At 71.8% G+C, this 55,573-nt stretch carries 56 protein-coding genes (2 of these 56 cut by a window edge); 27 read left to right on the forward strand and 29 right to left on the reverse strand.

The annotated features are described in order from the left end of the window. The 3 genes from BS80_RS06650 to BS80_RS06665 all read right to left on the reverse strand — a co-directional run. Positions 1–259: the 5' portion of a phosphocholine-specific phospholipase C gene (locus BS80_RS06650; protein WP_035794213.1), read on the reverse strand. 1,715 nt of this gene lie to the left of the window's left edge; only the first 259 of its 1,974 coding nucleotides appear in the window; the start codon lies at positions 257–259; its stop codon lies off the left edge, out of view. An 11-nt stretch (positions 260–270) separates the two neighbouring features. Next, positions 271–1,698 (reverse strand): endonuclease/exonuclease/phosphatase family protein, encoded by a 1,428-nt coding sequence (locus BS80_RS06655; protein WP_035794215.1) that lies wholly within the window; start codon positions 1,696–1,698, stop codon positions 271–273. A 392-nt stretch (positions 1,699–2,090) separates the two neighbouring features. Continuing rightward, positions 2,091–2,348 carry a hypothetical protein gene (locus tag BS80_RS06665; protein WP_051966192.1) on the reverse strand — a complete coding sequence of 86 codons (258 nt, stop codon included), beginning with the start codon at positions 2,346–2,348 and terminating at the stop codon, positions 2,091–2,093. Positions 2,349–2,464: 116 nt separating this feature from the next. Between BS80_RS06665 and BS80_RS06670 the strand changes: the two genes are divergently transcribed. Next, positions 2,465–3,547 carry a Scr1 family TA system antitoxin-like transcriptional regulator gene (locus BS80_RS06670; RefSeq protein WP_051966196.1) on the forward strand — a complete coding sequence of 361 codons (1,083 nt, stop codon included), beginning with the start codon at positions 2,465–2,467 and terminating at the stop codon, positions 3,545–3,547. 100 nt (positions 3,548–3,647) lie between these two features. Here the strand turns inward: BS80_RS06670 and BS80_RS06675 are convergent, their stop codons facing one another. Together BS80_RS06675 and BS80_RS06680 are read right to left on the reverse strand one after the other, a co-directional pair. After that, positions 3,648–4,955 carry a lipase family protein gene (locus BS80_RS06675; protein WP_035794218.1) on the reverse strand — a complete coding sequence of 436 codons (1,308 nt, stop codon included), beginning with the start codon at positions 4,953–4,955 and terminating at the stop codon, positions 3,648–3,650. Positions 4,956–5,118: 163 nt separating this feature from the next. Beyond that, the gene (locus BS80_RS06680; RefSeq protein WP_051966198.1) at positions 5,119–6,252 is read right to left on the reverse strand and encodes a serine hydrolase domain-containing protein; all 1,134 of its coding nucleotides are present in this window, start codon (positions 6,250–6,252) and stop codon (positions 5,119–5,121) included. Positions 6,253–6,570: 318 nt separating this feature from the next. On the opposite strand from BS80_RS06680, the gene BS80_RS06685 reads away from it, so the two are divergent. Beyond that, the gene (locus BS80_RS06685) at positions 6,571–7,125 is read left to right on the forward strand and encodes a papain-like cysteine protease family protein (protein WP_232246381.1); all 555 of its coding nucleotides are present in this window, start codon (positions 6,571–6,573) and stop codon (positions 7,123–7,125) included. 73 nt (positions 7,126–7,198) lie between these two features. Then, positions 7,199–7,987 carry a hypothetical protein gene (locus tag BS80_RS06690; protein WP_232246382.1) on the forward strand — a complete coding sequence of 263 codons (789 nt, stop codon included), beginning with the start codon at positions 7,199–7,201 and terminating at the stop codon, positions 7,985–7,987. A 65-nt stretch (positions 7,988–8,052) separates the two neighbouring features. On the opposite strand, the gene BS80_RS06695 is transcribed toward BS80_RS06690, so the two are convergent. Further along, the gene (locus tag BS80_RS06695; protein WP_035794224.1) at positions 8,053–8,964 is read right to left on the reverse strand and encodes a GNAT family N-acetyltransferase; all 912 of its coding nucleotides are present in this window, start codon (positions 8,962–8,964) and stop codon (positions 8,053–8,055) included. Positions 8,965–9,061: 97 nt separating this feature from the next. On the opposite strand from BS80_RS06695, the gene BS80_RS06700 reads away from it, so the two are divergent. From BS80_RS06700 to BS80_RS06710, 3 genes are read left to right on the forward strand one after another with little or no spacing between them, the layout of a single operon-like run. Beyond that, on the forward strand, positions 9,062–10,231 hold the full coding sequence (locus tag BS80_RS06700; RefSeq protein WP_232246383.1) for a barstar family protein: 1,170 nt from the start codon (positions 9,062–9,064) through the stop codon (positions 10,229–10,231). 35 nt (positions 10,232–10,266) lie between these two features. Next, positions 10,267–10,878, forward strand: a complete 612-nt coding sequence (locus BS80_RS06705) for an HD domain-containing protein (RefSeq protein ID WP_035794226.1) — start codon at positions 10,267–10,269, stop codon at positions 10,876–10,878. A 23-nt stretch (positions 10,879–10,901) separates the two neighbouring features. Continuing rightward, positions 10,902–11,327, forward strand: coding sequence for a hypothetical protein (locus tag BS80_RS06710; RefSeq protein ID WP_035794227.1), 426 nt, complete (start codon positions 10,902–10,904; stop codon positions 11,325–11,327). Between the two features lie 13 nt (positions 11,328–11,340). Here the strand turns inward: BS80_RS06710 and BS80_RS06715 are convergent, their stop codons facing one another. The 6 genes from BS80_RS06715 to BS80_RS06740 are packed head-to-tail and all read right to left on the reverse strand — an operon-like array spanning position 11,341 to position 16,463. Beyond that, positions 11,341–11,664 carry a DMT family transporter gene (locus tag BS80_RS06715; protein WP_035794232.1) on the reverse strand — a complete coding sequence of 108 codons (324 nt, stop codon included), beginning with the start codon at positions 11,662–11,664 and terminating at the stop codon, positions 11,341–11,343. Between the two features lie 5 nt (positions 11,665–11,669). Further along, positions 11,670–12,341, reverse strand: coding sequence for an HAD family hydrolase (locus BS80_RS06720; protein ID WP_408607348.1), 672 nt, complete (start codon positions 12,339–12,341; stop codon positions 11,670–11,672). Positions 12,342–12,358: 17 nt separating this feature from the next. Continuing rightward, a complete protein-coding gene (locus tag BS80_RS06725; protein WP_051966201.1) occupies positions 12,359–13,459 on the reverse strand; it encodes an ABC transporter ATP-binding protein in 1,101 nt (366 codons plus the stop codon). A gap of 39 nt (positions 13,460–13,498) precedes the next feature. Beyond that, on the reverse strand, positions 13,499–14,320 hold the full coding sequence (locus BS80_RS06730; RefSeq protein WP_035794811.1) for an ABC transporter permease: 822 nt from the start codon (positions 14,318–14,320) through the stop codon (positions 13,499–13,501). Further along, entirely contained in the window at positions 14,320–15,291 is a 972-nt protein-coding gene (locus BS80_RS06735; protein ID WP_035794236.1) for an ABC transporter permease, read from the reverse strand. The genes BS80_RS06730 and BS80_RS06735 overlap by 1 nt, the downstream gene beginning before the upstream one ends. 8 nt (positions 15,292–15,299) lie before the next feature. Beyond that, entirely contained in the window at positions 15,300–16,463 is a 1,164-nt protein-coding gene (locus BS80_RS06740) for an ABC transporter substrate-binding protein (RefSeq protein ID WP_051966204.1), read from the reverse strand. Positions 16,464–16,828: 365 nt separating this feature from the next. Here BS80_RS06740 and BS80_RS06745 point away from each other — a divergent pair, with 365 nt between their 5' ends. Then, positions 16,829–17,632 carry a GntR family transcriptional regulator gene (locus tag BS80_RS06745; RefSeq protein WP_083974327.1) on the forward strand — a complete coding sequence of 268 codons (804 nt, stop codon included), beginning with the start codon at positions 16,829–16,831 and terminating at the stop codon, positions 17,630–17,632. Between the two features lie 23 nt (positions 17,633–17,655). Here BS80_RS06745 and BS80_RS06750 read toward each other — a convergent pair whose 3' ends face one another. The 3 genes from BS80_RS06750 to BS80_RS40390 all read right to left on the reverse strand — a co-directional run bounded on the left by BS80_RS06750 (position 17,656) and on the right by BS80_RS40390 (position 19,091). Then, entirely contained in the window at positions 17,656–18,006 is a 351-nt protein-coding gene (locus tag BS80_RS06750; protein ID WP_035794237.1) for a VOC family protein, read from the reverse strand. A 122-nt stretch (positions 18,007–18,128) separates the two neighbouring features. Further along, positions 18,129–18,698, reverse strand: coding sequence for a hypothetical protein (locus BS80_RS06755; protein WP_035794239.1), 570 nt, complete (start codon positions 18,696–18,698; stop codon positions 18,129–18,131). A 138-nt stretch (positions 18,699–18,836) separates the two neighbouring features. Continuing rightward, positions 18,837–19,091, reverse strand: a complete 255-nt coding sequence (locus tag BS80_RS40390) for a hypothetical protein (RefSeq protein WP_198045454.1) — start codon at positions 19,089–19,091, stop codon at positions 18,837–18,839. A gap of 166 nt (positions 19,092–19,257) precedes the next feature. Here BS80_RS40390 and BS80_RS06760 point away from each other — a divergent pair, with 166 nt between their 5' ends. The 3 genes from BS80_RS06760 to BS80_RS06770 all read left to right on the forward strand — a co-directional run bounded on the left by BS80_RS06760 (position 19,258) and on the right by BS80_RS06770 (position 21,294). After that, a complete protein-coding gene (locus BS80_RS06760; protein WP_035794814.1) occupies positions 19,258–20,499 on the forward strand; it encodes a helix-turn-helix domain-containing protein in 1,242 nt (413 codons plus the stop codon). A 37-nt stretch (positions 20,500–20,536) separates the two neighbouring features. Beyond that, positions 20,537–20,923, forward strand: a complete 387-nt coding sequence (locus BS80_RS06765) for a hypothetical protein (RefSeq protein ID WP_035794241.1) — start codon at positions 20,537–20,539, stop codon at positions 20,921–20,923. 137 nt (positions 20,924–21,060) lie between these two features. Beyond that, on the forward strand, positions 21,061–21,294 hold the full coding sequence (locus BS80_RS06770; RefSeq protein ID WP_157535975.1) for a hypothetical protein: 234 nt from the start codon (positions 21,061–21,063) through the stop codon (positions 21,292–21,294). Positions 21,295–21,413: 119 nt separating this feature from the next. Here BS80_RS06770 and tmpA read toward each other — a convergent pair whose 3' ends face one another. Continuing rightward, entirely contained in the window at positions 21,414–23,009 is a 1,596-nt protein-coding gene (gene tmpA, locus BS80_RS06775; RefSeq protein ID WP_035794247.1) for a 2-trimethylaminoethylphosphonate dioxygenase, read from the reverse strand. 194 nt (positions 23,010–23,203) lie between these two features. Here tmpA and BS80_RS06780 point away from each other — a divergent pair, with 194 nt between their 5' ends. Further along, a complete protein-coding gene (locus BS80_RS06780; RefSeq protein ID WP_035794250.1) occupies positions 23,204–24,094 on the forward strand; it encodes an EamA family transporter in 891 nt (296 codons plus the stop codon). Here the strand turns inward: BS80_RS06780 and BS80_RS06785 are convergent. Then, positions 24,084–25,175, reverse strand: coding sequence for a pyridoxal-phosphate-dependent aminotransferase family protein (locus BS80_RS06785; RefSeq protein ID WP_051966206.1), 1,092 nt, complete (start codon positions 25,173–25,175; stop codon positions 24,084–24,086). The genes BS80_RS06780 and BS80_RS06785 overlap by 11 nt on opposite strands. A 93-nt stretch (positions 25,176–25,268) precedes the next feature. On the opposite strand from BS80_RS06785, the gene BS80_RS06790 reads away from it, so the two are divergent. After that, positions 25,269–26,366, forward strand: coding sequence for an amidohydrolase family protein (locus BS80_RS06790; RefSeq protein ID WP_035794252.1), 1,098 nt, complete (start codon positions 25,269–25,271; stop codon positions 26,364–26,366). 78 nt (positions 26,367–26,444) lie between these two features. Continuing rightward, on the forward strand, positions 26,445–27,122 hold the full coding sequence (locus tag BS80_RS06795) for a uracil-DNA glycosylase (protein WP_035794256.1): 678 nt from the start codon (positions 26,445–26,447) through the stop codon (positions 27,120–27,122). Between the two features lie 262 nt (positions 27,123–27,384). Here BS80_RS06795 and BS80_RS06800 read toward each other — a convergent pair whose 3' ends face one another. Continuing rightward, positions 27,385–27,993: a TetR/AcrR family transcriptional regulator gene (locus tag BS80_RS06800; protein WP_035794257.1), complete on the reverse strand. Its 609-nt coding sequence runs from the start codon at positions 27,991–27,993 to the stop codon at positions 27,385–27,387. Positions 27,994–28,127: 134 nt separating this feature from the next. Between BS80_RS06800 and BS80_RS06805 the strand changes: the two genes are divergently transcribed. The 3 genes from BS80_RS06805 to BS80_RS06820 all read left to right on the forward strand — a co-directional run bounded on the left by BS80_RS06805 (position 28,128) and on the right by BS80_RS06820 (position 31,648). Beyond that, positions 28,128–29,627, forward strand: a complete 1,500-nt coding sequence (locus tag BS80_RS06805) for an APC family permease (protein ID WP_157536042.1) — start codon at positions 28,128–28,130, stop codon at positions 29,625–29,627. A gap of 7 nt (positions 29,628–29,634) precedes the next feature. Further along, positions 29,635–30,516, forward strand: coding sequence for a carbon-nitrogen hydrolase family protein (locus BS80_RS06810; RefSeq protein WP_035794261.1), 882 nt, complete (start codon positions 29,635–29,637; stop codon positions 30,514–30,516). 187 nt (positions 30,517–30,703) lie between these two features. Further along, on the forward strand, positions 30,704–31,648 hold the full coding sequence (locus tag BS80_RS06820) for a GNAT family N-acetyltransferase (RefSeq protein ID WP_083974331.1): 945 nt from the start codon (positions 30,704–30,706) through the stop codon (positions 31,646–31,648). Between the two features lie 309 nt (positions 31,649–31,957). Here the strand turns inward: BS80_RS06820 and BS80_RS06825 are convergent, their stop codons facing one another. Further along, on the reverse strand, positions 31,958–32,431 hold the full coding sequence (locus BS80_RS06825) for a DIP1984 family protein (protein ID WP_035794266.1): 474 nt from the start codon (positions 32,429–32,431) through the stop codon (positions 31,958–31,960). 179 nt (positions 32,432–32,610) lie between these two features. On the opposite strand from BS80_RS06825, the gene BS80_RS06830 reads away from it, so the two are divergent. From BS80_RS06830 to BS80_RS06855, 6 genes are all read left to right on the forward strand, one after another. After that, a complete protein-coding gene (locus BS80_RS06830) occupies positions 32,611–33,273 on the forward strand; it encodes a hypothetical protein (RefSeq protein ID WP_035794269.1) in 663 nt (220 codons plus the stop codon). Next, entirely contained in the window at positions 33,227–33,541 is a 315-nt protein-coding gene (locus BS80_RS06835; RefSeq protein WP_051966207.1) for a protein kinase family protein, read from the forward strand. Before BS80_RS06830 ends, BS80_RS06835 begins: the two co-directional genes overlap by 47 nt. A 263-nt stretch (positions 33,542–33,804) precedes the next feature. Further along, positions 33,805–35,805: a hypothetical protein gene (locus BS80_RS06840; protein WP_035794271.1), complete on the forward strand. Its 2,001-nt coding sequence runs from the start codon at positions 33,805–33,807 to the stop codon at positions 35,803–35,805. Positions 35,806–35,920: 115 nt separating this feature from the next. Then, entirely contained in the window at positions 35,921–37,429 is a 1,509-nt protein-coding gene (locus BS80_RS06845) for an MFS transporter (RefSeq protein WP_083974332.1), read from the forward strand. 72 nt (positions 37,430–37,501) lie between these two features. Further along, complete coding sequence (locus BS80_RS06850) at positions 37,502–37,975, forward strand: nuclear transport factor 2 family protein (protein WP_083974334.1); 474 nt, start codon at positions 37,502–37,504, stop codon at positions 37,973–37,975. Between the two features lie 97 nt (positions 37,976–38,072). Then, on the forward strand, positions 38,073–39,422 hold the full coding sequence (locus BS80_RS06855; RefSeq protein WP_035794273.1) for a carotenoid oxygenase family protein: 1,350 nt from the start codon (positions 38,073–38,075) through the stop codon (positions 39,420–39,422). Between the two features lie 75 nt (positions 39,423–39,497). On the opposite strand, the gene BS80_RS06860 is transcribed toward BS80_RS06855, so the two are convergent. The 6 genes from BS80_RS06860 to BS80_RS06885 all read right to left on the reverse strand — a co-directional run bounded on the left by BS80_RS06860 (position 39,498) and on the right by BS80_RS06885 (position 45,146). Beyond that, positions 39,498–40,739 (reverse strand): cytochrome P450, cyclodipeptide synthase-associated, encoded by a 1,242-nt coding sequence (locus BS80_RS06860; RefSeq protein ID WP_035794276.1) that lies wholly within the window; start codon positions 40,737–40,739, stop codon positions 39,498–39,500. 107 nt (positions 40,740–40,846) lie between these two features. After that, complete coding sequence (locus BS80_RS06865) at positions 40,847–41,779, reverse strand: MBL fold metallo-hydrolase (protein ID WP_035794283.1); 933 nt, start codon at positions 41,777–41,779, stop codon at positions 40,847–40,849. A 46-nt stretch (positions 41,780–41,825) separates the two neighbouring features. Continuing rightward, a complete protein-coding gene (locus BS80_RS06870) occupies positions 41,826–43,049 on the reverse strand; it encodes an MFS transporter (RefSeq protein WP_083974336.1) in 1,224 nt (407 codons plus the stop codon). Between the two features lie 76 nt (positions 43,050–43,125). Then, complete coding sequence (locus BS80_RS06875) at positions 43,126–43,713, reverse strand: TetR/AcrR family transcriptional regulator (protein ID WP_051966217.1); 588 nt, start codon at positions 43,711–43,713, stop codon at positions 43,126–43,128. 36 nt (positions 43,714–43,749) lie between these two features. Then, a complete protein-coding gene (locus BS80_RS06880; protein WP_035794286.1) occupies positions 43,750–44,142 on the reverse strand; it encodes a nuclear transport factor 2 family protein in 393 nt (130 codons plus the stop codon). A gap of 95 nt (positions 44,143–44,237) precedes the next feature. After that, positions 44,238–45,146 (reverse strand): hypothetical protein, encoded by a 909-nt coding sequence (locus BS80_RS06885; RefSeq protein WP_035794288.1) that lies wholly within the window; start codon positions 45,144–45,146, stop codon positions 44,238–44,240. 236 nt (positions 45,147–45,382) lie between these two features. On the opposite strand from BS80_RS06885, the gene BS80_RS06890 reads away from it, so the two are divergent. Further along, entirely contained in the window at positions 45,383–46,468 is a 1,086-nt protein-coding gene (locus BS80_RS06890) for an SCO1860 family LAETG-anchored protein (protein ID WP_157535978.1), read from the forward strand. Positions 46,469–46,547: 79 nt separating this feature from the next. On the opposite strand, the gene BS80_RS39075 is transcribed toward BS80_RS06890, so the two are convergent. Continuing rightward, positions 46,548–47,246, reverse strand: coding sequence for a DUF4232 domain-containing protein (locus tag BS80_RS39075; protein ID WP_083974338.1), 699 nt, complete (start codon positions 47,244–47,246; stop codon positions 46,548–46,550). A 323-nt stretch (positions 47,247–47,569) separates the two neighbouring features. Here BS80_RS39075 and glnII point away from each other — a divergent pair, with 323 nt between their 5' ends. Continuing rightward, a complete protein-coding gene (glnII, locus tag BS80_RS06905; RefSeq protein ID WP_035794298.1) occupies positions 47,570–48,592 on the forward strand; it encodes a glutamine synthetase in 1,023 nt (340 codons plus the stop codon). Between the two features lie 126 nt (positions 48,593–48,718). Here glnII and BS80_RS06910 read toward each other — a convergent pair whose 3' ends face one another. Then, positions 48,719–49,258, reverse strand: a complete 540-nt coding sequence (locus tag BS80_RS06910) for a DUF4188 domain-containing protein (protein WP_051966224.1) — start codon at positions 49,256–49,258, stop codon at positions 48,719–48,721. Between the two features lie 122 nt (positions 49,259–49,380). Between BS80_RS06910 and BS80_RS06915 the strand changes: the two genes are divergently transcribed. Then, positions 49,381–50,037 (forward strand): MerR family transcriptional regulator, encoded by a 657-nt coding sequence (locus tag BS80_RS06915; protein WP_051966228.1) that lies wholly within the window; start codon positions 49,381–49,383, stop codon positions 50,035–50,037. Positions 50,038–50,053: 16 nt separating this feature from the next. Here the strand turns inward: BS80_RS06915 and cobC are convergent, their stop codons facing one another. Next, positions 50,054–51,514: an Rv2231c family pyridoxal phosphate-dependent protein CobC gene (gene cobC, locus BS80_RS06920; RefSeq protein ID WP_083974388.1), complete on the reverse strand. Its 1,461-nt coding sequence runs from the start codon at positions 51,512–51,514 to the stop codon at positions 50,054–50,056. A gap of 312 nt (positions 51,515–51,826) precedes the next feature. Here cobC and BS80_RS06925 point away from each other — a divergent pair, with 312 nt between their 5' ends. Then, positions 51,827–53,161, forward strand: coding sequence for an MFS transporter (locus tag BS80_RS06925; RefSeq protein ID WP_035794299.1), 1,335 nt, complete (start codon positions 51,827–51,829; stop codon positions 53,159–53,161). Beyond that, complete coding sequence (locus tag BS80_RS06930) at positions 53,158–54,183, forward strand: TolB family protein (protein WP_035794300.1); 1,026 nt, start codon at positions 53,158–53,160, stop codon at positions 54,181–54,183. The genes BS80_RS06925 and BS80_RS06930 overlap by 4 nt, the downstream gene beginning before the upstream one ends. A 122-nt stretch (positions 54,184–54,305) precedes the next feature. Here BS80_RS06930 and BS80_RS06935 read toward each other — a convergent pair whose 3' ends face one another. Continuing rightward, positions 54,306–55,573: the 3' portion of a cobyrinate a,c-diamide synthase gene (locus BS80_RS06935; RefSeq protein ID WP_035794302.1), read on the reverse strand. The gene runs 97 nt beyond the window's last position; 1,268 of the gene's 1,365 nt are visible here — the last part of the coding sequence; its start codon lies beyond the right edge, outside the window; the stop codon is at positions 54,306–54,308.

Here is a 55,573-nt window from a genome sequence, read left to right on the forward strand (position 1 = left end):
GGAACACCGAGTCGCCGTTCGGGAAGCGCAGCGCCTGCTTGTCCCCGAAGCCGCGCACGCCGTTCAGCGAGCCGAAGTAGTGATCGAAGCTGCGGTTCTCCTGCATCAGGATGACCACGTGCTTGACGTCGGTGACGTCGCCGGCGGACTTGGCGGAGTCGGGGGAGTTCGCCTCAGCGGTGGCGGGCAGGCCGACGACGGCGGCGGCTCCGGCCGCTGCCGCGGCGCCCACGAAGGTACGGCGGTTGAGCTCGGACATGGCGGGGCCTCTCAGAGGGTGAAGGTGGCGACGGCGGCGGCGGTGTCCGAAGGCCAGCCGTTGGCGGCGGCGTTCGGGTCGGCGGCGGGCCAGCCGGTGGCCAGCGTGTGGGCCTCGACGAGTGCGAGCCTGCCCGAGTACTGCACGTAGTCGATCCGGTCCTGCGGCTCGGCCTTGCCGGCGCGCACCTTGCGGATCGGCGACCAGGTGTTGCCGGGGATCTTCGCCGGGTCCGGGTGGTCCTCACGGAAGGCGTCGGTCAGCCCGGCGGCCTGAACGGCCTCGGTGACGGGCCAGTTGAGCTGGGTGCCGCGAGCGGCGACCGTCCAGTCCAGGTGCGAGGGCGAGGAGAGCTCGGCGGCCAGGATCACCGGGACCTTGCCGGCCAGGTCGGCCTTCATGGCCGTCAGCAGTGCCTGGGTCTGCTGGTAGCGCACCGAGGCGGTCTCGGTGGCGGTCACCTGGGCGGCGCTCTGGCCGTCCTGGAAGGCGTACGGGCCGTAGGAGTTCTCGTCCAGGTGCGCGGCCCAGACGCGGACGCTGCGGCCGCCCGGCAGCTGCACGGTGGCGCCCGCGGCGGGCAGTGCGGCGGTCACCGGGGTGACGTCGGTGAGCGGGTAGCGGCTCAGGATGCCGACGCTGCCCGGGCTCTGGTAGGCGTACCAGCCGAGCGCGTCGGCGAGGTGCTGGGCGTTGGTGCCCGCGGTCTCCTGGAGCGCGAGCACGTCCAGGCCCTCGGTGAGGATCACCCGGAGCTGCTTCTCCAGGCCGTCGGTGCTGTGCGTACCGGCGTCCCAGAGGTTCCAACTGGCCACCTTGACAGTGTGCTTGTCCTTGGACTTCGGGTCGACGACCGGGACCTGCACGGTGATGGTGTCCGTCGCGCCCGTGCTGTCCTTGACGCCCACGGTGACCTGGGCCGGGCGCGAGAGCGGCGAGGCGGGCGCGGTACCGGTGACGGTGCCGTCGGCGGCCACGTTCAGCCAGGAGCTCGCGCCGACCCGGCGGAAGGTCGCGCTGCCCGCCGGGTTGCCCGCCGGACGGGACCACAGGCCGCCGAGCTTGACGCTGACCGCGCCGCCGGGGGCGATCTCGGTGCTGGTCAGTGCGTCCACCGCGCTGTGCGGCGGGACGACCGCGGGCTTCGGCTGGAAGCTGAACGGCGCGCTCTGGGCCAGGATTCCGTAGCCGTCCTTGGCGAGCAGGTAGGCGGTGTACGGGCCGCCGGTCAGCGCGGAGGTGTCGAGCGTCAAGTCACCTGAGGCGCCCGGGGTGTACTGCCAGAGGAGGGACGAGCCGGTGCCCGGCTGCCGGGTGCCGTCGTAGATGCCGACCCAGTTCTTGGCGTCGGTGGCGTCGGTGGTCCAGTGGAAGGAGAGCTTTTCGCCTTCGGTCAGACTGCCGGAGGTGGTGAGGGTGAGGGAGCTGCCGGAGGCCACGGGGTTCCTGTCCGCCAGGGGCTGGGTGAGGGGAGTTGGCTGAACAACTATGTCCTCATTCATCCGGCCGCTGACGGACTTCACATGAACGCCGCATGACGCGTGGTCGGTTATCGGCCGAACTCGCTGACGGGCAGGCAGTTACTGTGCGGTAGCGGCCGGCACCGCCGACAGGCGCACGGAGGCCAGGTCAGCGTGGTGCGGATCTCCTGCGGCGTCGCGTACGGAACCGGTCCGGCGGGCCGCAGCTCCACCCGCTGCCCGGCGGTGCTGATCCGGTAGACCCGCAGCGTCATCCGGCTCACCGGCTCAGCCCCGCGCGCAGAGCGGGCAGTGCGGCCAGCCGAGCGGGCAGGACTGCGGGCGGCGCCACCACCAGTCCCATGTCCTGGTCAACTCTGCTGCTGCGCACGTGCGTTCAACCCGTCCCGGAGTAGTGCGGTGATCGCGGCGATGACGTCGGGCCGGGCCCGCCCGAGCTCGATCAGGACGGTGCCGGTGAACCCGGACACGGCGTCCAGGCCGAGCGAGGGGAGTACGATCCCGGCCTCGCGCAGGACCGCGAGGAGGTCCTCCAGGGCGCGCGTCGCCTCCTCGCGCAGCTGGGCCGTGATCGCGGCCAGTCTTGAATCGTCGCTGTGGTTCTTCATCATCCGCTCCCTTTCGTAGCTTTCTGCTACCAAGCATCGGCAGTGCGTAGTAGCTTGAGAAGATCGATCCCGTGACAGCGACGCGTGTCATGGGAATCCGGACGAGAGGTGGGGACATGGCACCACGGCGTTCGAGCGAACATCCCCCGCTGACCCCGGAGGCCTGGGGCTGGCTGCTGCGCGACTGGCGCGAGCGCAAGGGCTGGAAGAATGCCGCCCTGGCGCGCGAAGTCCCTTGCGACGCCTCGCTGTTGTCCCGCTTCGAGGCGGCGGAACGGGCGCCGCGCCTGGAGTACGTCGAGCGGCTGGACGAGGTGCTGGGGGCCCAGGGCGCGCTGGCGCGGGCGTGGAGGGACGTGGACTGGCAGCGGGAGGTGGTGCACCCGGACTGGTTCAAGTTCTATGCCGGGTTGGAGGCTAAGGCGGAGTCCATCAGGGGCTACCACGTCGAGCGCCTGTCGGGTCTGTTGCAGACCGAGGCCTACGCCCGGGCGCTCTTCCGCTTCCTCCGTCCCGATGCCGACGAACGGGAGATCGCCGATAGTGTCGCTGCCCGAATGAGTCGGCAGAAGCGCTTCTTTGCGCCAGGTGGCCCGCAGCTCGTGGCCATTCTTGCCGAGGGCGCGATCAGGAGCCGCGTGGGAGGCAGGCTGGTGATGCGCGACCAGCTGGCACACCTGCTCGCGGTCGGTGATCGACACCCCAACATCATTGTCCAGGTTGCCCCGTACGGGTTGGGTGAGCGTACGGGCGGGAGCGGTGGCATGATCCTTCTGGCCCTGCCTGACGGAGAGCGTTGGGCCTACTCGGAGAGCATGAGCCGCGGCCATTTCATCAGCGATCCGGAAGCGCTTTCAGGCTACTCGCAGTTCTATGATCGGCTCAGGGCAGAGGCGTTGTCCGCACCGGACTCAGCTCGTTTGATCCGCCGCGTCATGAGAGGGCTCAGCAACGTGACCATCATCAGCCAGGCAGGGCCAGTTCAGTACCCGAACCGTAAGGCGGCATGGCAGACCAGCAGTTACAGCCAGGGCGACGGCGGAGAGTGCGTGGAGGTGGCCCTCAACCTCGCTGCCCCGGAGGGGGTGGTCCCTGTGCGCGACAGCAAGGACCGCCAGGGTCCGCAGCTCTCCTTCACTCCCGCCGCCTGGTCGGCCTTCACCCGCGCCGTCGCCACCGACGGGTTCACCACCGTCTGAGGGGCCGCGTGCAGGCGCACGGGGTCGCGTACCGGGACCGGACGCCAGCTGGCCCGGTCCGGCGTGGTGTGCCGGACCGGGCCCGCGGGGCGACGAAGCGTCAGCAGTTCGAGGGCGCCTGGTTGCCGGCGAACCGGTCCGCGATCCAGCCGAGGTACTCCTGCTGTGCCTCGAAGGGGATCGTGTTGTGCGTCGCCCCCTCGTAGGTCGAGTACTCGACCGGCTCGCTGAAGGTGCAGGCGCGCTTGATGTACTGCTCGGTGGAGTGCGGGTTGATGACCGTGTCGGCCGTCCCCTGCATCACCAGCACCGGTGCCACGTTGGCGGCGTAGCCCGGCGTGTTCTCGTGGAAGCGCTGCTGCCAGGCGTCCGGCACGTCGCGCACCGGGACGAACAGCGTGTCCAACTGGTGGTTGTCGCCGACGTTCTCCTGGATGACGTCGGCGAAGTGCTCGATGCACGCGGCGCCGTCGCCGTCGAGGGCCTGCAGTCCGGCGGGCTGGAGCACGTCGGTCGCCTGGAGCTCGGGGTAGGCGGCCAGGAAGCCGCGGTAGACGTTGACCCGCAGGGCAGCGTTGTGCGACTCCGAGGAGTCGTTGCGCGGGCCGGGCAGCACCTCGCCCTTGAACTGGGGGCCGAGGTCGGCGGCCGGCGCCAGCGCGGCCACCCCGACCAGGTCGAGGTCCGGACTGTAGGTGGGGGCGTCCTGGGCGATGAACAGCCCGGCGCCGCCGCCCTGCGACCAGCCGAGCACGGCCGTCCGGTTGCCCGCACGGGCCGGCCAGAGGTGCTGCGCCGCGGTGACCGAGTCCAGCACGTTGCGCGTCTCGGTCGCACCGACCACGTACTGGTGGACGCCCGGCGTCCCGAGGCCCTGGTAGTCGGTCGCCACCACGACGTCACCGGCGTCCAGGAAGTTCGTCAGGGCCGGGACGCCGACGTCGATCCCGTACGGGCTCTGGTAGCTGAAGTAGTCGACGAGGTTCTGCACCGGGTTGGGCGCGGCCGAGGGCGCGCACTGGCGCGGGCCGCCGACCGTGCCGTGTGCCCAGGCCACCACGTTGCGCCCGCCGCGCGGCGCCTGCCCCTGCGGCCAGGCGACCACACCGGAGACGGCGACGGGGACGCCGTCGTGCAGGGTGGAGAGGTAGAGGATCTTGCAGGCGCGGGCCCCTCCCGGTGCGTCCACGCGGCGCGCCCAGATCAGGTCGCCGTGGTGTCCCTCGGGCAGCGGCGACGGAGGCTCGTAGAAGTCCTCCCCGTCGGGCCCGAGCGGGATCCCCGGCGCGCACTGCGCCGAGTGGTCGTCGCCGCCTCCCCCGTGCGCGGCGGCCGACGCCCCCAGCCCCGGCAGAGCGAGGACGGTGACAAGGGCGGCCGCCGTGGCCGTGCGTAGCCAAGCTCTCATCGGATTCCTGTCTCTTGCGCCGGTGCCGCCTACCGGCCTCGGCACGGGGGCGACCCGGCAGACTTGTCATGGTCGATGCGAGCCTAGCTCTCCGTGACCTTGTATCACGGAACGTGAGATCCATGGATATCCGCGAGCCGGGGTCGGCTGCCCGCAGGTCCGCTCAGGCCCGGCAGAGGCCCAGGGTGAGGACGTGGTTGATCTCGGCGTCGGTCTGGGGGGTGGTGGTGAGGTTGCGGTTGAGGGAGAGGGTGATCTGCCGGGTGCCGTCGGCGGTGGTGAAGCTGAAGGTCTCGTAGCCGGCGACGCTGCCGCTGTGGCCCCAGGCGGGGGTGGCGGGGCAGTAGGTGCGGCTTTCCAGGCCGAGGCCGTAGGCGCGGCCGGTGTCGTCGATGGGGTGCGGGGTGCGCATCTGGGCCAGCAGGTCCTGGGGGAGGAGGGCGCCGCCGAAGAGGGCGCGGTAGAAGCGGCCGAGGTCGGCGGTGGTGGAGATCATCGTGCCGGCGCCCCAGATCGCCGAGGGGCTGAAGGTGGTGAGGTCGGTCGGTGCGGCGGTGGGGCCGTCGAGCCACTCGTAGCCGTCCAGGTGCGGGCCGGGCAGCTGTGCGGTGGTGGGGAAGGAGGTGTCGCGCAGGTGGAGGGGGTGGATGATGCGCCGGGTGATCTCCTGGTTCAGCGGACGTCCGGTCAGGTGCTCGACCAGCAGGCCGAGGACGACGTAGTTGGTGTTGGAGTACGCCCAGGACGTCCCGGGCGCGAACGCCGGGCCCTGCGCCGCCGACATCGCGATCAGGTCCTGCGGGGTGTAGGCGGCGGTCTGCGCGGTGCGGATCGGGTCGGGCTTGGACATCACGGTGGCGAGGTAGTCGGCAAGGCCGCTGGTGTGATTGAGCAGTTCGCGGACGGTGATGTTCTGTCCGTTCGCCACCACGCCCGGCAGGTCGCGCTCGATCGGGTCGTCCAGGACGATCCGGTGCTCGGCCACCAGCTGGAGGACGACAGTGGCGACGAAGCTCTTGGTGACGCTGCCGATCCGGAACCGGTCCTCGGCGGTGGCCCGTTGCCCGTCGGCGAGATCGGCGACGCCGCTGGTGCCGTGCCACGTGCCGGCGCCGTCGCGGACCTCGGCGACCACGCCCGGGACGCCGTCCGCGACCAGTTGGTCGAGTGCCTGCTGCAGCGCGACGCGGTCGGCAGCGGCAGGAGCGGACTCGGACGCGAAGGCCGGGCCGGCCAGCGGCATGAGCGTCGCGGCGGCGAGAAGAGCGGTGGCGAGGCGTGCGGCGGTGCGTGTCATGGGGGTGGGTCCTTCCGGGGCGATCTCTGGATCTCGACAAGGGAGATCCTCTTCGCTGGAAGCAGCCCGGGGATCGCCGGTGCGGGGGAACCGGCCTCTCGCTCGCGCGGGGGAGCGCGGGTGAGCCGAGTAGTCCTCGCAGAGGGAAAGGACGTTGACGGCCCGAGTGGGCGGAAGGGCACGCAATTCCACTCGGACGAGTGGCAGAGGAAATACTGAGGCTCCGTCAGGGATCAGTAGGATACGAACCATGGAGCTGCGTCACCTCCACTCTCGTCCGCTAAGGGAAGAGGCAGGACTATGAGCAGGTTAAAGCGTATGACTACCGCATCGGCCCTGGCCGTGGTGATTTCCATGGTTCTCGCCGCTGCCGCGGGGGCTGCTCGGGCAGACGCGGGTTACGACCGGATCGCCATGCACCAGCAGGTGAAGGAGCAGTGGTGCTGGGCTGCGTCCGGGCTGACGATCGCCAAGTTCCAGGGGTACGGCTCGACGCAGGATGACTTCTGCAAGCGGGCGGCAAAGTACGACAGATACCTGAGCTGCGACAATCGTCCCGCCACGCTCGACGACATGGCCTACGCCTGGCACGACTTGGGCATGACCCGCCCTGGCCAGGGCCTGGTCAGGGCAGCGTCGTTCGCGGAGATCACCAGCGAGGTCAAAGCCTCCCGGCCCGTTGCCGCACGCATCGGCTGGACCAGCGGCGGTGGCCACATGAACGTCATCTACGGTTTCAACACGGCGAACAACACGATTGCTGTGGCTGACCCCTGGCCCGCGACGAAGACATATACGTGGTGGAACTACAACGACTACGTGAGTAACAGGGCGTTCAGGTGGACCCATTCCCGCATCGGCATCTCCAAGTAAGGCTGGTGGCATGCGCGACCAAGGAACACCCCGTACCCGGCGGCCCGCTCGGCTCCTCCGTCTGGTGGCCGTCATGGCTCTCAGCGCGCCCGCGCTGCTGGCCACGGCCGGCCTGGCTGCGGCGAACAGCCCGACAGACCTGCCCAATCGTCAAGCGGCCGTCGACACGTTGAATTCGGCCGATACCCGCACGGCGATCTGCGACGTCTTCGATGAGCCGGTTCCCGACGGATCACCGGGATCCGAGGTGCAGATCCCGGACCGGGCCGACCCGTGCGAGGGCGTACCCTCGTTCACCATCAAGGATCCCGTCGCGCTGAACGAGATCACACCAGGGTTCGTCGACGGGACGGCCCGGCCGGTGGCCGCGGAGGCGATCGAGCTCAGCTACGCGCTGGCCGAGGTGACGTTCTCCGGCGGGCGCACGGTTACCGCCGAGCTCGCTCCGACCGGGACGACCGGCTGGCATCTGGCCGCTGTTGAGGAGGGCGATACCGAGGTCACCTACGCGAGCAGGGGTGACGACGTGAGGACGGTCTTCTCCGAGCCGGAGATCGACGGTTTCTACCAGCTGACGGACACCGTCGTCGAACCGCTGAACGACGCCGCACGGCAGGGCCTCAACGGCGCGGACGCGGTGCCTCTGGCCGAATACCAGAGGCTGGTCAAGGCACGCTATGCCGATGAGGGCCCGGGCTCCGCGTACGACCAGGGCGGCCTGGCCGGCGGTTTCGGGACCACCGCTCCGGCGCGGTCGTCGCAGCCCTCGGCACCGGTGATCGCCGGCGGGTCGAGTGCCGCGCTGGCGCTGGCCTTCGGCGCCTTCCGGCTCCACCGCCGCAAGCGCAGCGCCTCGCGCTGACCCCGGTGGCGGGAAGGTGGCGCTGGGTGTGCCCACCACGGATACACCCAGCGCCACTTGAGCGACTAGGGTTCGGCCCGGGGCAGGTCGATGGACCGGACCTCGTCGACCACCCGGAAGCCCGCGCTGTCGTAGAGGTTCATCGCCACCGTGTTTCCGCCGAACACGTTGAAGAGCAGCGCCGAGTCGCCCGCCGCGACGGTGGCCTGCGCGCCCACGGCCATCGCGACCCGCCCGTAGCCCCGGCCCCGGTACTTCTGGTCGATCCGCAACGCGTAGCCGAAGGTGACGCCCGGGTGGAAGCCGTGCTTGAGCCAGCCCGTGCCGATCGGCACGCCGGCCATCTCAAGGACCAGGAACGTGTGGTCGGGTGTGTCCTGGCCCTGTGGCATCGACTCGGCGAACTCGCGGTCGGCCCTCCGCTGTGCGTGGGCAGGGTCCAGGGCGCCCACCTCGGCGATGGTCGCGCCGTAGGAGGTGCGCTCCTCGGCCAGCCACAGCGCGTACTCCGCAGGCGTCATCGGCCGCACCGAGAAGCCGTCGGGCAGCGGCGTCGCTTCGATGCCGGCCCGCATCCGGGTCTGAGCCCGGAGCGGATAGTCGTCGAACAGGGTTGTCGGCTCGGCGAGTTGCACCGCCAGCCGGACCGCTCCCCGCTCCGCGCAGTACCGCTCGGCCCAGTCCCGGGCGGCCTGCTCGTGACCCCGTCCGCCGTGGTCCGGGTCTATCCGGAGGTCGACGACGCGCCCCCGCAGTGTGCCGTGATCGTCCGCGACCGTCACCGCGACGAAGCCCACCCGCGCCCCGCCCTCGCCGACCTCCGCGACCGTACAGTCCTCCAGCCCGCCGAGCATCGTGCCGACCTTGTGCTCGGCGGCCACCTCACTGAAGCCCCCGGCCCGGTACGACGCGCGCATCCGCTGCTCGAAGTCCCGCTGCCAGCCCGCGTGGTCGGTGAGGGTGCTGAAGCTCGTCATCCCGTCACCCTAGTGTCGGCTCGTTCCTTGGCCGACCGTAAATGCTTCAATCCTCTCGGACCGTCGGACGAGCCGGCGGCGCGTGCAGGGGGGCTGTGTGCTGGTCGAGGACGGCAGTTGGGGGTGGGACCGGAGCGTCCCGCTGAAGTACGTCCTGCTGTGTGAGGACGACGACGGGGTGGACCGGCTCTGGGGGCGCTGCGCCGACGTCGACGGGCTGTTCGTCGATCCCGTGCCGCCGCCCAGGGAACGGCTGACGCTCCTCGCCTGTGCGCCAGGCGGAGCCCTGCGTACCGCGATCGACCGGCCCGGTCCCACGACCGGACGGCTCGGGGACCTGTGCGTCGAGGTGGGGAACGGAGAGCGCCCGCTGGAGTGGTGGATGCTGCTCGACGTGCTCGTCGTCGCCCACCGCCCCAGCGCCGCCGATCCCTCGCTCGTCGACGTCGTCATCGAGGCCGGGGTGGAGGAACCTGACCACCGTGATGCCCAGGTGGTCGCGTCGCCGCGCTTCGAGCTGTTCGGGGCGTTCAACTCACTTGTCGCCTCCGGCACCGGGATCGACGGACTGCGCGTCGACCGGCCCGGCCCGCCGGACGTTCCGATGGGTCTCGTCGGCTGCGAGCCGACCGAGCTGCTGACGGCCGAGCTTCGCCGGCCGCGCGGAGGGGCCTGGGTCGAGCTCTGGCGGCTGGACCGCACCGGCCGCCCGATAGCGCGCCGGTGCCTCGACCTGCGGGTCACCGGATCGCGCCCATCCGTCCACGGCGACGCGCTGGTCGACCTCACCCTCGCCGATGGGGTTCAGGACCCGCCGCCGCTGCTTGCCCGCCCGATCTGGGAGACCTGGGCCGAGGGGATCCCGCAGACGCCCAACCTGTGGGCCCGGTACGCCACGCCGGGCCGGGAGGAGTGGCAGATGCTCGCGCTCGCGCTGTTCAGTCGCTCCGGCCGGGTCGTCGACCTGGCCGGCGGCACCTATCACCTGGACGGCAGCCACGTAACGGACGTCCCCGGTCTGCACTGCGCCATGAGCGAGGCCCTGCTCGGCCCCGGCGGGTACTACGGGTGGGGCTGGGACGCGTTCGCCGACTGCCTGTGCGGCGGCTTCGGGGTGGTGCCGCCGTTCACCCTGGTGTGGCACGACGCGCAGATCGCGCGCGAGGCGCTGGCCGACGTCATCAGTGACCCGGCGGGGGAGTTCAGCTACTTCGAGGACGTGGTGCGCCACCTGGAGCAGCGCCGTGTCACGGTCGTCCTGCGCTGAAACCCGTCGGTGGGCGCGCCGGGTACGCTGCCGCAGTGACTCCTCCGACGACCCTTCCGACGCTCGACGAGATCCGCGCGCTGCACGCGAAGTACGCGCCGACGCCCGAGGCGCTGGACGCCGTCCTCACGCACTGCGAGATCGTCTGCGGCATAGCCGAGCAGCTCATGGCGTCGGCCGAACTGCCCCTGGACGCCGACCTCGTGCGGGCCGGCGCGCTCCTGCACGACATCGGCGTCTACCGGCTCTACGACCGGGACGGCCGGCTGGACCACCGCAACTACATCCGCCACGGCGTCCTCGGCCACGAGATCCTGCGCGAGGAGGGCTACCCGGAACTCCTGTGCCGCTTCTGCTCCTGCCACACCGGCGTCGGCCTCACCCGGCACGACGTCCGCGCCCAGCAGCTCCCGCTGCCCGAGGCCGACTACCTGGCCGTGAGCGCGGAGGAGCAACTGGTGATGTACGCCGACAAGTTCCACAGCAAGAACCCGCCCCGCTTCTACACCGCCGACGCCTTCGCAGCCCGGGTGGCGAAGTTCGGCGCGCAGAAAGTCGACGCCTTCGACGTCCTGCGCGCCCGCTTCGGCGAACCCGACCTGACGACCGCCGCGGCGCAGTACGGCCACGCGCAGGGAAGGATCTGAGCAGAATGGCAGGAAGAGGGTGGATGGTGATTCCCGCTGTGCTGGTCCTGGCCGTCGCGGGACTGCGTTTTGGCCTGTACGTCCAGCAGCAGGACAGTGACAGGAACCGCAGGCATGCCCTGGCGGCCGCCGACGCCAGCGCGCGTTCCTACGCAGCGAAGCTGCTACCGGCCTTCGCTGCGAAGCCGCAGACGACCGCGTCGCTCACCCAGCTGGAGAGCGGAACGTTCGTGCACTACGTGGCGGTGGGCACGGAAGGCACAGCCGTCGTCGTGACACTGGAGGCCAGCATCGTCTACCCGGACGGTTGGGTCTCCAGCCCGGCGGACTCGTGCTTCCGCGACGTGATCTCGCGCAGGAACGGATCCCTCGCGGACCAGCTGTCGGGCATTCCGTGCACCGCACTCCTCCCGCCGGGTGACCGGGACACCCCGTTCGAGGCGGCCTGATACCTCCCCGCTGTCAGTGCGAGGAGCGCAGGTTCAGCAGGACGACGCCCGCGATGATCAGGGCGATGCCGAGCAGCTGGGGTTTGCCCAGCTGCTCGCCGAAGGCGATCGTTCCTATCGCGGCGACCGCGGCCGTGCCGGCCCCCGACCAGACTGCGTAGGCCACCGAGACCGGTATGTGCTTCAGGGCCTGGCCGAGCAGCAGGAAGGAGAGGACGTAGCCCACTCCGACGCCGATGCTGGGCCACAACTTGCTGAAGCCGTCGGTGAGTTTGAGGCAGCTGGTGGCGCAGACCTCACTGGCGATGGCGAACGTGAGCAGCAGGTACGGGGGCATGGCGGCTATTCTGCCTGGCCGGTCGGGCGGGTCAGTGAGCCCAGCAGTGCGAGGTCGACGCCGACCAGGCTGTCCAGCAGGGTGATCCGCTCGGCGGGCGCGATCGGGACGTCCGAGGACGGGACCGCGAGCACCGCGCAGCCGGCCGCGTGGGCCGAGGCGACGCCGGTGGGGGTGTCCTCGACGGCGACGCAGTCGGCCGGGGCGAGGCCCAGGCGGGCGGCGGCGGCCAGGTACGGGTCCGGCTCGGGCTTGGTGCGCGGGGTGTCCTCGGCGGCCAGGGTCACGGTGAACCACTGGGTGCCGAGCGTGCGCAGCACCAGGTCGACCACCTGGCGCGGCGAGGCGGAGACCAGTGCGGTGGGCACCTTCGCCTCCTGCAGCGCGGCCAGCAGGGCCAGTGCGCCGGGGCGCGGGACGACCTCGGAGGCCACCCGGCTGGTGAACAACTCCGCCAGGCGGGAGGCGAGTTCACTCTCCGTACGGGAGGTCCCGGTGACCCGGTGCAGGTGCGCGGCGGTGTGCTCGACGGCCTGGCCGAGCACCTCCGGGACGTCCGCGTCGCCGAGGGTGAGGCCGAGTTCGGCCGCGACCTCGGCGCTGGCCTCCCACCAGAGGTGCTCGGTGTCGACCAGCGTTCCGTCCATGTCGAAGAGCACGGCGGCGGGATTCTTCACAGCAACCATCTGGGCTATCACTGCCCGGACTTGACGCGACGGTCCACCAGGACGGGACGGTCCGGCAGGATGAGGTGGGCGTTGCCGCCGACCGGGAGCAGCGCGGCCGCCTCGGTCGCCAGGTCGACCTTGACCTCGGTGCCGTCGAGGAGCCGAACGGTGAGCCGGGTCACGGCGCCCAGGAAGCTGGCACCCACGACCACGGCGCCGCCGTCCGCTGCGGCGGTCAGGCCGACGTTCTCGGGGCGGACCAGCACGTCCAACTCGCCGTCGGCGGGCACGACTCCGTCGACCGCGTGGCGGCGGCCGAGGACCTCGACGCCGTCGCCGGAGCGGTAGGCCGGGATCCGGCTCATGGTGCCGACGAACTCCGCGACGAACGCGGTGGTCGGGCGGGCGTACAGCTCGGACGGCGTGGCGCACTGCTCCAGGCGCCCGGCGCGCAGGACGGCGACCCGGTCGGCCATCGACAGCGCCTCCTCCTGGTCGTGCGTCACGAACAGCGTGGTGATGCCCAGGTCCTGCTGGAGGCGACGGATCTCCTCGCGCAGGTTCAGCCGCACCTTGGCGTCCAGCGCCGACAGCGGCTCGTCGAGCAGCAGGACGCGCGGCTGCAGGGCCAGGGCGCGGGCCAGCGCGATGCGCTGCTGCTGGCCGCCGGACATCTGGTGCGGGAAGTGCTCGGCGCGCTGCGGCAGGCCGACCAGCTCCAGCAGCTCCATCGCGCGCTTGCGCCGGTCGGACTTGCTGCTGCCGCGCATCTTGAGGCCGAAGGCGACGTTGTCGGCGGCGGTCAGGTGCGGGAAGAGGCTGTACGACTGGAAGACCATGCCCGCGTCACGCTTGTGCGCGGGGGTCTTGGTGACGTCCTCCCCGTCGACCAGCACCTCGCCCGAGTCGTGCGTCTCGAAACCGGCCAGGATCCGCAGCGCGGTGGTCTTGCCGCAGCCGGACGGGCCGAGCAGCGCGAGCAGCTCGCCCGGGTGGACCGTCAGGTCGAGCCCGTCCAGCGCCGTGGTCGTTCCGAACGCCCTCCGCAGCGAACGGAATTCGACGGTCGCGCTGCCCGGGTGCAGCGGCACTCCGGTGGGCGGGGCGTTGAGCGGGGTGGTGGTCATGGGGGTGAACTCCTGGAGTAACGGGGGAGACGCGGTGGATCAGGAACGGGCGGACTTGCGGCCGCGCCGTTCGCGGCCGGCGGCGGAGATCAGCAGCAGCACGATCCAGACGATCATCAGGCTCAGGATCGAGACCGCGACGGACATCTGGCCGTCGTTCTTGCCGTTCGCGGCGATCCACACCGTGAAGGGCGTGAAGCCGAGGATCGAGGCGGTGGTGTACTCGCCGAGAACCAGCGCCACGGTGAGCGCCGAGGCGTTCAGCAGCGAGGTGCGCAGGTTGGGGACGACCACCGTGAACACCGCGCGCGGGAAGCTCGCGCCACAGCTGCGGGCGGCCTCGACGAGCGTCTTGACGTCCACGGCACCCAGGCCGGCGTCGATCGCGCGGTAGGCGAAGGGCAGCGCCATCAGCACGTACGCGATCACCAGCACCACCGGGAAGGTGGGGTTCTGGATGGCCAGGATGGTCTGGAACAGCGGGGTGGTGGACAGGTAGTCCGGGCCCCAGCGCAGCACGCCGATGATGCCGGTGGTCAGCGCGACGACCGGGACGACCAGCGGGATCGAGCAGATCAGCTCGAGCACCGGGCGCAGCTTGGGCGCGCCGAGCCGGGTCGCGACCATCGCCGGCACCAGCAGGAGCAGCAGGATCGCGACGGTCACCACGGCCAGCTCCAGGCTGAGCCGCAGGCTGTCCGTGAAGCCCGGGGCGCCCAGCAGCTGGGTGTAGGCGCGCAGGCTCCAGCTCTTGGTCATCGGGTTGTCGACGCTGAACAGCACCGAAGCGCCGAGCGGCACCGCGAAGTAGATCCCGGCGAGCAGCAGGACGAACCCGCGCCACAGGCGCAGGCGAGAGATCAACTGAGCCACTTGGCACTCCGGCGCTGGAGGGGGAGGTAGATCGCCATGACGAGAACGGCGACCACGATCATGTCGAGGCCGAGGGCGAGGGCGAGGTTGCCCTGCCCGACCAGGACGTTGCCGGACAGCGCGTTGGAGATCTGCAGGCTGATCAGCGGCACCGAGGCGCCCACCATCGCCGCCGCCGTGGCGTACGCGGCGAAGGCCGAGCCGAACAGCAGGACGTAGCCGCCCAGCAGCGAGGGCAGCAGGATCGGCAGACCCACGTGCCGCCAGTACTGGAGCGTGGTGGCGCCGTTGTTGGCGGCCGCCTCGCGCCACTGGACCCGCAGGCCCTCCAGGGCCGGGGTGATCGTCAGGATCATCAGCGGGACCAGGAAGTAGAGGTAGACCACGCTCAGGCCGGTGAAGCTGTAGAGGCTCCAGCCGTGCTTGGTGAGGTCGAGCTTCTGGGTGACCTCGCCGGCGTTGCCCAGCGTCGCGACGAACATGAAGGCCAGCGGCACGCCGCCGAAGTTGGCCAGCACGCCGGAGCCGGAGCGGACGAACTCGCGCACCAGGCGGAAGCGGGAGGTGGCGATCGCCTGGGCGAGCGGCAGCCCGACGACGGTGCCGATCAGGGCGGTGATCGCGGCGAGCTTGAGGCTGCCGAGCAGGGCCGTCCAGTAGGCGCCCTGGACCGAGCCGGTGATGTTGTCCAGGGTGAAGGTTCCGCCGCCGCCGGGGGCGTCGTCGGAGGTGGTGAAGGCCCCGATGGCGATCGCGATCGCCGGCAGGCCGAACCCGATCGCGAAGAAGACCAGCAGTGGGACGGTGGCCAGCCAGGCACCGCCGCGCGGACGCAGCGAGCGCCGCTTGGCGGCCGTGGGGGTGGGGGTACGGCGTGCGGTGCTGACGGCCCCCGCGCCGCCGCTGAGAAGCTCAGCGGCGGCGGGGGACGGCACCGGGGTGGGTGCGGTGTCGTTCATGGTGTTGATCAGCCCGCGATCGCCGCGGCCCAGTTCTGCGTGACGACCTTCTTGGCCGCGTCAGTCTGGGCCTGGGTCGGGAAGGTGGTGAAGGGGACGGCCACGGTCGGCAGCTTGGCGACGGCGGTCGGGTCCAGGGTGCCGGCGGTCTTCATGGCGTCGAACAGGGCCGGGGTGGCGTAGCCCTTGAGGAAGCCGTTCTGGCCGTCGGCGCTGTAGAGGTACTCCTCCCAGAGGCGAGCGGCGGCCGGGTGCGGCGCCCACTTGTTGATCGCCTGGTTGTAGTACTGCGCGTAGCTGCCGTCCGAGGGGATCGACACCTGCCACTGGATGCCCTGCGAGGCGAACTTGTCGGTGTAGCCGGCGTTCAGGTACGACCAGTCGACCGAGATCGGGGTCTCGCCCTTCTGGATGGTGGCCGGGGTGACCTCGACCGGGTTGAAGTTGCCGGCCTTCTTCAGCTTGCCGAAGAAGTCGATGCCGGGCTGGATGTTGTCCAGCGTGCCACCGTTGGCCAGCGAGGCCGCGTAGACGGCGCCGAAGGCGGCACCGGCCTTCGTCGGGTCGCCGTTGAGGGCCACCATGCCCTTGTAGGCCGGGTTCAGCAGGTCGGCGAAGGTCTTCGGGCAGACGGCGACCTTCTTCGCGTCACAGCCGATCGACATGTAGCCGCCGTAGTCGTTGTAGGACGCGCCGTCGGCGGCCTTCATGCTGTCCGGGATCTTGTCGAAGCCGGTGACCTTGTACGGGGCCAGCAGGCCCTGGCTCGCGGCGCTCAGCGCGAAGGCGCTGCCGAGGTCCACGACGTCGGGGGCGCGGTCCTGGTCCTTGCGGGAGGTGATCGCGTTGATCTCGTCCTGGCTGGAACCGTCCGGGTTCTCGTCCTGGATCTTGATGCCGTACTTCGCCGTGAACGCGTCCATGATGGCGCCGTAGTTGGCCCAGTCACGCGGGAGGGTGATCGCGTTGAGCGTGCCCTCCTTCTTGGCGGCGGCGACCAGGGCGTCCATGCCGCCGAGGTCGGCGGCGGAGGTCGCGGTCTTCGCGCTCTTGGCCCCGGCCGAGGAGCCGGCGGTGGCGGACGATCCGGCGGAACCGCAGGCGGTGAGGGAAAGCGCGGCGGCGGTCAGCACGGCCGCGATGGCGGCGGTACGGGCACGGTGCACGGTCACGGGAGAGTCTCCTGGTCGGGGTGCGGCAGAGTGCTGCGGGGGTGCGGCGGGGGGTGCACCGTCTGGTGCGGGATCTTCGGAGTGATCTAAGTGATCTAAGTGATCTAGGAAGCTTCTGGTGAGAGAAGGTCAGATCAAGTTGGCCAGCCAACTTTGCTGACGGGGGTAAGTACGCCGGATCCGGATGTCCAGGAGGTGAACGGGTGGCCCAGAACAGGGGTCGGCTGTGGGAACGGTGGAGTCCGGATGGTGGAAACCGGACGGGGAGCCGCACGAACGACCTCGCGGATGCCGATAGGGTCGGACCGTCCTCGGCCGGATCCGTGCACAGGACACCGACTTGGGAGGGACCGGTGGCAAGGGCCTTGAGTACGACTGGTGCGCAGGACGCGGGCGCCGAGCACAGCGCCGCAGCGCAGGACGCCGGCGGCGCCCTCTATCGCCAGGTCGCCGCCGACCTGCGCGAGGCGATCACCACCGGCGCCTACGGCGAGGCCGGACGGCTGCCCGCCGAGGGAGCGCTCGCCGAACGGTACGGGGTGTCGCGCGGCACCGTCCGGCAGGCGCTGGCCGTGCTGCGGGCCGACGGACTGGTCACCTCGCGCCGCGGCACCCGCCGGGTGGTGCTGGGCAACGCGCGCGTGCAGAGCTTCTCCGAGCTGCTCAGCTTCACCCACTGGGCCCGCTCGATGGGCGAGGAGCCCGGCGGCCGGCTGGAGTCGCTGATCCGTCGCCCGGCCGACGCCGCCGAGCGCGAGCAACTGCGCCTGGAACCGGGCGCCGAGGTGTACGTGACGCTGCGGCTGCGCACCCTCTCGGACGTCCCCGTGATGGTGGAGCGGACCGTCTACCCCGCCCATGTCGGCCAGCTGGTGGCCCAGTTGCCCCCCGACGTGGTCTCCCACACCGAGCAACTGCGCGAGCACGGCATCCTCTTCACCGACGCCGACCACACCATCGACGTGGTCACCGCCAACGCCGAGGACGCCAAACTGCTGGGCTGCCGCCGGGGCGCCCCCCTGCTGCGCGAACGCCGCCGGACCACCGACCCGACCGGCCGCCCGGTGGAGTGGTCCCAGGACCGTTACCTGCCCGGCACGGTGGCCTTCAGCGTCCACAACTCCCTTGCCACGTCGGCTCTTTCGCGCCACGCCCGAGCCGACGACTAGCGGCCTGGGACAGGCCCCGGCCGCTAGGCGGTGTGCTCGACGTACTCGAAGACGACCCCGCCGGGATGCCGCACGACGAGGTTGCGGCCGGTCGGCACCTGATTCAGGCCCGCGAGGACCTCTCCGCCGTGCGCGTCGAGGAGCGCCTGCACCCCGTCCAGGTCGTCGACGACCACGGTGCTCTGGACGTTCCGAAACCGGGCGAGAGCCTCGTCGGTGCCCGCGACGAGCAGGAAACCGCCGATGCGCGCCACCTCCACGCCGCCGTAGGCGAAGCGCCCCCTGCTCTCCTGCCCTGTCAGGTCGCGCAGGGCGGGCAGAGCACGGTCCAGGTCGTCCACGTACAGCCGAGCCAGCGTGGCCAGCACCTTCATGTCCGTCCCCCCAAGGTCGATTCGACTTTCCCGAACCATCGAACAGTCGTCATGCTAGGCACGGATCACGAGGAGGAGAAGGCCGACTCGGAGCCGTGCCGGACGCGTCCACCGACTCCTGATCAGCCCCCCAGCGCCATGGCGTAGACACCCTCCTGGACATGCCCGAACCCACGCCGCGACCACGCCCCCCGCAACGCGGCCACCGCCTCCTCGTCCGGCCGCCGAACCTCCGGATCGTCGGATTCGTAGCTGCACGGCTCCTCGGGCCCGTGCGTGTGGATCGGCGCCGGGTAGCACACCGCAACGCTCCGGGGCCCGCCGGCAAGGTGGCGGAGTGCGGTGACGGCGAGGTCCATCCCCACGCCGGTGCCGCGCCACTTCTGCTCGACCTCCACCGACTCCAGGAGCAGCAGCACGGCGGGATCGATCCCGACACTGTCGCGCAGCGCCGGGACCGGCACGCCGTCCTCGGCGAAGATGACGCGCGGGATGCGGTCCAGGCACCCGGAGTCGGTTTCGAGCGCCACATACGGGTTGGGGTGCCGACCGGGGACGACGCGGGTGATGACGGCTGTGCCGAAGATCGGTGTGTCCGCCAGGTAGAAGGAGGCCGTCCAGCGGTCCGCCCTCGACTTCCAGTCCTCATCGGCGTAGTGGTGTGCCGCGTACGAGATCAGAAACCGGTCCATGAGCTACACCTTCTCCTCACGACAAGGCAGGCCCCTCGCGTCCGCACGAGGGACCTGCCAGTGTGTCACTTCGACGGCGCCGGGGGCGGTGGAGCGGGCGCGGGTTCCGGCTTCGCGTGCTTCGGCGGGCCCTTGTGGTCAGGACCCTTGTGCTTGGCCTCGGTGATCACGATGTCCTCCTGTAGCGCTCTGTTTGGTGGGCGGTGCTTGGAGTTCCCAGGCGAACGCCGTCCACTCCCGCCCGCCCATCGCGGGCCGGAGCCAGACCTGGTGCGGCCGGCCGTTCAGGCAGTCGATCTGCTGGACGACGCCGACGCGCAGTGTTCCCGGGTCGTACGCGGTGTCGCCCTCGCTCCAGGCGGGTCCGGTGCCGGTGGTGTTCTTCTGGGGCACGGATGGCATTGGCGGACCCCTGGTCGCTGACGACGTGCTGTGCGCACACTCCGTAGTCAACTACTCGTCAGTTCTGCTCTCCAGAGCGTAAGTAGCGCATCATTACGGCATAATTCACGCACTGGTTGTGCTGACCTCGGGAAATTCCATGCGGAGTGAGGGCGGGATGGCATCCAAGCGGGAAGGTCTTGCGGCGCGGCGCAAATCGCTGGGCCACAGTCAGGAGTCGTTCGCGGAGAAGCTCGGGATCGCCACCTCGACGGTCGGCCGGTGGGAGAGCGGCAGCAGTGCGCCGCAACCCCACCTCCGCCCCAGGATCGCCCGGCTGTTGCAGGTCACCGCCACCGAGCTGGACCTTCTCATGACGCCGCAGCCGGTGACACCTGAGAGCCCGGCGGTGCCCGAAAGCGAGGATGACGACATGGACCGGCGCGCCTTCCTGAGCTTGCTGACCATCACCGGGACGTTTGTCGCACTTCCGCAGATCGGCACGCCCCCGGAGCCCGGCGACCGTACTCCGCCACCTGCGGAGACCGCTGGCGCGCTGAACCCGCACCTTTGGCAGGTCTTTGCGCTGTCCGAGTCCAAGCAGGCCGTGTACCCCTTGGTGCGTCGGCAACTCGGGCTGCTCGCGCGAGGGCTGGAGGAGCTTCGGAGCGAGGAGGCGCGTCAGCGGGTCTGCGTACTCGCTGCTGACCTGTACCAGCTCGCCGGTGAGATCTTCTTCGACCGCAACCGCTACACGGAGGCGGCTCAGTGCTACTCCCTGGCTGCGAGTGCGGCCAAGGAGGCCGGAGAGCACGATCTGTGGGCCTGCGCGCTGACCCGTCACGCGTTCATCGGAGTGTATGAACACAGGTTCGCGGCGATGGCCCCGATGCTGTCGGCGGCCTCCAGAGTCGCGCAGCGGGGAGACAGCCGGCTCTCCACCCGGTACTGGGTGGCTGCCGTGCAGGCCGAGGTGTACGCGGCCCTGGGGAACCTGGACGCCTGCAACCGTGCGCTCGACGTGGCCGAGCGCGTGGGCTGCCTGGACGGTCAGAGCCAGAACGGTGGTTGGCTGCGTTTCGACGGGTCGCGGCTGGCCGAACAGCGCGGAACCTGCTACCTCGCGCTCGGTCGGCCCGATCTCGCCGAGCACTCCCTGACCGCGGCCCTCGCGCAGGAGCTGTCGCCACGCCGTAGGGGTGCTGTGCTGGCCGAACTCGCTGCACTCGGCGCCCAACGCGGAGATCTCGATCAGCTGCTGCACTACAGCGGGGCAGCCCTCGAACTGGCCGGGCAGACCGGATCTGGTTTCCTCGGCAAGAAGCTGCGGGGGCTCCAACCACGGCTGGCACCGCTCATGGCCGATGGTCGTGTCGCAGAGCTGCACCACCACATCTCGGCACTAGCCGGTGCCGCCTGACCGCCTGACTGCCTGACTGCCTGACGAAGAGGAAATCATGACGGACGACGATGGCCGAATTTTCCGCGAGGCGTGGATCACCGGCGTCACCAAGCACTTCCCCGGTGAGCCGAAGCCCGGGTACGTCGTGCCGTGGGCTGAAACGCCCGACTGGGAGCGCCAGTGCGCGGCGGCTGTGTACGGGCAGGTGCGCGACTTCGTCGCGGTGAGCGGTGGTGCCACTGCCAGGTTGACGCGGGAGCAGAAGGGGCGGTTCGTCGCGTTGTGCTGGATCGCACAGATCCACAAGCACATCGAGGACCCGAAGCCCGGGTACGTCGCTGACTGGTCCGAACTGCCGTCCTGGCAGCAGGAGACGGACGCCGACATCTTCGAGCGGATCGAGCAGGTCGTCGCGCACCCTACGGGTCGGTCCAAGGGGTAGCGGTCGCAGGCGGTCAGTGAGCGATGGATCCGGTGCGGCGGTCCGGCCGCGTGCCCGAACGGGCAGGTCCGGGCGGGGAAGCTCAGATCTCGCTCAAGGCGAGATCGTTTCGAATCGGACGGTCGTACGCTCACGTCATGCCTGCTCGACAGGTCATCGGCTTCACCCAGGGGGTTGCCATGAGCACGATTCGTACGGCACTGCAGGCGGTCGGCCGGGCGGTGGCACAGGTCACCAAGTCGCGTCCGCCGCACCCCGACGCCCACACGGGACGCCCGGTCGCCCCCGCGTCGGACATGATGGTCTACCGCGCTCAGGAGACCCAGCGCCTGATGGGGCAGATCGGCGGCCTGGGTGGCGGCGGGTTCTAGGGCCTGTCACCACCGGACGGGTAGCGCGCATCCGCCGGAGTCGTCACCATCCGGGTCACCACGCTTCACGGGCGGTGCCGAGTCGTCGGCACCGCCCGTCCCTGTTCCCTGTTCCTTGGTCAGCGGGTGAGCAGGGCGGCCAGCAGCGGGCGGAAGTGGTCGAAGGTGGGGGTCTGGGCGTCGGCGACCTTGGCCTGGTCGTCCAGGCGGCGTACCGCCACCGCGTCCTGGGCGCCGGGGAGGGCGGCGAAGGCGGCGGCCTCCTCGGGGGTCATCGGGCCGCCCTGGACCTGGAGGGTGTACTCGGAGGCCTCGGAGAGCGCGGCCCGGTAGCCGGGCTCGACGGCGCAGAGGTAGCGCTTGGCGGCGACGTGCAGGCGGACCGGTTCGGTGACGTCCGGGCCGAACCACCGGGCCAGCCAGTCGGCGCCGGTGGCGCTGTGGTGGTTGTCGACGCCCTTCATCAACTGCCGTCCGCTCATGGCCCCTTGGCTGTGCGCCCCAGAGATGTGGCCGACGTCGTGCAGCAGCGCGGCGGCGATCTGCGCGTCGGGTGCGCCCGCGCGCTCGGCGAGGATGCCCGCCTGGAGCATGTGCTCGGCCATGGTGACCTCCTCGCCCAGGTACTCGCCGGCGCCCTCGCCCTCGAAGAGCTCCTGGAGGGTGTCCAGTGCGGCGAGGTGGCGGTCCAGGACGGCGAGGGTGGAGGCGAGCGAGTCGAGGTCGGCGTAGCAGCCCTGGAGGTGGCGGCGGCCGTCCTGCTCGAAGGCGGTCCGGGCGTGCAGCAGGCGGACGTTGTCGAAGATCAGGCAGTCGCCCGGGCCGAGCCGGAACTCCAGCTGGAGTTCCGGGCGGAGCGTGATCGCGGCGAAGCGCCGGTAGGCGGCGTAGAAGGCGTCCAGCTCGGCGTCGGGCAGTCGCAGCGTGCCGATCGAGCGGTTGTTGAACCGCACCTCGCGGATCCGTCCCGAGGCGTCCGTCTCGATCAGGGGCCGGTCGGCGCGCAGCTCGGTGTGCCGGTCGCGGAAGGCGAACGGGACGAGCGTGCGGGTCAGCACCGCGAAGTCCTCGGGTGCCTCGGTGCGCAGCAGGTCGGCGGCGCGGAAGCCGTCCACCAGGCCGGAGTCGCCGCCGACGGCCGCGTTCTCCAGGCAGTGCAGCAGCTGCAGGGTGGGCACCGGGTCGCGGTAGGGGTTGTCGGTGTGCGGGGCGATGGCGACGCTGGTGAAGGCCAGGTTGTTGGGGTCGGGCTCGACCCGGACGTCGAACAGCTCGCCGTAGTTGGTCTCGCGGACGTACCCGAAGCTCTCGGCCACCGCGAGCACCTGCCGCTCGACCCTCGGGACCGCGCGCAGCACCGCGAACCCGAGGCGCTGCACCGCGCGCAGCACGGCCGCCTGCTCGGCCGGGTCGGTCAGGTAGGCGTCCCACTGCGCCTCGGGGATCCCGGCGGCGAAGTCGGCGGCCTGCCACAGGCGCTTGCCCTGCTCGGTGCGGTGGTCGCCCCGCTGCGGCTCGTCCAGCCAGTCCAGCGGGTAGCGCGAGCGGTGCCCGTCGGACCAGTTGACCTCCAACTGGTCTTCCTCATATGACTGGTGAGTGATCGTCAGATCCTCTGGGAGGTTGGTGATCTGGAACAGCTTCTGCCCGTTGCGCGGGTCGCGGCATTCGGCGCACGGGCAGTTGTCGCGCAGCCAGTACGGGGAGAGCGGCATGGGTGATCCTTCCAGAATGACGCCAAGTTGTATAGCCAACTTGGCCCGATGGAGCCACCGTGCCGGGCGGCGGTGAGGTGCGGGTGTCGAGCAGGTGAAGGGTGTGGAAACAGTTCCGCCGGGCGATGCGAGTGTGGTGGAACGCCCAAAGTTGTACAGACAACTTTGCCGCTTCTCGTGTAGCGTCGGGGTCCGTGTCCAGCTCACTGCTCGCAACCGTCCTCGCGCTGACCTCGGCGCTCATGCACGCCTCCTGGAACGCGGCGGTGAAGTCCGGCAGCGACCGGCTGACCGCGGTGGGGGTGGTCGACGCGACCGCCCTGGTGGTCTGCGCGGTCGCGGCCCCCTTCGTGGCCCCGCCGTCCGCCGCCGCCTGGGGCTTCATCGCCGGCTCGCTCGCGCTCAACACGGTCTTCCGGCTCTGCCTGGTACGGGCCTACCAGCTGGGCGACTTCGGCCAGATGTATCCGATCATCCGCGGGGTCTCCCCGCTCGTCGTCGCCGCGCTGGCCGTCCTACTGCTGCACCAGTCGCTGACCACCCTGGCCTGGACGGGAGTTGTGCTGATCTCCGCCGGCATCACCAGCCTCGTGCTGGCCGGTGGCCGGTCCGGATTCCGCGCGCTGCCGATCGCCTACGCGCTCGTGGCGGGCCTGTGCGTGGCCGGCTACACGGCCTCCGACGCTGCAGGCCTGCGCGCCGCGGCCGTCGCCGGTCTGCACGCGGCCGCCGCCGCGGGCCCGCACGGCTCCGGCAGCCTGCTGAGCTACACGGTCTACCTGTTCCTGGTGGAGAGCGTCCCGATGCCCGCGATCGCCCTGGCGGTGCGCCGCCGCCGCGTACTGGACTACCTGCGCACCACCTGGCGCACCGGCCTGCTCGGTGGCCTGGCGGCGCTGCTCTCCTACGCGCTGATGCTGGCCGCCCTGTCGCTGGGCGACGTCGCCCGGGTCGAGGCGCTGCGCGAGACCAGCATCATCCTGGCGGCCGGGATCGGCGCGCTCTTCTTCAAGGAGGCCTTCGGCCGCCACCGGCTGGTCTGCGCGGTGATCGTGACCGGCGGCATCGTGCTGGTCAGCCTGTGAGGCCCGCCGCCGCCAGCGCCGCCGCCGGGTCCGCCGGGAGGCCGCGCTCGCGCAGTGCGGCGGCCAGCGCGTCCAGCGTGCGCCGCACCGTCCCGGGGGAGGCGGCCGAGCCGTAGTGGTTCACCCGCAGCACCTCGCGCGCCAGCGCACCGCCCGCCGACTGCACCGGCACGCCCGGGTCGGCGCGCAGCACGTCGGCGACGAGGGCGGCCGCGTCCAGCCCGGACGGGGTGCGCAGCGTGGTGGCCACCGGCGCCGCGTCCTCGGCCCGCCGGACGTACGGTGTCAGGGTGCCCAGCGCGAGCACGCCCGCGCGCAGCGCCGCCGCCGTCGCGCGGTGCCGGGCCAGCGCGCCGTCCAGGCCCTCGGCCGCGATCCGGTCCAGGCAGGCCTCCAGCGCCAGCATCTCCAACTGGGCCGGGGCGTGCGGCAGGACGGTCCGGCCGGCCGCCGTCCAGCGGTCGCGCCAGTCCAGCAGCGAGAGGTAGGAGCGGCGCGGCGCGGCCGGGTTGGCGGCGATCCGCTCCCAGGCGCGCGGGCTGACCGCCACCGCCGAGACCCCCGCCGGACCGCCCATCGCCTTCTGCCCGCCGATCACGCACAGGTCCACGCCCCAGGCGTCCGTCAGCAGCGGCTCGGCGGCCACCGAGGCGACCGCGTCCAGCATCAGCAGCGCGCCGTGCTCGCGGACCACGGCGGCGATCTCGGCGACCGGATTGGTGTTGCCGGTGGCCGCCTCGGCGTGCACCAGCGAGACGAAGGCGGTCTCGGGACGGTCCCGCAGCGCCTGTGCCACCTGCTCCGCGGAGACCGCGGTGTCGAACGGGACGGCGAGGTCGACCACCTTCGCCCCGCTGTCGCGCAGCCAGCCGCCGAAGGTCTGGCCGTACGGGCCGGTGACGATGTTCAGCGCCGTACTGCCCGGGTGCGCCGCGCCCTTGACCGCCGCCTCCAGCGGGAGCAGCGCCTCGCCCTGCATCACCACCACGTCGTTGCCGGTCCGCAGCAGCGCCGCCACCCGGTCCTCGATCGCCGCGAAGCGCGCGGCGGTGAGCGGGGGAAGGTCGAGGAGGTCGGTCACGGGCTGGGCCTTTCGCACGGCGGACACGGCTGCCCGCCCAGTCTGCCGCAGACCGGCCGGACGCCGGGGGAGCCGGCGTCGTAGAGTTCGCCCATGAACGATGGCGCGGTGCTGCACATCAAGGGCCGGGTGCTGGTCGGCCCCGAGGACGTCCGGGACGAACTCTGGGTCGTGGACGGACGGGTGACGTACGACCGCCCGGCCGGCGCCGCGGCCGCCGACGTCCGTACGGTCAGCGGCTGGGTGCTTCCCGGCCTGGTGGACGCGCACTGCCACGTCGGCCTGGACGCGCACGGCGCGGTGGACGAGGCAACCAGCGAGAAGCAGGCGCTCACCGACCGCGACACCGGCACCCTGCTGATCCGCGACGCGGGCTCCGCCGCCGACACCCGCTGGATCGACGACCGCGAGGACCTGCCGCGGATCATCCGGGCCGGCCGCCACATCGCGCGCACCCGCCGCTACATCCGCAACTACGCGCACGAGATCGAGCCGGAGGTGCTGGCCGAGTACGTCACCGCGGAGGCCCGGCGCGGCGACGGCTGGGTCAAGCTGGTCGGGGACTGGATCGACCGCGACCGCGGCGACCTGGCCGCCTGCTGGCCCGCCGACGCGCTGCGCGCCGCCATCGCGGCTGCGCACGCTGAGGGCGCGCGGGTCACCGCGCACTGCTTCGCCGCCGAGTCGCTGCCGGACCTGCTGGCCGCCGGCATCGACTGCGTCGAGCACGCCACCGGCCTCACCGAGGAGTTGATCCCGCAGTTCGCCGAGCGCGGGGTGGCGATCGTGCCGACCCTGGTCAACATCGCCACCTTCCCGGCGCTGGCCGACGGCGGCGAGGCCAAGTTCCCCGCCTGGTCCGCCCACATGCGCCGGCTGCACGAGCGCCGCTACGACACCGTGGGCGCGGCGAACGACGCCGGCGTACCGATCTTCGTCGGGACGGACGCGGGCGGCTCGCTCGCGCACGGTCTGGTCGCGGACGAGGTGGCCGAACTGGTCAAGGCCGGCCTGACACCCACCGCCGCGCTCTCGGCGGCCAGTTGGGGCGCCCGCGCGTGGCTGGGCCGGGACGGGCTGAGCGAGGGCGCGTCGGCCGACCTGGTGGTCTACGCGAGCGACCCGCGCGCCGACGTCCGGGTGCTGGCGGACCCCCAGCTGGTCGTCCTGCGCGGCCGTCCGGTCGGCTGACACACCTGTGCGGCAGGCCACTTCGACCGCTCCAGTGGCCGTTCGGGGGGCGGGCACTGGGCCGATAGGGTGGTTGCCATGGCACCGCGTCCGCTGAACGAGATCGTCGAACCCGGCTGGGCCCAGGCCCTGCAACCCGTGGCCGGGCAGGTCGCCGCGATGGGCGACTTCCTGCGCGGCGAAATCGCGGCCGGCAGAACCTACCTGCCGGCCGGCCCCGTCGTCCTGCGGGCCTTCCAGCAGCCGTTCGCGGACGTCCGGGTGCTGATCGTCGGCCAGGACCCCTACCCGACGCCCGGGCACGCGGTGGGGCTGAGCTTCTCGGTCGCCCCCGAGGTCCGGCCGATCCCCGGCAGCCTGATCAACATCTACCGCGAGATGGGCCAGGACCTCGGCTGCCCGCCGCCCAGCAACGGCGACCTGACGCCGTGGACCCGGCAGGGGGTGCTGCTGCTCAACCGCGCGCTGACCACGGCGCCCGGCAAGCCGGCCGCGCACCGCGGGAAGGGCTGGGAGGAGGTCACCGAGCAGGCGATCCGCGCCCTGGTGGCCCGCGGCGGACCGCTGGTGGCGATCCTCTGGGGCCGCGACGCCCGCAACCTGCGCCCGCTGTTCGGGCCGGTCCCGGCCATCGAGTCGGCGCACCCGAGCCCGATGTCGGCCGACCGCGGCTTCTTCGGCTCCCGCCCGTTCAGCCGCGCGAACGACCTGCTGGTCAAGCAGGGCGCCCAGCCGGTGGACTGGCGCCTGCCGTAGCGGCCGGACTGCGGTTTCACCGGGCGGGGCACATCCTTCATGGAAGGCAATCCCACTGCTCGTCACCCTGGGCCAGTACCCGGCGTACAGGCCGGCTCCATCCGCCGTACCAGGGGCTTTGCTCCCGGAAGGGCCTCCGACCTGCGGCGGAGGCCCTTTCTCGGAGGATGAGGAGCGGGACGCGACTGAGGACTGATCGGCCACAGAAGGAAACGGGGCCCTGATCCACCGTCGGTGGATCAGGGCCCCGCGCGGCCGTCCGTCAGTGCTGGCCTGCCAGATCGTGGCCGGTGACGGCGCGAGCGTAGGCGTAGAGGGCGGTGATCACTTCGGCACGGGTGCGGCGGCCGGCCAGAACCTCCATCTGATAGCCGTCCTCCATGGCGACGAAGTTGGCGGCGAGCAGGCGGGGCGGGTCCTGGATGACGAAGTGGCCCTGGGCCTGGCCCAGCACCAGGACACTTGAGTAGACGGCGATCTGCCGCTCGGTCAGTGCGCTGTCCAGTGCCGCGGCCCGGGCATCGCGCAGGCAGCGCGGCCAGTACTCGTAGAGCAGCCGGGTCAGCGCGTCGTCCGGCCCGCTGGCGACGCCGTTGCCGATGCAGGAGCGGAGTTTGTCGCGGGCGTCGGTGAAGCGGTCGGCGGCCTGCTCGCGCTCTTGGCTGTAACGCTCGATGGCCAGCTGGTAGGTCTCGTGGACCAGGGCGTCCAGATCGCCGTAGTAGAGCACCGCGGCCGGGGTGACACCGGCCTCCTCGGCGATGTCGCGCAGGCGCAGGCCCTCCAGCCCGCGCACCAGCAGTGCGCGCTGGACCGCCGCGCCCAGCTCGGCCCGCCGGGCCTCCTTCCCGCCGCCCTTCTTCGCCGCCACGGTGTCCCCTCTCCTCCGCTCGGATGTCTCTTCCCGAGTTTAACAACATGACCCCAGCTCTTGACGGGACGGGCGCCAGTCTCTTAAATCCAGATTTAACAAAAGCGCTCGCGTCAGGAGCCCCCACCGTGACGATGAACCCCACCGATGCCGGCCACAGAACCGGCACCCCACCCTCCGCCACCGGCAAAGGACTGCGCCCGGGCTCCGTCGGCCTGGCGGCCGCCGTCGCGCTGGGCCTGTCCTCGGTGGCACCGGCCTACAGCATCGCCGTCACCCTCGGCCTGGTCACCCTGGTCGTCGGCCACCTCGCCCCGGCTGCCCTGCTGCTCGGCTTCGTGCCGATCCTGCTGACCGCCTTCGCCTTCCGTGAACTCAACCGGCAGATGCCGGACTGCGGCACCACCTTCGTGTGGACCACCCGCGCCTTCGGCCCGGTGACCGGCTGGCTGACCGGTGGCTGGGTGGTGCAGGTCGCCACCCTGATCGCGATGACGGCACTGTCCCAGGTCGGCGCCACCTATCTGCTCCAGGTGCTCGGCCTGCACACGCTGGAGCAGAACACCGCCGCCGTGACCGCCACCGCCGTCCTGCTGCTGGCGGCTCTCACCGCGGTCGCCCGCAGGGGCCTGCAGATCGCCGCACCGCTCCAGTACGTCCTGCTGGGGCTGCAGCTCACCGCCCTGTTCGGCTTCGGCGCCGCCGCCCTGCTGCGACACCACGCCGCCACCCCGTCCCCGGCCTGGCTCAACCCCCTGGCCTTCGGTGGCTTCGGCCCCTGCGCCCAGGCGGTGCTGCTCTGCCTGTTCATCTACTGGGGATGGGACGCGCTGATCACCGTCAACGAGGAGACCAGCGACAGCGACCGCGTCCCCGGGCGGGCCGTGCTCATCTCCACCTTCGTCCTGCTGGGCACCTACCTGTTCACCGCCTTCGCCGCGATCGGCTTCGCGGGCACCGCCGGGACCGGCCTCGGACTGGGCAACCCCGCAGGTGCCACCGACGTCCTGGCCACCCTCGCCCCCGCCGTCCTGGGCACGGCCCTGGCCAAGGCGGTCCAGCTCGCCATCTGCCTCTCCGCCCTCTCCGCGCTGCTCACCAGCCTCATCAGCAGCTCACGCGCCACTCTGTCGATGGCCTCCCACGGCGCCCTGCCCCCGGCGTTCGCCCGGATCCATCCCCGGCACCGCACCCCCGCCTTCGGGACGGTCTTCTTCGGCGCCACCACCGCCGTCCTGCTGGTGCTGCTCCAGCTCCTCTCACCGAGGTTCCTCGGCGACGCCATCCTGTCCGTCGGCCTGCTGATCGCCGGCTACTACGGCACCACCGCCCTGGCCTGCGTCTGGCACTTCCGCACGCAGTTGCGCGACTCGCCGCGCGACCTGCTGATGAAGGGCGTCCTGCCACTGCTGGGCGCCATCATGATGCTCGCGGCCTTCGCCCGCAGCGCCCACGACATGTACGCCCCCGCCTACGGCAGCACCTCCTTCCACGGCGTCGGCGGAGTCTTCCTGCTCGGCATCGGCTCCATCGCCCTGGGCGCTGCGGCCGTACTGACCGCCCGCGCCCGCTTCCCCCGCTTCTTCCGCGAAGGCCGCAGCGCCGTCGCTCAGCTCACCATCACCGAGGACTGAACACCCCGTGCGCACACTCGCCATCGCCGCCCTGCAGACCGCCCCCGTGCCCCACGGCCTCGAAGCCACCTGGCTCCGCTTCGCCGACCAGGTCCGCACCACCCGCGAGCTGTTCCCCCACGTCCAACTCGTCACCGCCCCCGAACTGCTCCTCGCCGCCGAAGGGCCGCTGCTGGGCCCAACGCCCGTCGACTGGATGGAACAGGCAGCCGTCACCATTCCCGGCCCGCTCACCGAGCGGATCCGCGCCCTCGCGACGGAGACCGGCCTGTGGCTCGTCCCCGGCAGCGTCTTCGAGCGTGCCGAGGACGGCCGCATTCACAACACCGCGTTCGCCGTCTCTCCGCAGGGCGAGATCGTCGCGCGCTACCGCAAGGTCTTTCCCTGGCAGCCCTACGAGAAGGCCACCCCCGGCACGGGGTTCACCGTCTTCGACATCCCCGGGGTCGCCACCGTGGGTCTGGCCATCTGCTACGACGGCTCCTTCCCCGAGACCATGCGCCAACTTGCTTGGCTGGGAGCGGAGATCGTTATCCATCCCACCTTGACCACCACCCGCGACCGCGAGATGGAACTGGTCTGCGCACGTGCCAACGCCTGGACCAACCAGCTCTTCGTCGTCAACGTCAACGCCTCCGACCCGGCCGGCGTCGGCACCAGCGCCATCGTCGACCCCGAGGGCATCGTCCGCCAACAGGCCGGCCCCGGCGAGGAGATCCTCGTCGACGTCCTGGACCTGGACACCGTCACCCGAGTGCGCCGCTACGGCTCCGCCGGGATCAACCGCCCCTGGGCCCAACTCGCACGCTACGGAGAAACGATCGAACTCCCAATGTACGGAGGAACATTCCACACGCCGCACTGGCTGAAGGACGAAACCGCAGACTAGGCCATCGGGCGAAGCCGGCCACCCACCGCAGCTATCCGGCGACCATCAGGTCGCCGGATACCGAGAGGTCGACGGGAGTTCCGGTGCAGCTCGCCATTGCCGCCCACGAGGCGAAGACCGTCCCGCAGTCCGACTGAGGACCAAGGTATCGGACCCTCAAGTCCCTTTGGCGTCCTATGGTGTAGGGATGAATGAGTTCCTTGTTCGCGCCTGCCGCGCCGAGGACGCTGCGGCAGTCGCTGACGTGCTCAACGCTGTTTCCAAGGCCGGCGGCGGGCACCTCGAGCTCCCCGCCGCCGCGATCGAGAACGTACTCCGGGCCGAGGTCGGAGACCTGGCGAGGGACACCCGGGTGATCACCGATGCGCAGGGGCTGCTGCTCGCCGTCGCGTTGGTGCGTCGTCCACCCGAGGGCGGGTTCCGGGTCAGCCTGGAAGGCGGTGTGCGCCCTGCCTGGCAAGGTCGGGGAGTGGGACGGGAGTTGCTGGCCTGGCAGCTCGACCGGGCGGCTGAACTGCATGCCGAGGCTGCGCCGGACGCGCAATGGCTGGCCGAGGTCGACGCCGGCGTCGCCGACGCAGCCGCTATCCGGTTGTACGAGCGGCTGGGGTTCGTCGTCGAGCGGTTCTTCCTGGAGCTGACCGCGCCCACCTCATCGCCGTCGGTGCCGTCGGTTGCCCCGCCCGTCGAGGGCCTGCGCATCGTCCCGTACGTTCCCCACCGAGAGCGTGAGCTGCACGCCGTCCACAGGGCGGCGTTCTGCGACACCTGGGGGTACCAGGAACGCGCTTTCGAGTCCTGGGCCGAGCTGACCGTGCGGGCGGAGACCTTCCTCCCCGAGCTGGCCCGGCTGGCGCTCGTCGGTGACGAGATCGTCGGTTACGTTCTCCCGTACGCCGACGCACCCCAAGCGCTCTACCTCGGCCAGGTCGGCACCGCCACGTCCTGGCGCCGACAGGGCGTGGCGGCCGCGCTGCTCGCCGACGTGCTGGGTGCGGCCGGCCGATCCGGCTACGCCGAAGCCGCACTTGAGACCGACGCCGACAGTGCCACCGGCGCATCCGGCGTCTACGAGAAGGCGGGCTTCGTCATCAACCACCGCATCGTCGTCTACCGCAAGCCCGTCCGATGACGGCGACATGTCCGTACGGGTCGACTGTCGACCGTGGAGTAGGTGGAACAGGTGCGAGGGCCGTGCTGGTGTGCACGGCCCTCGCACCGGGTGTGGGGCGCCCCGTTCCCGCCCTCGTCGTCCGGATCTGCACATGGTGGTGAGCTGTGCGGTGTGCTCGGTCACCTGTACGCGATGCTGAGCTGCACTGTTGGTGAGGAATCGAACCCCTGCGTTGCTCTTCACGCGCCAAGGGCCGGATAGACCGCCGACCCGCGGTGTGTGCACGCCTCCGTGGCGACTACCTGCTTCCCACACCCAGCTGTGGGGTCAGTCCTCGATCAGGTCGATCTCCCAGTTGGTGCGCTGGATCAGGGTGTCCACCTCGCGGACCTCCTTGGCCAGAACGTCTGCCTGGGCGCGGAGCTCGGCGACCGGCAGGGCGGAGAGGACCCTGAGTTCGGACCGCAACTGCCGTACGGCTCCGCGCTGATCGCGCCCGGAGGCGGCGTCGGCGGCTGCGGTGATCACCGAGTGGCGCAGCCGCAGGACGTCCCGGCGGGCGAGGGCGTCGGTAAGAGTGCCACCACCCTCGATCAGCGCGGTGGAGTTGGTCCGGTTGATCTGACGGATCAGCCGCTCCAGCTCGTCCAACACCTCGCCGGCCTGGGCCAGAATCTCCGCCGCGTTCTCGGCCGGCTCCTCGCCCTCCTGGTAACGGGCACTGCCGACGACGCGGGCCCGCAACTGCTCCACCCGCCGCACCGCAGCCGCGCGCTGCGCGAGCGCTTCAGCCAGTTTCACCGTGTCATCACCTCTACGTCCCACTGATCGTCCGGTAAGTATGCACGTCAGTGCCGGCGGCACGGGTCGGGTTATGGGAGTTCGCGGCCGCAGCCAAAGTCCGTGGCGGTGTGGCCATGGGTCCGGCATCATCCCCGTGTGATTCTGATGCAGCCCGTTCTGGCCCTGGAGCCCGCACAATGAGCAGCTTCCTGACCCACCGGGCACGCGTGCATGACGCACGGCTCCCGCCGTACCGGCGGCACAGCGCGCTACGCACCTGCCTCACCCACTTCGCGCCCTACGGCTTCCGCGCGACGTACCACCACCTCACGCTCAGCGCCCGGATCCCCCGGCGGCTGGAGGCGGATCCGGACGCGCTGGTGCGGGCGGTGGAGGAACTGCACGAGGCGCGGGTGCTGTGGCTCGCTCGGGCGCAGGAGTTCGCGGCGCAGCGCCGAACGGAGAAGCGCGCCGGGCGGCGGGCCGTACCGAACCCGCGGCCGTGGTGGCTGGTGAGCTGGTGGGAGGGGTTGGACCGCGCCTGGTACGACGACCCGTTCCGTCACCCGTCGCTGCCGCTGCCCGCGTACGTCCGGCGGCAGAACGCGCTCCTGGACGGCGCCGAGCTCCCCGGCTGCCCGGCCTGCGGGGACGAGGGGCCGCCGACGTCGGCTTCGACCGGGCACGGATGGGTCGAGCTCTGCGGCCGGTGCGCGTGGGCGCTGGCGCCGTGTCGGTGCGGGCAGCAGCACCGGGTCGTGCCGGGGGTCACGTACGGCTGGAACGAGATCTGGCGCCGGGCGCACGTGAGCGATGACGGCCTGCCGAACCCGCACCGGCCCGGGGGGCTGGGGCCGTGACTTCCAGCACCGCAACCTCCTCTGGCGGGACAACGAGGTGGTCGCCGTTCTCGGCTGGGACCGCATCCTCGATCTGGAGCGTGTTGCGGCGTTCATGGCGGGCTACCGGTCGGAGATCGCGATCGGCCCGGCCGCGTGGGAGGACGCAGTGCAGCGGCTCTGGTGGAAGCGGATGACGGACCTGTGGGTGCTGGCCTTCCACTACGACCGGGGCGACCACGCGTGCGACCACCTCTTCGCCCCTCAGGAGCGACTGCTGTCCTGGTGAAGCGAGCGCCGCGACGAGGTCATGGCCGCGTTCACCGCTGAGGCCTGAACCTGATGTGCGAGAGGAAGCCGGGGCGCCGGACTGTGGCGCACGGCATGGTGAAAGCGGAACCCTGCGCCCCGCATCGGGCGTCTGGCCGGTGTGGGATCACCCGGGAGAGCGCGACGCGGCGGCGGTCCTGCGGGGAGTCCCCGGTTCGGAGGATGCGGTCGCCGGGCGGTTGAATCGGGCGGTCGAGTCGGGCGGTGGGGATGGGAGCTGTCATGGGGTCGCTGGGAGAGAGACTGAGCGAGGCGCGGGAGCGGACCTTCATCGGTCGGGAGGGGGAACTCGGCCTTTTCGAGCAGGCTTTGGCAGGGGATCCGCTGGCGCCGTCCGCTTTCTACCTGGTCGGGCCGGGGGGTATCGGGAAGTCGACGCTGCTGCGCCGCCTGGCGGACCGGGCAGCTGCGGCGGGCCGGTTGCTGGTGGAGATGGACGGTCGTTTCGTCAGCCGCGATCCGGCCGACTTCGAGCGCGCGGCCGCTCAGTTCCTGGACGTTCGCGGCACGGTCCTGCTGGTGGACTCGTTCGAGCACTGCCAGTGGCTGGAGAGCTGGCTGTGGCAGCGCTTCCTGCCTCGTGCCGCTGACGGTGCGTTGGTGGTTCTGGCCGGACGGCTCGCGCCACAGGCGCAGTGGACCGCCGATCCCGCGTGGGCGGGGGTGCTGCACGTCGGGGAGCTGGTGCCGTTCTCCGAGGAACAGGCCCTGAGCCTGCTGGTCGCGGCGCAGCTGCGGCCCGAACTGCGGGAGCGGGTGCTGCGCTTCGCCGGCGGCAACCCGTTGGCGCTGTCCCTGGCGGCTGCCTCGGGAGTGACGGGCTGGAGAGGGGAGGAGAGCTGGGCGCCCTCGGCCGATGTCCTGCGGACCCTGCTGGCCGGGTTGGTCGGCGAGGTGCCGACGGCGGCGCACCGCCGCGCCCTGGAGGTGGCGGCGCAGGCGCATTCGACGTCCGAGGAACTGCTCGCCACGGTGCTGCCCGAGGAGGACGCTCACCTGCTGTTCGGCTGGCTGCGGGAGCTGCCCTTCATCGAGTCCACCCACCGGGGGCTCCACCCGCACGACGCCGCGCGCGAGACGCTGGCCGCCGACCTGCGCTGGCGGGCCCCCAACGCGTTCGTGGCGATCCGCCAGCGGTTGGCGGACGAGTACCTGCGCCTCCTGCGCGAGGCGCCCGAGGAGCGGGTCTGGACCGTCACCGACGAGCTGTTCTACCTCTTCCGGGAGGGGGCGACCCTGGCGCGACTGCGCACCTGGTCCCGCGAGGACGAGGTGCACGACCGCGCCCTTCACCCGGACGACCTCGACGTCGTGCTGCGGATGGCCGAGGAGACCGAGGGGCCCGCCTCCGCGGAGCTGGTCCGCTACTGGGCGGAGCGTCAGCCGCAGGCGTTCAGCGTCTACCAACTCGTGGACACGGGACGGACCGTGGCGTTCACCGCCCGGCTCGTCCTGCCGGCCCCCGCCGATCCCCTGGACCTGGCCACCGATCCGGTGGTGGCGGCGGCCTGGGCGTACACCGAGGCAGCCGCGCCGGTGGGGCCCGGTGAGCACATCGGCGTGAGCCGTTTCTCGGTCTATCCCGAGCGGTACCAGGTGCCCTCGCGCGTCATCGACCTGAGCAGCTCCCGGGCCCAGGCGGAGGCCGCCCGCGCCCGCGGTCGCGCGTACGGCTTCGCGGTCTACCAGGACGCCGACACCTGGGCCGCGCGCGTCAAGGGCACCCTCGGCGACACCGGCGCGCGGCCTCGGGTCGGTGAGCACACGTACGGGCTGTTCAGCGTCGACTGGCGCCAAGTGCCCGTCGAGGACTGGCTCCGCCGCTTCATAGCGACTCCGGAGGAACCTGCCCGGTCGGGCCCGTCGGGCGTGACGCGCAACGCGTTCGACCAGGCCGTGCGCGAAGCCCTGCTGCACTGGCGTGACCCGCGGGCCTTCGCCGTCTGCGCCCTGATGCGGGTCCGCCTGGCGGCCGATCTGGCCGACCCGGTCGGGGAGTTGCGGGTCCTGCTGCGCCAAGCCGTCGACGACCTGGCACGTGATCCGCGCGGGGCGCGGGCCCGCGAGGCCCTGACGGCGGCTCACTTCTCCGGTGCGCCGACCCAGGAGGCCGCCGCCCGCCGTCTCGGCCTTCCGTACGGCACCTACCGGCGGCACCTGCGCCAGGGCCTGGACCTGCTCTGCGAGGCCCTGTGGCAGCAGGAGCTGCACGGCTCCCGGTAGGAAAGCGAGCGCCCGCCCACGGCGGGGCCGGGTGGACAGGCGTGGACAGGACTGGACGGTCAACGCTGCCGCCGGGCCTGGAAAGTGGACAGCACCCGGACCAAAGCTGTGCGTCATGAAACTCCAGCGCACACCGACGGGCCGGGCGGCCCCCACCCCTGGAAACCCTGCTCGGCCGGGGGCCGTGCTCGCGGCGCTCGCCGCGGCCCAGTTCACGGTCATGCTCGCCACCTCGATCGTGAACGTGGCGCTGCCGCAGATCCGCGCCGGAGTGGGCCTGTCGGACGGCGGCACCACCTGGGTGGTCAACGCCTACGGCCTGGCGTTCGGGGCGCTGCTCCTGGCGGGCGGGCGGGCGGGCGACCTGCTCGGGCGCCGCCGGGTGCTGATCGCCGGCCTCGCACTGTTCGCGGTGGCGTCGGCGGCAGCAGGGCTGGCCACGTCCCCCGGCGTGTTGATCGCCGCCCGCGCCGTTCAGGGCCTGGGCGCCGCCGCCGTCGCCCCGGCCGCGCTCGCCCTGGCTATGGGCCTGTTCCCGTCCGGGCCCGGGCGTGGCAGAGCCCTGGGAGTGTGGGGCGCGGTCTCGGGAGCGGGCGGGGCGGGCGGCGTCCTGCTGGGCGGCGTGCTCACCCAGGCGTGGGGCTGGCCCTGGATCTTCCACGCCGTCGCCCTCGGGGCGGTGCTGGTGCTGGCCGCCGTGCCGGCCCTGGTGCCACGGACGGCCGGCCGTACGGGCGAGCGCTTCGACCTGCTGGGCACCGTGACCGTCACCCTCGCGCTGACCTGCCTCGTCTGGGCTCTGACGACCGCACGCGGCGCCGGTTGGACGGACGGCCGGGTGCTCGGCGCCCTCCTCGGCGCCGCCGCGCTGCTCACGGCCTTCGCCGTGCTCGAGGTCCGCCGGCCGAACGCGCTGATACCACCGCGGCTGTTCGCCACCGGCCGGGTCGCGGCGGGCAACCTGCTGATGGCGCTGCTGGGTTCGGTGTGGATCGCGCTGTTCTTCTTCCTGCCGCTCTACCAGCAGCAGGTGCTGCACTCCAGCGCCTTGGCCACCGGGGCCGGTCAACTTCCGCTCGCCGGTGCCAACATGCTCGGCGCCGCGCTCGCGCCCCGGATCTCCCGGCGGATCGGCACCACCGCGACCGTGACAGCGGCCCTGCTCACCGAGGCCGCCGGACTGCTCTGGCTGTCGCGGATCAGCGCCGACGGGAGCTATCTCGCGGACATCCTGGGGCCGAGCGTCCTGGTCGGCCTCGGCCTGAGCGTCGCCTTCGTGCAGCTCACCGCGCTGGCCGTGGACGGCGTGCCGCCGCAGGACGCGGGCCTGGCCGGCGGCTTGGTGAACACCACCCGCCAGGTCGGCGGTGCGGTCGGCCTCGCCGCCCTGGCCTCCCTGGCCGGCTCGGTCACCGCCCGCGCCGCCACCCACCAGGCCCCCGCACAGGCCCTCACCGCCGGCTACCAGGCCGCGTTCACGGTGTCGGCAGCCGTCCTGGCCGCCACCGCGCTCCTCGCGGTGCTCCTCACCCGCTGCACCGGCCGGCGGACCGCAGCCACCCCCGCACGCCCGGCTGCCCACCCACAGAACCCGCGAACCCCGGCCGTCCCCCGAACCGGCTGAACCGACGGATCAGCCACCCCACTCACACGGACCCGTCACCCGACAGCACCATCCCCTCGAAGGAGCGTCACCATGAAGTCCACCGCGCCGATCGACACCCCCCTCGACACCACCGCCTCCGCCGCGCAGCCCGGCGACCAGCCCCTGCCCGAGGTGGTCACCGCCTGGGCCGACGCGTGGAACGGCACCGACCCCCAGGCGCTCGGCGCCCTCTTCACCGCCGACGGCACCTACACCGACCAGGCCGTGGGCGTCACCTTCCACGGCCGTCAGGAGATCGCCGGCTGGAAGTCCCGCGCCGACAGCCTCATCGACGACGTCCACGTCATCGTGCACGCCGCCCACCGCGACGGCGACCACATCACCGTCGAGGCCTCCTACTGCGGCCGGCTCAAGGGCGCGCCCCAGCCCTTCGCCGTGCCGATGGCCACCCTTCTCGACCTCGGCGAGCACCACCGGATCACCTCCGACCAGGACTACTACAGCCTCAACGCCGTCCTCGCCCAGTCCGGCCTGCCCGCCGACTGGACCCCGCCCACCCCCTGACCGGCAGCCGCGAACCCGACGGGTTCCCGGCGCCTTCTCACCCGCCCGGGTCCTGTACCTGACAGTGCGTCACATCCACCGAAGAGAGACACCTGCCATGACTGTCGACAAGCCCTACCTGACCGGCCACTTCACCCCGGTCGCCGACGAGATCACCGCCGTCGGGCTCACCGTCGAGGGCACCCTGCCCCCGGAGCTGACCGGCCGACTGCTCCGCAACGGGCACAACCCCAAGCCCGGCGTCACCCCCACCCACTGGTTCAAGGGCAGCGGCATGGTCCACGGCATCCGCCTGATCGACGGCCGCGCCGAGTGGTACCGCAACCGCTGGGTGCACACCCCGGCCCTGGACGGCGCCCCCTACATGACCGAGCACGGCCCGGACCTGACCGCCAGCGCCGCCGGCACCCACGTCATCGAGCACGCCGGCCGCCTGCTGGCCCTGTGCGAGGCGAACCTGCCCTTCGAGCTCACCCGGCAGCTGGAGACGGTCGGCGCCTACGACTTCGACGGCAAACTGCGCACCGCGATGACCGCGCACCCCAAGACCGACCCGGTGACGGGGGAGCTCCACTTCTTCGGCTCCTCACCGTTCCCGCCCTTCCTGGTGTACTACGTCGCCGACGCCAAGGGCGAGATCGTCCACAGTGCCGAGGTCCCGGGTGCGACGGCCGCGCTCAAGCACGACTTCGCGATCACCCGCCGCCATGTGGTCTTCATCGAGGGCAACGTCACGTTCGACCCGACCGAGCACTCGGGTATCCCGTACGGGTGGAACGACGCCCAGCCCGCCCGCATCGGTGTCATGCCGCGCGGCGGCGACGGCGCCCGGCAGGTCCGCTGGTTCTCCATCGAGCCGGGCAACGTGCTGCACGTCGCCAACGCCTACGAGGACGGCCAGGGCCGCATCGTCCTGGAGGGCCCGACCGTGGACCGCGAGGGGTTCCGGCTCTCCTGGAACTGGTGGATCGGCGCACCCGGGCGCGGCACCGAGCCCGTCTCCCGTTCCTACACCCGGCGTTGGGTGATCGACCCGGTGGCCGGGACCGTGGACGAGCAGATCGTCGACGACCTGCCGGTGGAGTTCCCGACCCTCAACGAGGACTACCTGGGCGCCGAGAACCGCTACCACTACGCCGTCTCGTTCCCCGACGAGAAGGGCTTCGGCGGCTACGGCGTGGTCAAGTACGACCGCACCACCGGCGCCCGCCGGATCCACCAGGTCGGCGACGCCCGGATGCCGAGCGAGGCGGTCTTCGTCCCCGCGGCCGGCGCCACCGGCGAGGACGACGGCTACCTCCTCACCGTCGTCTCCGACCTCAAGCAGGACGCCTCGCAGCTGCTGGTCATCGACGCCTCCGGCCTCGACCGGATCGCCACCGTCCACCTGCCCCACCGGGTGAGCGCCGGACTGCACGGCTCCTGGGTCCCCGACACCGACCTCTGACGGAACCGGGTTTGAGCATCGCCCCGCACCCTGGGAGGCCGGCACGGCCGGTCTCCCACGGGGACGGGGCGGGAGTCACCCCCGGCCGGCGACGCCCTCACGGACGGGCGAGAAGTCCAGCGACAGGGCGGCCGGACCGCGGGTGTACAGGCCGGTCTCCCGGTAGTGGAAGCCGGGGCTGTAGCGGACCTGGTCGAGCCGGGGCAGCAGCAGCGCGGCCACGGTCTCGATCTCCGCGCGGGCGAAGGCCGCACCCACGCACTGGTGGAGCCCGGTGCCGAAGGACAGGTGCTGGGCCGCGGCGGTGAAGGAGCGGGCGACGCCCAGATCCGGGCGGTGGATGTCGAAGGTGTCCGGAGCGGCGAACGCGTCGGGATCGCGGTTTGCCGCGCCGATCATGCAGAAGACGGTGCCGCCCGCCGGGACGACGGTGTCGGCGAACACGGCGTCCCGCTCCGCCTGGCGGGGGATGAGCTGGACAGGCGGGGTGTACCGCAGTGTCTCGGCGATCGCGGCGGGCAGCAGGGCCGGGTCCCGGCGGACCTGCGCCAGCTGCCGGGGGTGGTCGATCAGGTGCTTGAAGAGGAGCGCGAGGGTCTTGTCGGCGGGCTCGACGGCGGCGATCAGCACGTTGATGACCAGCGCGGTGACGTCACGGGTGCTCATGGCGATGCCGTCGAACTCGGCCGTGCACAGCTGCGATATCAGGTCCGCGCCGGGGTGGCGGCGCCGTTGTTCGATGACGGGGACGAGGTAGCTCTCCAACTGCTCGGCGCAGTCCAGGCAGTGCCGACGGCGTTCGGGCGTGAGGACGACGCTGGTGACGAACTCGCCGACCCCGTCGAGCCAGGCGGCGACCTGCCGCCAGTCGCTCTTGTCCAGCCCGAGGACGTCGAGGGTCACGCGGACGGCGAAGGGCTTGCCGAAGTCGTTGACGAGGTCCATCCGTCCCAGGGGGAGGAACGGCGCGAGGAGTTCGGCGGCGTTGGCGTGGATGGCGCGGATCTGGTCCTGCAGGGCCGGCCCGGTGAAGCCCCGGACGACGATCTTCCGCTTGGCGGTGTGCTCGGCCCCGGTCATCTGCGCGAGGACCGGCCCGCGCATCACCGGCTCGGCGCGCACCTGCAGCGTCTCGGTGGTGAACGTCTCATGGTCGGTCAGCACCCGCTGCACGTCGCGGTAGCGGGAGAGGAAGTAGGCGTCGATCGCCGGCTCGTAGTGCACCGGTGACCGGTCCCTCAGCCGGGCGAAATGCCGGTGGGGAGCGGCGGCGAAGTCCTCGGACAGGATGCTGAAACGGGGATCGACCACGGGCATGGCGGGCGGGCCTCTCACGGGGAGCCGGCCCCGACGTACGGTGCGGGGGCGCGGCGGGGGCTTCGATGACGGCGGGCGGTCCTGACCGGGCCGGCCCGGGTGGGCGGTCAGGCCGTGGCGGCCGGGACCCGTCCGGCGTGCTCGGCGAGCAGCCGGTAGGCGCCGTTCTCCCGGCGGACGGTGCCGGCGGTGGGCTGCGGGAAGTGGGTGCCCAGGAGGAGCGCGTCGGTGTCCGCCAGGGCGTCGAGCATCCGGCCGCGGGTGCGGACCGCCTGGGCGGAGTCGATGTCGACGCAGCTGTTCACATGGGGGTGGGACAGCTGCACGGGGTGGTGGATGCTGTCGCCGGTGATCAGCGCCCGGCGGTCGCTGCCGCGCAGTTCCACGGCGACCTGTCCCGGGGTGTGGCCGGGGGCCGGGACCAGGAAGACGCCCGGCGCCACCTCGTGCCCGTGCTCGGGCACGTCCACGAGGTCGTACTGCCCGGCGTCGCTGACGGGGAGGACGGAGTCGCGGAACATCTGGCTGCGGGCCTCGTCCAGGTCGGTGGCGGCCCAGTGGTCCCACTCGGTGCGGCTGGTGAGGTAGCGGGCGCCGGGGAAGGCGGGGACCCAGTCCTCGCCGGCCAGGCGGGTGTTCCAGCCGACGTGGTCGGTGTGCAGGTGCGTGGTGATCACGAGGTCCACGGACTCCGGCGGGAAGCCCGCCGCCGTCAGCCGCTCCAGGAAGTCGGTGTCGAGACCGTTCCAGGCCGGGTTGGCGCGCGTCTTGCCGTTGCCGATGCCGGTGTCCACGACGATCCGCAGTCCGCCGGCCGTGACGGCGAAGCTGTGGCTCGCCAGCCGTGGGACGTCGGCGTCGGCGAAGTCGGGGCGTAGCCACGATGCCTCGTCCAGCACCTCTTTGGTGGCGTCCGGCAGCAGCCAGGGTCCGGTCTGTCGCGGTAGTTCGATCTCGTCGATGCGACGTACGACGATGTCGCCGAGGCTCCATCCGGTGCCGGTGGACGGGGTGGCCTGAGGGGACGTGGCGGTGCTCATCGGTGGGTCCTTCCAGAGGGACGAGACAGGGCGGGGTGGGACCCGGTCAGGCGGTGCGGCGCTGCCGGACGGCGCGGGCGAGGCCGGTCAGGGCCAGCAGGATGACCGTCGTGGCGTAGAGCCCGAGGGCGGTCCGCAGACCGTACAGGTTGGTCAGCAGGCCGGCGAGGACGGCGGGGATGCTCATGGCCAGGTAGCTGAGGATGTAGTAGCCGGCGAGCGTGCCGGCGACCTCGCCGGGGGCGGCCGGGGGCAGCAGCAGGCGCAGGGCGCCCTGGGTGACGGCGCCGAATCCCGCGCCCGCCAGGGCGGTTCCGGCGAACAGCGCAAGCAGGCTGTGCAGTTGCGGTCCGCTCAGGGTCAGCAGGGCTCCCGGGATCAGCAGCGCGGTGCCGGCGAGACTCACGGTGCGGGCGGGCAGCGCCCGGGCGGCGTGGCCGGCGGTGCCGGCCGCGGCCGTCAGGGTGAAGAAGACCAGGCCGCCGGTGGCGCGGGCGGCGTGCGGAGCGATCAGCTGGGCGAGCGAGGGGCCGAGCGAGGAGTAGAAACCGCCCAGCGCCCAGGCGGCGACGATGCCGGGTGCGGCGAGCGCCATGGCCGGCCGGGAGGCGGGGGCGACGGTGATCGCAGGCCGCAGCGAGCGCCAGGCGCCGGGGTGCGGGCGGGCGGTCTCGGGAGTGAGCAGGACCGCGGCGGCCTGCGCGATGAAGAGCACGAGCAGCAGCACGAAGACGGTGCGGGTGGGGGCGGGGGCGTACTGCACGAGGGCGGTGGCGGCCAGCACGCCGACCGCCATGCCGGCCACGGGGGTGATGCCGTTGGCGACCGTCGCCCGGCCCGGGCGCGCGGGGTCCTCGAAGTCGAGCAGGGCGGCTCCGGCGGCGCTGGTGGCCACACCGGTGGCCAGGCCCTGCAGGATCCTGGCGGCGATCAGCTCCGGTACCCCCTGGGCGGTGGCGAAGACGGCCATCGCGACGGCCTGCGCCAGCAGGGCGCCGGCGAGGACCGGGCGCCGGCCCAGGTGCTCCGAGAGCCTGCCCGCGGTCAGCAGCGCCACCAGCAGGGCGAGCGCGTAGGCGCTGAACACGAAGGTGAGCGTGATGGCCGAGAAGTGCCATGCGGCCTGGTAGAGCGCGTACAGCGGGGTCGGTGCGCTGGAGGCGGCCAACAGGGCGACCAGGACCGACGCGTGGAGCGGGAACGCGCCGCGGCGGCTCAGAACGGGTAGACGGCGGGGGGTGGGCAGCGGGGCGGTGATGACGCCGGCCATGGAAGCACCTCGGAGCTTTAAGGCGAATGCTTTGCGTTAAGAACTCTAGGCCTGTGCCGCCCTGAAACGCAAGTATTTAGCTTTTAGGTAGGGGTGCAGAGGGTTCAGGGTGGTCGACCGCCGCTGCCACCAGGGGGTCGGTGTAGGCCGCCGACAGGTCCGAGGGGCGGAACAGGATCCGGTACATCAGCGGGGCGACCAGGACGTCCAGCAGTCTCTCCACGTCGGGCACGGCCTCCCCGCGGCCGGCCGCGCGCACGCCGAGGACCTTCAACTGCTCGGCGGCGTAGTCGGAACAGCGCGCCGCGTTGCCCTGCTCGGGGTCGCCCAGCAGGGCGTCGCGGATGTAGGTGCGGCCCGCCGTCGAGGACATCTCCTCGGCGAACTGCACCGCCCACGCCCTCAGGTCCGCCCGCAGGCTGCCGTGGTCGGCCGGCGGAGTGTCGGGGCGCAGCCGCTCGACGGCCACGTCGGACAGCAGCTCCCGCAGGTCCCCCCAACGCCGGTAGACGGTGGACGGTGTGACTCCCGCGCGGGCGGCGATCAGGGGCACGGTGAGCGCGTCGCGCCCCAGTTCCGCCTCAAGATCCCGGACGGCCTGGTGCACGGACTGCTGGACGCGGGCGCTGCGCCCGCCTGGGCGCGTGGTTGCTCGGGCATTCATGCACCCAGCTTAACGAGAAGAAGTTGCGTTTGCCGGTTATCGAGCGCTGCCGAGGTTCCGGTCTCCTTCGGCGCCCTCGAGCATGAGGGTGGTCTCCTCGACCCGGCGGAAGCGGCCGTCCTCGGCGAACTCGGCGAAGAGGTACACCTCCATGCGGACGGTGGACCCGTCGGTCTTGGTGACCGTGACCGTGTGGCGGTCCGCGTAACGGTCGCCGTCGACGAGCTCGTCGTGGACGCTGATCGAGCCGCCGGCCACGATCGTGCGCAGGTGGGCTATGTGGCTGAGGAACGCGGTCCGGTCGTCCCAGCGGCCGTCGGTGCGCTGACGGTAGTCCGGGGCGAAGTGCCGGTCGGCGGCCTCGTTCAGGTCGAGCCCGGGGGTGAGGAGCAGGTCGGTGAGGGCGGAGCGGATGTCGGTGCGGTTCACGGGGATCCCTTGGGTGCGCGGGGAGTGCCCCGCATGACTTTCCCGTACGATAGCCCGCCGGGATGGGCGGGCCTGACGGGGTGCCACGCCGCTGTTCAGGGCGTCTGCGCGGTCCGGCCGGTGTCGCGGATGTCGATGCCGGGGATGACGGGGATGACGTCGATGGCGGGGATGACGTCGATGGGGATGCCGGCGGCCTGGGCGGCGGCGGTGCGTCGGTGCGTCGGCTTCGTCAGTTCCAGGCTGGACAGGTGCTTCTTCAGCCTCTTGGCCATCGGAAAGAAGGTCGCGAGAGTGAGCCCGCCGGAGACGACGGCCCCGACGACAGGGATCGCCTTGGAGACGGTCTTCGCGAAGGTCTGCTTGGTCATCTGGATGCCGAGGTAGCCCGCAACCTTCTTCACTACGGGATAGATGACGCCCTGGGTGAGCGCCTTCTGCGGCAGCTTCTTGGCGACCTGCTTCGATATCAGCTCCGCGACCCTCCCCACGGCGACGTTCGCCTGGTGGGTACCGAACATCACGCCGACGAAGAGCGTGAGCACTCCCTTGGTCGCGTCATCGAGGCTGTCGCCGTGGCTGTCCGCGTCCCCGTGGCTGCCGTTGTCGCCGTCGCCGGAGAACAGATCGGGCCAGCTGTAGAGGTAGGCGAGCTTCTGCGCGATGCGCAGCACGTGGCCGAAGTACTGGGCCAGGTCGGCGGGCACGGTAGCGGGAAGGAATACCAGGCCAGGCATCCCGGCAGCCGCGGAGAGAGCGCTGACCTTGGTGGTTTCGTAATGGATGGAGCTGTTGGCCGCTCTGTCCAGGATCTCGAGAGGGATGCCCGCTGCCGCAGGGGTCTGAGCGATTGCTCGGCGGATGTCGTCCTCGGAGCAATACCGGGCCAGTGCCTGCCGCAGGTATGCCTCCCTGTTGATCCGCACGCCCGGAAGGTTTGCTGCGCGCACCAGCACAGCGGAGAAGCGCAACTCCGGGTTCTCGCTCGCTCTGCTCGTGGCCATGGCAGGAACCTACAGCACCCGGGGAGGACCGGTGCCTGTTCCAAGCCGGCGCGAAACAGGGGCAAGGTCACTCCAACGAGTGAACCAGCGGCGGGAGTTGCTCCTGGGACGCACCGTTCGGCCCAGGATGGCGGCAGTCGAGAGCGCAGCCTTCCCCCGGTTCTCGTGCGGCCGACGGCCGCCGGTGGGGTGACGATCTGCGGCGCGCTCTCATCACCACCTGTGGGGGTTCCACCGTGCCGTCCGCTGTTCGTTCCGCTCGCACCACTCGTAGTACCCGCGCCACCCGCACGACCCGTTCCACCCGCGCCACCCGCCTGGTTCGCTCCACCTCGGCGCTGCTGGCCGGTACGGCTTTGCTGGCGCTGCCCACCGCTGCGAGCGCCGCTCCCGGCCAGGAGGGCGGCCAGGCCAACGCCGTGACCGCCGAACTCGCGCTGAACGTGAGCCTGTTGAACAGCGCCGTGCAGGTCCCGGTGGATATCGCGCTGAACAAGGTGCAGTCCCCGGCCCAGCACAGCGGGTCCATGCTGACCGCGACCGTGGGCGGTGTCGACCAGCAGGGACCGATCACCCTGGTCAAGGCGGACATCGGTAAATCGGTCACCCACATCGACGCCCAAGGGGCCGAGGCCTCCGTCCAGTTGGTCAACGCCGACGTGCACGCCCCGGGCCTGCCGCTGAGCACGCTGCTCGGCCTCCAGGCGCTCAGCAGCGAGGTCAGCTGCCCGGTGGACGGGCCGCCGACCGCCAAGGTGACCGCCCCTGCCAAGCTCACGGTGTTGGGCAAGTCCGTCACGCTCAGCCTGTACGGATCGACGCATGTCGCCGTGCCCGGGATCGGCAGCGTGGACATCAGCTACTCGCCGCACACCACGACGTCCACGACGGCGGCGGCTGCGGCGCTCGTGGTGAACGTCGCGCTGAACCCGCTTCAGCTCAATGTGGCGAAGGTGGACGGGACGGTCACCATCGCCTCGGTCAGCTGCGTGAAGCCGGGCGGGAGTGGGAGCGGGGGCGGGAGTGGGACGTCCACGGGCGCCGCGTCGGCGCCGGCCTCGGCGCCGTCCGCCGCGGCCTCCGGCCCGGCAGGTGCGCCCGTGGTGGCCGCAGTGGCGGACACCTCCGTGCCGCTCGCCGGCGACTCGCCCTCGGCGGTGTCCCCGTCGTCTTCGGCCAAGCCGACCACCGGGCAGTCGTTGGCCTTCACCGGGAGCAGTGGCACCGGGACGATCGCGGGTGGAGCGGCCGCCCTGCTCGCTGCGGGCGGCGGGGCGCTCTGGCTGACCCGGCGGCGCCGCTCGGCGGCCCACAAGGGCTGACAGAATCCGTCACCTGTCACCTGTCAGCCGCCACCTGTCAGTCGTCAGCTGCCACCTGTCATTAGTCAGTCGTCATCCGTCAGCTGAGGACGACCGGCTCCAAGTACAGGGTGTCCGTACCGCCGGCGTCCGCGCCCGTGGCCAGCCCGGCGCCCGGCCAGTTCATCTTGACCGAGTGGGTCTCCCCGGGAGGGGTGATGGTCATGGTGGTCACCTTGGCGCTGGGGTGGCCCTTGGGGTTGGTGCGGTACCAGATGGTGAACACGGCGATCTGCGCCTTGGCGAGGGTGACGGTGCTCGGCTGCTTGAAGCCGCGCGGCACCGAGGTGGGTCCCTCGCTGGTGGCCAGGTCGACCCCGGCGAAGCCGTTCAGGGTGCAGGTGTCGCCCTTGTTGCCGAACGTCACGGTGACCGAAGCCATGTCCGCCGACGGCGGAGCGGCGTTGCCCGCCGAGACGTCGGGGATCAGGTTGGCCGTGGTGCAGGCCGCAGCCGCCGCCGTGCCCGACCCGGAACCGCTCCCGGTGGAGGCCTTCGAGCTCGACGGGTGCGAGGACGGAGCCTTGGACCCCGTGCCACCCGAGGCTGACCCGCCGCCGGTCCCGCCCGTTCCGCCGGGGGCCGTGGCGCCGCTGGACGCCGTCACCGCCGGGCTGCTGCTCGCGCCGCTCGAACTGGCCGCCCCCGCCGTCCCGTTGACGTCGTCCTGGCAGGCAGTCAGCGCCAGCCCCGCCACGACCAGTACCGCAGTTGCCGCCAGGGCACGCTGAACACGCATCTGAAAGATCTCCCCGAGAGTGGTGGATCGCGGTCCCCGCCGCGGTCAGCAGAAGCCTCACACGGGGCGAATGTGGTGGTCCAGCTTGTGGGGGCTGCGGGGACAGAGCTGTGACGGTGTCTCGTTCCTGTCCCAAAGCGCCCGCCCGGGCGGCCAGGGCGAGCCCGCGTCACTCACCTGTCATGTCCGCTGGCACTTTCAGAGTGTGAGGGTGCCATTTCGGACAGTGGGTTCACATGCTGGTTACATAAGAGGAACAACGGGGAAACGGCGGCTTGCGACGCTACGCGGGCACCCACCACTCAAGTTGCGAGGTAACCGCCGTGGCAATCAAGGCCGAGTACATCTGGATCGACGGCACCCAGCCGACCGCCAAGCTCCGTTCCAAGACTCGGATCCTGGCCAACGCTGACAAGCTGCCGACCTGGGGCTTCGACGGTTCCTCCACCAACCAGGCCGAGGGTCACGCCTCGGACCGCGTGCTCGCGCCGGTCGCGTCCTTCCCGGACCCGATCCGCGGCGGCGACAACATCCTCGTCCTCTGCGAGGTGAACGAGACCGACGGCACCCCGCACGTCTCGAACACCCGCGCCCTGCTCCGCCCGATCGCCGAGCAGTTCGCCGCGCAGGAGGGCATCTTCGGCATCGAGCAGGAGTACACCTTCTTCAAGGGCTCCCGCCCGCTGGGCTTCCCCGAGGGCGGCTTCCCGGCCCCGCAGGGTGGCTACTACTGCGGCGTCGGCGCCGAGGAGGTCTTCGGTCGCGAGATCGTCGAGCTGCACATGGACCGCTGCCTCGCGGCCGGCCTCGCGCTCTGCGGCATCAACGCCGAGGTCATGCCCGGCCAGTGGGAGTTCCAGATCGGCCCGGTCGACGCGCTGACCGTCTCCGACCACCTGTGGGTCGCCCGCTACCTGCTCTACCGCACCGCCGAGGAGTTCGGCATCGACGCGACCCTGGACGCCAAGCCGGTCCGCGGCGACTGGAACGGCGCGGGCGCGCACACCAACTTCTCCACCAAGGCCATGCGTGAGGGCTACGACGCCATCATCACCGCCTGCGAGTCCCTCGGCGCCAGCCAGGAGATCGTGCTGGAGCACGTCAAGCAGTACGGCTTCGGCATCGAGTCCCGCCTGACCGGCCAGCACGAGACCGCCCCGTGGAACGTCTACTCCTACGGTGTCTCGGACCGCGGCGCCTCGGTGCGCATCCCGTGGCAGGTCGAGGTCGAGAAGAAGGGCTACATCGAGGACCGTCGCCCGAACGCCAACGTCGACCCGTACGTGGTGACCCGCCTGCTGGTCAACACCTGCTGCAGCGCGCTGGAGAAGGCCGGCCAGGTCTGATCCCAGGCCCAGGCTCCTGCTCTCAGCCCCACGCACGTGAGCGCCCGCTCGGTTCCCCTCCCCGCACGGAGGCGGACCGGGCGGGCGCTCCCGCGTGTGGGGCTGTCCGTCGGGCAGGGTGTGCGATCACTGCGCCGGGCGGTCCAGGCGCTGGGCCGCCGCCTCACCGCGACTGGCGACCGGCTGGATGCCGGCGGCCTTGCCGAGGCCGAAGGGGGGCATGGCGACGTAGACCGACTCGTGGCCGCCGGCTGGGACGACGTAGGTCTCGTGCCAGATGCCGACGGCGCCGGCGCTGCTGCGGGCCTGCCGGTTGAACGCCTGCCAGGCGGGGCGGTGCTTGCGGTCGGCCGCGGTGGCGTAGGCGAGTAGGTGGTCGGCGTCCTTCCAGTACTGGACCACGGTGATCTCGCGCAGCCCGCCGCCGACCATGGTGCGGGCGCCGAGCAGGCCGGCGTCGGGGTCGGCGAAGAGTTCGCGCAGCATCGCGGGCATCGCCTGGGCGACCGGCCACCACCGGCGCACGGCGCGCAGCCGGTTGATCCGCATCCCGATCAGGAAGACCACCACCCCGCCGTCGTGCGCGTCGGTGACTCTGGACTCGATGACCTGCGTGGACTGAGCGGCCTGGGCAGGCTGAGTGGGCTGGATGGGCTTGGCAGGCATGGCTACCTCCGGAACATCATGGGATAGCTTCACTATCCCCTGTTAGGATAGTGGCACTATCTCATCCACCCTGTCCAGGGTCCGGCGGTCTCGATCGGCGGTTTTCGAAAGGACGTCACGCCATGCGGCTGTCCGACCTGAGCGCCCGCAGCGGGGTGCCGACCGCCACGATCAAGTACTACCTGCGGGAGGGGCTGCTGCCGCCCGGTGAGCGGCTCTCCGCCTCGCGCTCCGAGTACGGCGAGGCGCACCTGCGCCGGTTGCGGCTGGTGCGGTCGCTGATCCAGGTGGGTGGGATGTCGGTGGCCAGGACGAAGGACGTGCTGCGCGCGGCCGAGGACGAGTCGCTGGACCAGCACGAGCAGTTCGGTGCCGCCCAGGTCGCGCTGCTGGGTGATTACGGTCCGCAGAGCGTCGAGTTGGAGCCGGGGCTGAAGGCTCGCGAGACGGTGGACGAGCTGCTGGCGGAGTTCGGCTGGGACGACTGCGGCAACACCCCGGCGTACTGGATGCTGATCGGTGCGGTCGCCTCGATCGAGCGCCTGGGATACCCCTGCGACCTGGCCCAACTACGGCCGTACGCGGCGGCGATCGAGCCGGTGGCCAGGTTCGACCTGGACGTGATCGCGCAGTATCCGGCCGGTGACGAGCGGCTGGAGGCCGTGGTCGCGCTCACCGTGCTCAAGGAGCCGGTCCTGCTGGCCCTGCGGCGCATCGCCCACGCCTACGTCTCCGGCCTGACGGCGGAGGCGGCGGCCGCCGCAGCCGACCTGACGTAACGTCAGAACCCTTCGCTCACAGCACCGTAAGCAGCGCCGCCAGGAAGCGGTCCGTCGTCGCGGGATCCCGGACGGCGATCCGCAGCCAGTCCGCCCCGAGCCCGGGGAAGGTGTCCCCGCGTCGCACCGCGAAGCCCGTCGCGCGCAGCCGCGTTCGCACTTCGGCCGCGCCGGGCAGCTCGATCAGGACGAACGAGGCGGCGGGCGTGCCGTGCACCCGGACGCCGTCGAACGCGGCCAGCCCCTCGATCAGGTGGTTCCGGTGCGCGCCGGTCGCCACTGCGGCGGCCTCGGCCTCGGCCAACGCGGCCGGGGCGCTGCACAGTTCGGCGGCGACCAGGGCGGGGGTGGAGACCGGCCAGAGCGGCTGGGCCTGACTGAGCTCGGCGATCAGGTCGGCCGGGGCGAGGACGTAGCCGATCCGCAGTCCGGCCAGCCCCCAGGTCTTGGTGAGGCTGCGCAGCACCACCACCCGCCCGGGCAGTCCGCGCAGCCCGGCCAGCGACTCGGTCTCGCCGGGCACGGTGTCCATGAACGCCTCGTCCACCACCAGTGTCCGTCCCTCGCGGGCCAGTTCGGCCAGTGACGCGGCCGGGTGCAGGACGGAGGTCGGATTGGTGGGGTTGCCGACCACGACCAGGTCGGCCTCCTCGGGCACCGCGCCCGCGGTGAGCCGGAACCCGTCGGCGGGGGAGAGCAGCACCCGCCGCACGCTGTGCCCGGCGTCCCGCAGCGCGGCCTCGGGTTCGGTGAACTGCGGGTGCACGACGACCGGGTGGCGCGCCCGCAGGGTCCGGGCGAGCAGCACGAACGCCTCGGCGGCGCCGGAGGTGAGCAGCACCTCCTCGACGGGCCGGCCGTGCCGGGCGGCGACGGCGGCGCGGGCGGCGGTCTGCTCGGGGTAGGCGGCGAGGTCGGCCAGGGTGGCTGCGAGGCGGGTCCGCAGCCAGTCGGGCGGGGTGCCGGTGCGGACGTTGACGGCGAGGTCGACCAGTCCGGCGGCCCGCACCTCGGCGTCGCCGTGGTGGCGCAGATCGGGCTCCGAGGGCTCCGAGGGCTGCGACGGCGCCGAGGGCGTTGAAAGCACTGAGGGCTCCGAGGGCTCGCTGACCGACGCCAGGGCGACCGTGGCCAGCCCCGACTTCCGCTTCGGCAGCAGGAGTTCGCCCCCGCCGAGCAGGGCAGCGGCCTCCGCCACGCTGGCCGTGCCGGTGACGGTCAGTACCGCCGCCGACGGGTGCGGCACGGTGATCCCGGCGAGCTCCGCCGCCGGGTGCCCGACCAGCGGGACCCCCAGCCGGCGGGCGGCGGCGAGCAGTCCGGGCTCGGCGGCCCGGCTCTCGACGGTGGCCAGCCGGGCGACGGCGTCCGCCGCGCTGCCCGCCTCGGCGAGCGCCGCGGTGATCAGGCCGAGCACCTCGTCCTCGCCCACGCCGCTGCTCGCGCCCACGCCGACGACCACCCGTACGCCGCTCATCATCGCCCTACTCCCTCTGCGTCCGGGACCCCGGGACTCCGCGCTCTCGCGCTCCGCGCACCCGGCGCCCCGGGAATCCCACCACGGGCCGCGAGAGCGCGTCAATCGAGGCCAAGGCCCAGGTCGAGGCCATGAAGCAAGAGGATGGACGGTCAACGTTTCCCTTGCGGCCACCTGCCACCGACGCTCAGGCCCTACGCTTTCGCCGCCCGGCGAAGATCGTCGCACCGCGCTGCACGCCGCCGCCCCTCAGCCCCTCACGCGCCTCTCGCGTCGCCGCCACCGACACCACCGAATCTGGAACCGACAACCGTGTACCTCGTGGAACGTCGCACCTCCCCGGCGCCCGCCGACGCCGACCCGGGTGCCACCCCGGCCCGGCGCCGGTGGGCGGCCGTCCCCGCCACCGTGCTCGCTCTCGGCGCGGTCAGCCTGATCACCGACGTCTCCTCCGAGATGGTCACGGCGGTCCTGCCGCTCTACCTGGTGGCGGGACTCGGCGTCTCGCCGCTCGGCTTCGGCCTGCTGGACGGAATCTACAACGGCTTCAGCTCGCTGGTCGGGCTGGTCGGCGGGCATCTCGCGGACCGCCGTGGCGGCCGGCACAAGGCGGTCGCCGCGGCCGGCTACGGGCTCTCGGCGCTCTGCAAGCCGTTCCTCCTGCTCGCGCACTCGGTGGGCCCGATCGGCGCGCTGCTGGCCGTCGACCGCACGGGCAAGGGCCTGCGCACCGCGCCCCGCGACGCGCTGATCTCGCTGTCCACCGAGCCCGAGCGCCGCGGCCGCGCCTTCGGCGTGCACCGCGCGATGGACACCGCCGGCGCGCTGATGGGGCCGCTGGTGGCGTTCGGCCTGCTCCGGCTGGCGCAGGGCTCGCTGCTCGCGGACGGCGGTGAACGCTCGGGCTACGACTCGGTGTTCGCGGTCAGCGGGTGTGTGGCGGCGATCGGCGTGCTCGTCCTGCTGCTCTTCGTGCCGAACTCCTCCACCACAACGCAACCGGAGCAGTCGGCCGAGGACGCTCCCGCCGCCGAACGGCCCCGCCTGCGCGCCTCGTTCGCGCTGCTGCATCGCCCGGCGCTGCTGCGGCTGACGCTCTGCGCGGTGCTGCTCGGCCTGACCACCGTCAGCGACTCCTTCCTCTATCTGCTGCTCCAGCGCCAACTGAAGCTCCCGGTCTACCTGTTCCCGCTGCTGCCGATCGGCACGGCGGCCGGCTTCCTGCTGCTGGCCGTCCCGCTCGGGGTGTTGGCCGACCGGGTCGGCCGCCGCCGGCTCTTCCTGGCCGGTCACCTGGCGCTGCTGCTCGCGTACGGGGTGCTGCTCAACTCCTCGGCGCAGTGGGCGGTCTTCCTGGTGCTGGCGCTGCACGGTTCGTTCTACGCCGCCACCGACGGGGTGCTGGCCGCGGCCGCCGCCGACGCGGTGCCGGCCGAACACCGCGGCGCCGGACTCGCGCTGGTGAACACCGGCCAGACGGCGGCCCGGTTCGTCTGCTCGTTGGCGTTCGGCGCGGCCTGGACCGTCTGGGGCCCGCACACCGCGCTGGCCGCCGCCACCGGCGGGCTCGCACTCTGCGCCGCCCTGGCCGCCCTGACCCTGCGTTCCCGTCCCCCGCACCCCAGTTCCGATGAGGCCCCCGCGTGACCCGCACCTCCCGTTTCCTCGTCCTGCTCGCCGCCGTCCTGCTGCTCGGCGGCGTCGGTACGGTGGCGGTCCTGCACGCCGCCGACCGCACCGCGCGCCACGACAAGCCGCAGCAGGGCGGCCCCTCGGTCGCCACCGGCACGGTCGGCCTCACACCGTCCGGCGGCCGCCTGTTGGCCTTCCGCTCGATGGCCTGGGGCCCGCACCGCGACGAGCTGGCGACCGTCCCGGCCGACCGGCCGAACGCCGTGCGCACCGTCTCCGGGGAGAAGTGCCTGCGCTTCTACGCCGCCGCCGGGACCGGCGTCTGCCTGCGGGCGGACCACGGCGCGCTCCAGGACACCTACCACGCCGTCATCCTGGACGCCTCGCTGCACGAGGTGCGCAGCGTCCCCGCCGCCGGCATCCCCAGCCGCGCGCGGGTCTCGCCCTCGGGCCACCTGGCGGCCTGGACGGTCTTCGTCGCGGGCGACACGTACGGCGGCACCAGCTTCTCCACCCGTGCGTCGATCCTGGACACCCGGACCTGGAAGCTGGAGGACAACCTGGAGACCTTCACAGTCATCAAGGACGGCCAGCCCTACCACGCCCAGGACATCAACGTCTGGGGCGTCACCTTCGCGGCCGACGACAACGCGTTCTACGCCACCGTCGCCACCGGCGGCCAGACCTACCTGGTCCACGGCGACCTCGCGGCCCGCACCCTGACCACGCTCCACCAGAACGTGGAGTGCCCCTCGCTCTCCCCGGACGGCACCCGGATCGCCTACAAGAAGCGCGTCGCGGGCGCCGGCAGCGCGTCCCCGTGGCGGCTCTACGTCCTGGACCTGCGCACCGGCATCGAGACGGCCACCGCCGAGCAGCGCAGCGTGGACGACCAGGCCGACTGGTCCGACAACTCGACGCTCGTCTACGCGCTGCCCGGTGACACCGGATCGGACCTCTGGTCGGTTCCGGCCGACGGCACCGGCACCCCGGCCAAGCTGCTCTCCTCGGCGGCGTCCCCGAGCTACCTCGGCTGACCGGCGCCGGCCGCTTCAGGAGCGCGGCGGCACGGCGAGCAACTTCGCCAGCATGCGGGCCAGTTCGGCCTGTTCGTCGCCCTCAGTACCCGCGCAGCGTTCTTCGCACCCGCGCAGCCCCTTCAGCGCCGCTCGGCGGCCTGCCGCACGAAGCGCTCGGCCAGCTGCGGTGCCCCGGCCCAGTGCACGTGCAGGTAGGAGGCGTGCACAGCCGCCGTCGCGAAGCCCTCGCTGTGTGCGGCGCCGGTCGGGGTGCGCCAGCCCCAGGCGGGGGCCGGGCCGGCGGCGGGGGTGCAGGCCGTGCGGTGGAACTCGTGCCCGCGCACCCGGGTGCCGGTGACCGCGAGCGGGCTGTCGTGCAGTGCCACGGCCTCCCGGTAGCCAAGCGTGAGCCGCTCGGTCATGGTGGCCGTGGAGTCCAGCACGCCGCACATCGGCCGTCCGTCCAACTCCCCTCCCAGGTAGAGCAGTCCGGCGCACTCGGCGGCGATCGGCGCGCCGTCGGCGGCCAGTCGGGCGACGGCGGAGCGCAGTCCGGCGTTCTCGCTCAACTCGGCCGCGTAGACCTCGGGGAACCCGCCGCCGATCACCAATCCTGATGTGGAGACAGGCAGTTCGGTGTCGTGCAGCGGGTCGAACGGCAGCACCTCGGCCCCGGCGGCCGTCAGCAGCTCCGCGTTCTCCGCGTACGAGAAGGAGAACGCCGCGCCGGAGGCCAGCGCGATCCGCGGTCGCGCCCCGATGACCGGGGTGACCTCGGCCGCCGCGTCCCACGGCTCGTCGTGGATCGGCGGCGCGGACCGGGCCAGCGCCAGCAGCTCGTCCAGGTCGACCGAGGCGGCGATGAGTTCGCCCATGTCGCGGACGGCCTGGACGGCCTGCGCCGAGCGCTCCACCACCGGGACCAGGCCCAGGTGCCGGGACGGCGTCGCGACCGCGGCCGTGCGCCGCACCGCGCCCAGCACCGGGACGCCCGAGCCCTCCTCCAGTGCCTCGCGCAGCAGTTGCTCGTGCCGGTCGGAGGCGACCCGGTTGAGGATCACCCCGGCCAGCCGCACCTGCGGATCCCAGGAGGCGAACCCGTGCACCAGCGCGGCCACCGACCGGGACTGCGAGGAGCCGTCCACCACCAGCACCACCGGCGCCCGCAGCAGCTTGGCGACGTGCGCGGTGGAGGCCAACTCGCCACGCCCGGAGGCTCCGTCGAACATCCCCATGACGCCCTCGACGACCGCCAAGTCCGCACCGGCCGCGCCGTGCAGGAAGAGCGGCGCGATCCGCTCGGGGCCGCACAGGAAGGCGTCCAGGTTGCGCCCGGGCCGCCCGGTGGCGAGGGCGTGGTAGCCGGGGTCGATGTAGTCCGGGCCGACCTTGTGCGGCGAGACGGCCA

Origin of the sequence: Kitasatospora mediocidica KCTC 9733, from assembly GCF_000744225.1 — a bacterium.
Taxonomy (GTDB): domain Bacteria; phylum Actinomycetota; class Actinomycetes; order Streptomycetales; family Streptomycetaceae; genus Kitasatospora; species Kitasatospora mediocidica.

Excerpts from the sequence above, each read along its gene's own strand:
- BS80_RS06710 (WP_035794227.1), top strand. The coding sequence starts at position 10,902 with ATGGTGATTCCCGCTGTGCTGGTCCTGGCCGTCGCGGGACTGCGTTTT.
- BS80_RS06885 (WP_035794288.1), bottom strand. The coding sequence starts at position 45,146 with ATGGCCACGAGCAGAGCGAGCGAGAACCCGGAGTTGCGCTTCTCCGCT.
- BS80_RS06865 (WP_035794283.1), bottom strand. The coding sequence starts at position 41,779 with ATGAGCACCGCCACGTCCCCTCAGGCCACCCCGTCCACCGGCACCGGA.
- BS80_RS06850 (WP_083974334.1), top strand. The coding sequence starts at position 37,502 with ATGAAGTCCACCGCGCCGATCGACACCCCCCTCGACACCACCGCCTCC.
- BS80_RS06750 (WP_035794237.1), bottom strand. The coding sequence starts at position 18,006 with ATGAAGGTGCTGGCCACGCTGGCTCGGCTGTACGTGGACGACCTGGAC.
- BS80_RS06765 (WP_035794241.1), top strand. The coding sequence starts at position 20,537 with ATGACGGACGACGATGGCCGAATTTTCCGCGAGGCGTGGATCACCGGC.
- BS80_RS06695 (WP_035794224.1), bottom strand. The coding sequence starts at position 8,964 with ATGACGAGCTTCAGCACCCTCACCGACCACGCGGGCTGGCAGCGGGAC.
- BS80_RS06725 (WP_051966201.1), bottom strand. The coding sequence starts at position 13,459 with ATGACCACCACCCCGCTCAACGCCCCGCCCACCGGAGTGCCGCTGCAC.
- BS80_RS06915 (WP_051966228.1), top strand. The coding sequence starts at position 49,381 with ATGCGGCTGTCCGACCTGAGCGCCCGCAGCGGGGTGCCGACCGCCACG.
- cobC (WP_083974388.1), bottom strand. The coding sequence starts at position 51,514 with ATGAGCGGCGTACGGGTGGTCGTCGGCGTGGGCGCGAGCAGCGGCGTG.
- BS80_RS06840 (WP_035794271.1), top strand. The coding sequence starts at position 33,805 with ATGGGGTCGCTGGGAGAGAGACTGAGCGAGGCGCGGGAGCGGACCTTC.
- BS80_RS06910 (WP_051966224.1), bottom strand. The coding sequence starts at position 49,258 with ATGCCTGCCAAGCCCATCCAGCCCACTCAGCCTGCCCAGGCCGCTCAG.
- BS80_RS06805 (WP_157536042.1), top strand. The coding sequence starts at position 28,128 with ATGAACCCCACCGATGCCGGCCACAGAACCGGCACCCCACCCTCCGCC.
- BS80_RS06675 (WP_035794218.1), bottom strand. The coding sequence starts at position 4,955 with ATGAGAGCTTGGCTACGCACGGCCACGGCGGCCGCCCTTGTCACCGTC.
- BS80_RS06665 (WP_051966192.1), bottom strand. The coding sequence starts at position 2,348 with ATGAAGAACCACAGCGACGATTCAAGACTGGCCGCGATCACGGCCCAG.
- BS80_RS06755 (WP_035794239.1), bottom strand. The coding sequence starts at position 18,698 with ATGGACCGGTTTCTGATCTCGTACGCGGCACACCACTACGCCGATGAG.
- BS80_RS06860 (WP_035794276.1), bottom strand. The coding sequence starts at position 40,739 with ATGCCCGTGGTCGATCCCCGTTTCAGCATCCTGTCCGAGGACTTCGCC.
- BS80_RS06790 (WP_035794252.1), top strand. The coding sequence starts at position 25,269 with ATGAACGATGGCGCGGTGCTGCACATCAAGGGCCGGGTGCTGGTCGGC.
- BS80_RS06820 (WP_083974331.1), top strand. The coding sequence starts at position 30,704 with ATGAATGAGTTCCTTGTTCGCGCCTGCCGCGCCGAGGACGCTGCGGCA.
- tmpA (WP_035794247.1), bottom strand. The coding sequence starts at position 23,009 with ATGCCGCTCTCCCCGTACTGGCTGCGCGACAACTGCCCGTGCGCCGAA.
- BS80_RS06770 (WP_157535975.1), top strand. The coding sequence starts at position 21,061 with ATGCCTGCTCGACAGGTCATCGGCTTCACCCAGGGGGTTGCCATGAGC.
- BS80_RS06715 (WP_035794232.1), bottom strand. The coding sequence starts at position 11,664 with ATGCCCCCGTACCTGCTGCTCACGTTCGCCATCGCCAGTGAGGTCTGC.
- BS80_RS06690 (WP_232246382.1), top strand. The coding sequence starts at position 7,199 with ATGGCTCTCAGCGCGCCCGCGCTGCTGGCCACGGCCGGCCTGGCTGCG.
- BS80_RS06855 (WP_035794273.1), top strand. The coding sequence starts at position 38,073 with ATGACTGTCGACAAGCCCTACCTGACCGGCCACTTCACCCCGGTCGCC.
- BS80_RS06670 (WP_051966196.1), top strand. The coding sequence starts at position 2,465 with ATGGCACCACGGCGTTCGAGCGAACATCCCCCGCTGACCCCGGAGGCC.
- BS80_RS06680 (WP_051966198.1), bottom strand. The coding sequence starts at position 6,252 with ATGACACGCACCGCCGCACGCCTCGCCACCGCTCTTCTCGCCGCCGCG.
- BS80_RS06870 (WP_083974336.1), bottom strand. The coding sequence starts at position 43,049 with ATGGCCGGCGTCATCACCGCCCCGCTGCCCACCCCCCGCCGTCTACCC.
- BS80_RS06685 (WP_232246381.1), top strand. The coding sequence starts at position 6,571 with ATGACTACCGCATCGGCCCTGGCCGTGGTGATTTCCATGGTTCTCGCC.
- BS80_RS06760 (WP_035794814.1), top strand. The coding sequence starts at position 19,258 with ATGGCATCCAAGCGGGAAGGTCTTGCGGCGCGGCGCAAATCGCTGGGC.
- BS80_RS06845 (WP_083974332.1), top strand. The coding sequence starts at position 35,921 with ATGAAACTCCAGCGCACACCGACGGGCCGGGCGGCCCCCACCCCTGGA.
- BS80_RS06830 (WP_035794269.1), top strand. The coding sequence starts at position 32,611 with ATGAGCAGCTTCCTGACCCACCGGGCACGCGTGCATGACGCACGGCTC.
- BS80_RS06795 (WP_035794256.1), top strand. The coding sequence starts at position 26,445 with ATGGCACCGCGTCCGCTGAACGAGATCGTCGAACCCGGCTGGGCCCAG.
- BS80_RS06835 (WP_051966207.1), top strand. The coding sequence starts at position 33,227 with ATGACGGCCTGCCGAACCCGCACCGGCCCGGGGGGCTGGGGCCGTGAC.
- BS80_RS39075 (WP_083974338.1), bottom strand. The coding sequence starts at position 47,246 with ATGCGTGTTCAGCGTGCCCTGGCGGCAACTGCGGTACTGGTCGTGGCG.
- BS80_RS06875 (WP_051966217.1), bottom strand. The coding sequence starts at position 43,713 with ATGAATGCCCGAGCAACCACGCGCCCAGGCGGGCGCAGCGCCCGCGTC.
- BS80_RS06735 (WP_035794236.1), bottom strand. The coding sequence starts at position 15,291 with ATGAACGACACCGCACCCACCCCGGTGCCGTCCCCCGCCGCCGCTGAG.